Here is a 57,671-nt window from a genome sequence, read left to right as displayed (position 1 = left end):
TTACTCAGCCAGCGTTTGCCATTTGCTACAGGAGAGACCCTATTTGGCAATATTGCCTCCCACACCATCATAACCATTAGTACCACTAAAAAACTACCAATGCGCAGCCACGCTTCATTTTGCATATGAATTCCATACCTCTTATTAAGAGATTTACAAGTTGAGCCTAAAACAATTACTGACCGTATCTATTTGTTCATATATCATAAGTCCATAAAACACGGATATTACAATAAGATCGGAGTACTCTCTATGAAGACCTTGGTAAGCCTAATTAGCTTTCTCGCTATTTTACTCGTTGCACTACCTGGCCCCCTATACAAATTTGGAATTTTGGAGCTCGGCCCTGCGTTTACAGCTTTGCGTTATGGTGTTTTTACTGGTATTGGGGCAATCGTTTTGATTCTAGTTCAACTCATTTTTTTACGTAAAAACATCAGTTGGCCAAGTGTCGCAGTATCCGCTGTTTTAGCTATTGTTGCTGTGGGTTTACCTCTTAGCATTATGAGCAAAGCGAAATCTGTTCCGCCCATTCATGACATCTCAACTGATCTAGTTAATCCCCCTAAATTTTCGGCTATTGCAACCTTACGTGCAGATGCTCCCAATCCTGTAGAGTACGCTGGCGAAGAAACAGCTAAACAACAACGTGAAGCTTATCCGCAATTGAAGTCACAAGTATATACTCAATCTTCCGCGCAAGTTTTTGGCGCAACCGAAGCCGCTATGAATGATTTAGGTTGGGAACTCGTTAATGCAGATAAATCAGCAGGCATCATAGAAGCTACAGATACCACTACTTGGTTTGGCTTCAAAGATGATGTAATTGTTCGCATTGCCAGTGCACAAGCAGGCACAGTTTTAGATGTTCGCAGTAAATCCCGTGTTGGTAGAAGTGATCTCGGTAAGAATGCCGAACGAATTCAACAGCTTATCGAAAAAATCAATAGCCACTTATAAACATATTAAGCCTCAATATTTTAGTTAATTAAAATATTGAGGCATTTTCTGGTTACTCAAACATTAGCTAAATCGAGATAAAAATACGCTATTATTTAAATGCGATATACTTCTATGGCTATAACATTTGAATATTAACTTTTAGATAACTTATTTTCGGATCTAATTAAATAGACATGAGACGCTTTTTAAAATCAATACAATCAAGACTGGTGTTACTCATTTTATTGGTAGCCTTACCTGGTATATTCACCCTTGTTTATATGTCGATTGAAGAGCGCCAGCATGCCATCCATGCGGCTCAGCACGAAGCTATAAAAACCGTAGAGGTTACTACTACTTTTCAAGCTTTATTAATCAGAAGAACTGAGAATTTTTTAAAACATTTGTCTACGTTTAGTGCAGTGCTAGAGCCTGATTCTTCAGCATGTAGCGACTTTTTAGCTGATATTATAAAAATAAAAGATATCTACTTTAATATTGGCGTACCAAAAGTTAACGGTGAATTGATTTGCAACGCCAAGCCCCTGAATAAAAGTATCAATGTTTCAGACCGTCCTTATATTCAAAAAGCCATTGCTAGCCGGGAATTTTCAATTGGTGAATACCAAATAGATAGAGCAGCAAATGTAACCAGCATTAACTTTGCCTATCCTGTCATACACCCTCAAAGTAATGAGATTATCGCCGTCGCCGTGGCCGTATTGTCTCTAGATTGGTGGAGTAAACAACTTTCAGATTCTCGTTTACCGCAGAATTCAGTGGCGTACATTACCGATCATGAGCAAAAGGTCATTGCCGCTTTTCCCTATCAACCAGAAATACTTGGTTCGCACATCTCAACTATTCAACCCAGTCTAGAACAATACGAGTCTGTTTACGGCATCGACGACCAAGACAGGTTTTATGTGACAAGGCCCCTGCGAAAAGACAGTGAACTGATTAATATTACAGTCGGCATTCCTTTCTCAGAAGAGCTAAACGCTATAAATTCACGTTTGCTAAATACAGCTATTGTTCTTTTCCTCATCCTTGTTTTAATGCTTGTCATTGCTAGTTGGGGTATCCAAAAAACTTTAGTAAACCCACTCAAAAACCTTTTGCAATCAACCAAAGATTTAGAGTTGGGAAGAGATATCGACGATATTCCTAAACAAGGCACTTCTGAACTAATTGAATTACAACATCGTTTTATGCTGATGGCCAAAACACGTTTGAATGCGGAAAAGCAACTTCAACAAAGTCAAGCGTCCCTTTTAAAAAGTGAAAGTGAATTTTCTGAACATATTAAAAATACCCCTTTAGGCTGTATATCTTGGGATAGAAACCTATTTTGCACGAAATGGAACAAATCCGCTGAAAAGATTTTTGGTTACAGCGCCGAAGAAGCCGTTGGTAAACACGCAACGGATCTTATTTTGGTGCCCGAGTTACGAGAAGAACTGCAAAATGTTTATCAGTTAATTTTAGAGCAAAAAGGCGGTGCTAAAAATACCAATGAGAATCTAACAAAAAACCGTGAACTGATTATTTGTGAATGGTACAACACACCAATTTTGAATCAAAACGGTGATGTCACTGGTGTCACCACGCTGGTTCAAGATGTCACAAAAAACAAACAGAACGAGGCACAGCTTACCTTAGCAGCCAGTGTTTTTTCCCATGCCCGCGAAGGCATTATTATCACCGATACTAAAGGCCATATTATTGATGTCAATCAGACCTTTGTAAATATAACCGGTTATACACGAGAAGAAGTTTTAGGGAGAAACCCAAGCTTCCTTAAATCTCACAGGCAATCCCGAGATTTTTATCAAAAACTATGGAAATCCATCGGGGATAATGGATTTTGGTGCGGGGAAATCTGGAATAAACGTAAAAATAATGAAATTTATGCCCAACTGCTAACCATTAGTGCAGTAAATGATGAAAAGGGTAATGTGAAAAACTATGTGGCCATTTTTACAGATATTTCAGAATTTAAAGAGCAACAACATAAACTCGAACACATGGCCCATTTCGATGTTTTAACCAATCTGCCTAACCGAACTTTGTTAGCGGACCGATTAGGACAAGCCATATCTCAAAGTAAACGCAATGAAAGAATGTTAGCTGTCGTATTCTTAGACTTAGATGGTTTTAAAGAAGTGAACGATAGTTACGGCCATAGTTTAGGTGATGAACTGCTAGTTATTATCGCATCTCGATTAAAAGAAACCATGCGTGAGTGTGATACATTATCGCGCTTCGGTGGAGATGAGTTCGTGGCCGTATTGGCAGACCTTGAGCAATTACAAGACTTTCAACCCATTATAAATCGTATGCTAAAAGCTGCTTCTACGCCAGTAATCATAGATAATATTAACCTAAAGGTATCCGCCAGCATAGGTGTGACATTGTATCCAGCAGATCAAACCGATGCTGACCAGCTTATTCGACATGCCGACCAAGCAATGTATTTAGCTAAACAGAAAGGCAAAAATTGTTATCACCTTTTTGATATCAAGTCTGAAGATGCCATTAAGGCGCGCCATGAAACTTTACTGAATATTAAAGCGGCTTTAGAAAACCGTGAATTTGTCCTTTTTTACCAGCCAAAAGTTAACATAAGAACAGGTGCAATTATCGGGGCGGAAGCATTAATTCGCTGGCAGCATCCTCAGCGTGGCTTGTTATCTCCTATCGAGTTTTTACCCTACATTGAGAATCACCAACTTAGTATAGATGTGGGAGAATGGGTAATTGAAGAAGCGTTACGACAATTGGCAAAATGGCAAAGAAATGATCTGGTGCTTCCCATTAGCGTGAATATTGGAGCCCTACAAATTCAACAAAATAACTTTCCAGCGCAGTTACAAAAGTTACTGACAGCTTACCCTGAAGTTGACCCACAATTTTTAGAACTTGAAGTATTGGAAACCAGCGCGCTAGGTGATTTATTGGATGCGTCTGAAATAATGAAAAGCTGTATTAAATTAGGGGTAAATTTTGCTATTGATGACTTTGGAACAGGATACTCTTCACTCACCTATTTAAGAAGATTACCCGCTAGCTTAATTAAAATAGACCAAATATTTGTACGCGACATGTTAGTCGATCCAGAAGATCGAGCTATCGTAGAGGGTATAGTTGCCCTTGCCAAATCTTTTAATCGTGACGTCATTGCCGAAGGCGTTGAGACAATCGCCCATGGTGTGTCTTTGCTCCAACTAGGCTGTGACTTAGTTCAAGGTTACGGAATAGCAAGACCAATGCCCGCTGCGGACATACTCCCTTGGACAACTAACTGGAAAAATGATGAAGTATGGCGCTTATGGTCGTCCGATAAACAAAACTAAAGTGGCATTAACTAGATGATGAGGTATTCTTTCTAGCCAAAAATATGCTGTGCTGGGTACCGCTTCGTTTTTGCGAACTTACCACGCGAGTATCTACTTCGAACCCTGCATCTTTTAGACGCACACTAAATAAATAATCAGGCCCAGCGGACCACACGGCTAACATGCCCTTGGGGTGCAAAACCTGATAAATAGCTGCAATACCTTGCGTTGAGTACAACCAATTATTGTTCCCCTGGGTCAGCCCCTCTGGACCATTGTCAACATCCAGTAGAATAGCGTCATATGTGGGTTTATTTGTCTCCAAAAGTAATTTTACGTCACCAATAACAACCTGTGCACGAGGATCGTTAAGTGGCCGCTTTGCGCACTCCCCTAAAGCTCCTTGATTCCACTTAACGACTTCTGGGATTAATTCAGCAACGCTCACTTGAGCACTCTGATTAACCACTTTCAATACCTCAGCCAGGGTATACCCCATCCCTAAACCACCAACCAAAACATGGGCTTTATCGGTGTTTTTTAAATAGGCGCATCCTAACTTAGCCAATTCTTTTTCTGAATTAAAAACACGACTATTCATTAATTCGCCGCGCTTTCCAGTCAAGCGGATGGAAAACGCCTTTTCTCGTTGAAAAAGTGTCATTTCACCGCCACCGGGAATAGCAGCAGAGTCCAATTGAATCCATGGGAGCATAGTTAGCCTAAAGAAAATAAAAAATAATCGCATAGGCTAACACAATTTTTCATCTCAATAAGTACATAAATAAGTTTACAAAGAATCACATTGCGCTCAATTGTTTATAAATTGGTAAAGTAATTAACTTAAAATTGGTTACAATATTGGTTTAGTTAATTCAGAATTTTAAAGAGATCAGAATGAGTAAACTGCGATTTAAAAAAATAGCGCAAGCCAGTATCATCGTACCTTTATCACTTTCCGTTGTTGTCGCTTGTTCCAATACTGACATGAGCCATATGTCTAAGGATAAACTTTCCCCCAAAAGCCCTATTCCTGCCACTAAATTTGACCTATCAAACTGGAAAATTACCGTTCCTGTAGACATGGACAATAATGGCAAAATTGATGAAATTGATGTGGCAGAAATGCAAACCTATGTTCACCCTGACTTTTTCTACTTAGATGAAAATGGCGGTATGGTTTTCGCAACGCCCAATAAAGCAATTACCACAGCATCATCAAGCAATACACGCAGTGAACTCCGTCAGGCTTTTCGAGGAACGAATAAAAAAATAAAAACCAAAGCACCAGGTAATAACTTTGCTTTAGCTGCGCATGCCAATGCCTCTCAATTTGCCTCAATAGGCAGCAAAATAGATGCAACACTGAAAGTAGATCATGTCGCGATAAGGGCAAAAAATCCTAACACCCCTGCGGCCTATTCAGTGGTAGTAGGACAAATCCATGCCGTAAAAGATGATAAAGTCATCGCCCAAAATCAAGGGTTTGGTTATGGTAACGAGCCCATAAAAATTTATTTTAAAAAATGGCCTAATCATCAAATGGGTTCTGTTTTTTGGAATTACGAGCGCAACCTAGCTAAAACGGATCCAAATCGTACAGATATTGCCTACCCAGTATGGGGAAATACCTGGAAAAACCCAAATGAACCTGGAGATACAGGTATCGCGTTAGGAGAAGAGTTCAGCTATCGCATTAATGTGCACCAAAATACCATGTATTTGACCTTTAGCGCTAAAGGCAAAGACGATGTTAAATACGCGATAAACCTAGCTAACAATATTGACGCATATGGTAAGGTTGACGAGAAAGATAACCCACAAGGTTATGCTGGCGACTCCCATTACTTTAAGGCTGGAGCTTACAATCAGTGCAGTACAAAAGACCAGGCTGGCACTCTTTGGTATGCAGGATGTTTAGGTACTGGGGATTGGCAAACAGACAAGATGAATGGTGACTATACCCAAGTAACTTTTAGTAAGTTGACATTGAGTTCACCGCAGGCCCAGTAGATAGCTCAAGCTTTATCTCTACTCGGCACAAAATGCAAAGCAGATAGCAAACGCATGCTCTTACAAGTGGGAGCATGCGACAAAACTAGCGAGAATAAAGTTAATTAAGAAAGTCTTCTAAAAACCACGCTGACAATTCATGTCGACCTTGTAAGTTGCTTTTTGAATAAAGACTAGAGGCTTGTTGTCTAACAGTGGCCTCTTTTGTTTCCCTGACAGAGGCAATTTCTTTTAAGCTTAGACCTTTTAATATTAGTATTGCAACTTGCTGCTCACCAACAGTCAGCCCCCATTCTTTAAACTGCGCCTGAATCACTTGAGCATAATGTTTACGTTCGGTTTCAATTTCGCCGCTGAGGGTTTTAATTTGCATATCTGCTTGTTTTAGTTTTGTCGCTAAGCGATTTAACGACCTAGAGCGTAACCTTAAATCATGAATAAGAAGTAAGGCTGCAATGGCCGAAACAAGAACGATAATGGTCTCCCCTAATACATGCCAAATGGGTACATTTAGTTGTATGTCTACAAACACATCCATCGCATTGAGAACCATAATGGTAATTAGCACTAAAATGATAATTCGATCTTTCATTTACTTTCCAATTCTTTAAATTTAATACCAATATTGGTTATCTCGAACATATGTTCGATGCCAAGTCCTACATGTGTTTATTGTCCGATTACGCATAAAAATCAATAATATATGCACTGACCTAACCAGTGAGCACTGCAAAACAATGTTTTACCTTCAACCTATTCGAAAACTACTTTTCCTATTATTTTTTATATGGCCTACGTATAATTTTGCCGCCCAGTTAACCCTTAATGATGCATTAAACGCTGCATTAGAAATCCATAAAAAGGAAAACCAAAGCCTGTTAAAGGGTAATGTTGAACAACCTTCAGATTCTTGGTTTGCTAGTCCTCCTACCGTCGGTCTTCTATATTTACACAATCAGCAGAGCCTGGGTTCCAAAGAAACGGAAATCAGTCTCAACTTAGCAATTAAGTCGCGTTTACAAACGGAAATTGATCGGCAACTGCAAAGTACCATCCCTTTGATTAAGCAGCATGCTTTGCAACAACAAGCATTATTTCTATCTGGACTGATACGGTTTACGATTTGGGAATATAAACTCCAATATGTATACCGTAAACAAGCAGAGCAAAAACTAAACGTTTTAAATAAATTATTGAAGCATTATGAGCAGATGGAACAAGCCGGCAACACTCCTTCTTATTTAACGTTGCTGGTAAAGCAAGAACGCATTCAGGTTGAACTTGCCTTGTTAGATCACCAAAATCAAACACAAACCTTGTTAGCTCAATACACTGATCTTACTGGCTTAAATGCTCTGCCCGATAACACCGAAGAACTCCCCTTTGATGTGAGTGTTGAGATATCTAGCGAGCACCCCGACATACAGGCTTTAGACGCGGTTTGGCAATTAAATATAGCCCAATTTAATGCAGCTTCCAACCACTCTAGGCCTTGGAACCTTGCCATTTTTGCAAAACAAAATGAAACAGCAGGGATCACCGACAATCAAATAGGATTGGGTGTGGAAATGCCGTTGTCGATTGGAAACAACTATACTCCGGCTCAGCACAGTGAATTTGTCGCAGCTCATTCGCTTTATGTGATGCAACGTAATCAGACTCAGCAACAAATTCAACAATCCATCTCAAATGCGGCCGGCCAGCTCAAAATTAGCAAAGCACGGCAAAAACTGCTTAATCAATCATTACAGATAACTCAGAAACTACAACCAACCTTAGAAACATTGCTGACTTCAAATACTACGGATCAAGAATGGATCTTGAGAAGGACGCTAGAGATTGTCGAAATTCAAGGGCAATACGCCATAAATCAAATTAATTTGGCCAAAAACATAGCCATTCTTAATCAAGCTGCAGGAAAATCTTTATGAAAGGTTTCGTAAATTCCATCTTTATTGCCACCAGTTTACTGGTTATCACTTCCACTTCGGCACAACAGTTTAGTCTTGATGTAAAAGATCTTAACGATTTAGCATTACTTACAAAACAGGTAGAGCAAGTAAATGAGTATGCAGGTCTTCCTACCTTGGGTGAAGTCTCAGAATTGCCAGGTCAAGGCTATACAATTCATTCACCGTTTACTGCCCAGCAAGTTCGTTTTCTGCAACCTGTTGGCACTAAACTCAATATTGGAGGGAGTTTCGTTGAATTAAGTGGGCCTGAAGTGCACCACTATTTTAATCAATATCAGGTTAAAAAATCGTTGTTTGAACTGACCGAACTACAATATAAAAAAAATAAATCATTGTTTAAGCAGTCTTCTATCTCACAACAAGCTTGGCTTGACATCAATAACGCCTACTTCGCTGCTAAGCTAGAATATGATGAAATGCAGCATTTTTTTGAACTGGTAGCTGATTTTAATGACGAGACTGAAACCCTAACGTTAAAAACCCCAATTAACGGTGTTGTGCATTACACTCGCTTTGAATCGCTAACAGAAGGCAATGTGATTGCAAGAGTCATTCCCACACAAAGTATCAGGTTAAATTTTAATATTAGTAATAATGAAGCACAAAATCTTGCTTACTTATCCGCAACAAACTCTCAGTGTAAATTAAATATATATGCCATCGAGCTCGTTGCCACGGGACTGGCTAGTAAAGTATGGAGCGCCCCCTTGACCTCCGACTGTCCTTATAACTTAGGACAGAACTTATCAGTCACCCCATTTTTTAAGCAACAGGCATATCTAGTCCCCAAACAATCGGTTTTCTCGATGAATGGATCGCAGTTTGTATTTGTTAAATCAGGTGAGCAATTAAACGCAATTAACGTCACACTAATTAGCAGTACTGAGCATAGTTATGCGATCACCAGTCAACAATCTCTCATCAATAGCAATGTACTTATCAGTTCTGTAAGCGCTGCTCAAGGCATACTTCTCGGGTTAGGGAGTGAATGAATGTTATCTAATTTGATTCGATTATCCCTCAGCCAGCGGATTTTTATTCTATTAATGGCGATCGGAGTAATGCTAATCGGCATTGTCTCTTGGATGAATATTCCCATTGACGCTTTCCCTGATATTTCACCCACTCAGGTAAAAGTAATATTGAAAGCACCAGGAATGACAGCTGAAGAAATAGAAGCGCAAGTGACACTTCCCCTTGAAACAGAATTATTAGGGATACCAAATCAACAAATATTACGCTCAACCACCAAGTACGCCATTACAGACATTACCCTTGATTTTGTCGAAGGCACGGACATTTACTGGGCTAGACAACAAGTTGCAGAACGCTTAAACAATATTTGGTCTTCCCTTCCCTCTGGTCTTGAGGGTGGTATTGCACCAATGAGCACTCCTTTGAGTGAAATGTTTATGTTTTCACTGGAAAATCCCCAGCTAAGTTTACTTGAGCGAAGGCAAATACTGGAATGGGAAATTCGCCCCCTACTGAGAACCATTGATGGTGTCGCCGATGTGAATATATTAGGTGGCTATGCGAAAACTTACCAGATCACTCCAGATCCCGTTAAGCTAGCTTCATTAGGCCTAACCTTAAATCAACTAGCACAGCACATTCAGGCAAACAATTTGAATGGCAATATTGGCCGCTTGGATATAGGTAACGATGCGCTAATTATTCGTGGTGAAGGCCGTATCGATACGTTAGACCAACTTCGAAACATGTTAATTAGTAATCATCTTCAACAGTCGATAAGACTCTCTAATGTGGCGGATGTTAGCGTTGGTCATTTAACCCGTTATGGCGCTGTTACCCGCAATGGACAAGAAACCACTGAAGCCATAGTTATATCTTTGAAAAACGCCAACACTGCCAAAGTAATAGAAGGTGTCAGTGAAAAGTTAAAATTAATTGAAAAGACCCTACCAGCAGGTTCACAAATAAACGTTTTTTATAATCGTAAAAATTTGATCGATACAGCGATAGGTACCATTCAAGAGGCATTGTTGATTGCCGTTATATTGGTGATCATTGTTTTAACTTTGTTTTTGGGAAATATTCGAGCAGCATTAGTTGTATCAATGATCTTACCTCTTGCAGCGTTGAGCACTTTTTGGTTAATGAATAGCGTTAATATGTCTGCCAATTTAATGAGCCTAGGTGGTTTGGTGATCGCCATTGGCATGCTTGTGGATGCTTCCGTGGTAATCGTCGAAAATGTGGTTAATCAATTAAGTAATAAAAACCACTTACCTAAATTACATCTGGTATTCCGAGCCTGTAAAGATGTTGCTGTACCTGTGGTTTCCGGCACAATAATAGTCATAATAGTGTTTTCTCCATTGCTGACACTAACAGGTTTAGAAGGTAAATTATTTAAACCCGTAGCGATAACAATTGTATTTGCAATGTTTTGTGCACTGCTGTTATCTCTAACTGTTATTCCAGCGTTAGCATCAATATTAATCAAACAGCATGATTCCGGTGAACCTAGTTTTGTCACCGCATTAAAAGCCAAATATCGAAGCACATTATCTACAACGTTGAATCGCCCTGCGCCACTGATCATCGGCATTTTATTAGCATTAATCGTAAGCGCAGTGCAGTTTGTCTATCTGGGTAAAACCTTTATGCCGGTGTTAGACGAAGGCGATATAATTGTACAGCTTGAAAAAACACCAAATATAACCCTAAATGCTTCCACTGCGCTGGATATACAAATTCAAAATGCATTGCTTGAACAGGTGCCTGAAATAAGTCAAATCGTTGCGAGAGTCGGCGCTGATGAAATTGGTTTGGATCCAATGAGCTTGAACGAAACAGATATATTTATGGAATTAATCCCACAGGCACAATGGCGATTCAGTTCTAAATCAGAGTTAGTCGATTCCATTCGAAATGTACTAAAACAGTTTCCTGGAATTAATTTTGGATTTACTCAGCCTATTCAGATGCGGGTTTCAGAAATGCTTACAGGCAGCACTGGAGATGTAAGCATTAAAGTATTTGGAGAAGATTTAACCGAGTTGGCACATTTGGCCTCTCGCATTGCCCAGCTCACAAAGTCCACTTCAGGCAGTGTTGATGTAAACACCGCGGTCACTGAAGGAGGCGAGTTTTTAAATATCCGTCTCAAACCGGAAATTGCCCAACGTTATGACATGAGCATTACTGAACTATCCAACTATTTACGCTCACAATTCGAAACCTTTGCAATTTCAGAAATAATTCAAGGAAAACGTAAAACTCCAATTGTATTCGCTGCATCTGCTAGCTCAGCGCTGCGTCCAGGCACATTGCATGAGATTAAAAATAATCTAATTTTGTTGCCAGATGCCAGCTTAGTGCCGTTGCAGGACATCGCTGAAATAAGCTTTAAACAAGGGCCAATTTTAGTTGAGCGAGAAAACAGTAATCGCTATTCCGTGGTAACGACCAATGTGTCTGGCCGCGACATAGTGGGTTTTGTGGAAGAATTAAAAAAGACCCTGACGAATACACTGGAACTGCCTTCAGGCTATGTGCTTAGTTTTGGTGGCGAATTCGAAAACCAACAGCGAGCTACCAATAACCTGATGATGGTTGTGCCGATTTCGCTACTACTTATTCTAATCATCTTATTTACTACCTTTGGCTCATTAGCAAAATCATCACTTATCTTAGTGAATATTCCTTTTGCCGTGATGGGGGGAATTTTCGCTTTATTTATCAGTGGCCAATATTTGTCGGTACCTGCATCAGTGGGTTTTATCGCGTTATTGGGAATTGCAGTGTTAAATGGTGTTGTGATGGTAAGCTATTTTGAACAAACTAAAATGGAGTTTAATGACACACTCACCCGCGTAATTGATGGGGCGACTCGACGCTTAAGACCAGTTTTAATGACCGCAATGACAGCCATGTTTGGACTTGCTCCTTTAGTATTTGCATCAGGTCCAGGAGCAGAGATTCAAAAACCGCTGGCCATTGTTGTTATTGGTGGGTTGTTTACCTCTACACTTACCACTTTATATTTATTGCCGGTTTTATATAAATGGATGGAGACTAAAAATGGATAAAAATAATCGTTATCAGCTGCTTATCCTCTTAGCACCGCAAGAGTTAAAAGACAACCTAGTCGATACGTTAATTAGCCATGAAGCATTGTCGGGTTTTAGTTTAAGCAAAATACAAGGTTATAGTCGTGCACACCACCAATACAATATTCAAGAACAAGTTGAAGGCTATAGAGACTTATTTCGATTTGAACTTTTACATGAGCAACTCCACTACCAAGAGCTGTTAACAAAAATCAAGCAAACTTGCCCCAACAATAATATACGCTATTGGTGTGTGCCTGTAATTGAGAAAGGGGTATTGTAATATTTAGTAGATTAACACTGGCACTTATTAATACAAACATTGCAGTAGACTAATGGTTTTATTGCTTACTTGAAAATTTTAGTAATTGGGTGGCAGTTAGTGGTCGGCTAAAATAAAACCCTTGTACTAAGTCACAACCTAAACGTTTCAATATCGCAAATTGCTGCTCCGTTTCAACGCCTTCGGCAACAACGGTTAACCCAAGACTATTTGCCATTGCAATGGTCGCTTTAACTAAATCACAATCTGGTTTGTTGGTTGTGATCCCATGAATAAAACTACGATCAATTTTAAGCACATCAAAGGGATATTGACGCAAGTAACTTAGCGACGAATAACCCGTTCCGAAATCATCTTGGGACAAGGTTATCCCTAAGGCGCTGATTTGTGCTAAGGATTCATGAATGTAGGCTTGTCCATTCATCAACACCCCTTCGGTAATTTCAAGTTCTAAAAATTCTGCATTGACGCTTATGGTTTGCAGGCTTTTTTGCAAATTCGTAACCAAACTCTGATCTCTGAATTGACGAGGAGACAAATTAATTGCCATTGTGTAAGCCTGCTTATCACATTGCTGCCAGTGTTTCAGAAACCCTAAAGCCTGGTTAAACACATACTCGCCCAAGGTAATAATTAAACCTGTATGTTCAGCAATGGGTATAAATTCATTTGGGCTAACATTACCCAGTGTTGCATTGTTCCATCTCAATAACGCCTCCGCCCCAACAATTGAATTCGTATTAACTTCGAATTTAGGTTGATAGTAGACTTCAAACTCACCACGTTCGAGCGCGGCATGCATTTGCTCTTCAACTTCAAAACGACGTTGCATCGACTTATTCATCTCAACAGTAAAAAATGAGAAAGTATTTCGCCCTAACGATTTGGCTTGGTACATGGCAGTATCGGCATTTCGCAATAAATCAGAGGCACTATTGCCATTCTCAGGATAAATAGCGATGCCAATACTTAAGGTAAGCATTAATTCTCTACCGGCCAATTTAAACGGGGTTCGAAACACTTTTAGTAAATTTTCTGCAATGGTTAATACATCGTTATGATTGCTAAACCCCTTCAACAAAACGATAAACTCATCCCCGCCTAAACGTCCTACTGTGTCTTCCTTGCGCACAACCTGGGTTAACCGGTGGGCAGCTTTAACCAGCAACTTGTCACCTATTTCATGGCCCAATGAATCGTTCACTTTTTTAAAATCATCTAAGTCAAGGAAAATGACGACGGCTTTTTGATTGGTTCTTTTCGCTTCGATTAATATTTGCGAAAGCCGATCTAATGCTAAAAAGCGATTAGGTAGTAAGGTTAGACTGTCATAGTAAGCTTGATGACGAATCAATTCAGCAGATTTATACTGTTCAGTAATATCGCGAATAACAACTATAATCTGCTTATATTCGGTTAAGTAGGCAACTCTCGCTTCAAAATATGAAATTCCTTGAGGCATAGTGAGGTCGTATTCAAAGCTACTCATTTCCTTTTGTTTTATTACTTTATTAATATGCGTCTGAAATTTTTTGGAAATTTCATCAGGTAAAATTTCCGACATGTTCTTGCCAATAAATTGCTGAGGAGAAACGTATAAGTCTTCTTTTTTACTGGTATGATAATCAATAATCCTCCCATCTTTTTCCATCAAAAAGAATAGATCAGGAATGGCTTCAAAAATGGTTTCGAGCATATGCTGTTTAAACAAAGCCTGAGCTTCAGCTTCTCTAATATCCGATAAATCAATATCAATACAGTACATTTGTTGGTTACCATATTGATTTGTGAACATGACATGGCTTGAAAATACCGATACATCAGCACCGCTTTTATTTCGTAAGGTTATTTCCGCTGCAGGGATCTCGATACCATTTTTAAGCCAATTTTGGTGAGCGTCAATGACCCCTTGTCGCATATAAGTTGGGATTATGAGATCTTCTAGTTTTTTCCCCGAGGCTTCAGCTTTGGTATAACCATAAAGTACTTCACTGCCTTCATTCCAGTAGATAACTCTACGTTGATCATCATACCCTTGGACCGAAATGACTCTAACAGCATCAAATAATTGGTGGAGAGGATCGTTGAGCTCATATTGATGAGACAAAACTTTGCTTATTTTATCTGAACTCATTGTGTCAACTACTCCAAATTACACTGCTTACATTAATAGTAGAAGTAAATAAAAAATTAACACTATCAATGTAAAAAGCAATTAATCAAAGGTTGCTGGAATATATTGAACGAAAATCAGCAATTCTAAAGGTTACAATAATAGCCGATTCGTAAGGTTCTAAATTGAGACTTAAACGGACCGAAATATCAAAGGGAAAATATAAATTGTAATTTCGTGAATAACGAGGAACATCAAACACTTCCTCTATCTGACTTACTTTCAAACGCCTCGAAACATTGGATTTAGAGGGGTTAACTGTTAACCAATATAAGACAGTGTCATCACAGTGACATAAAACCTTATTTTATTTGTAACACAATTATCACAATTCCAACCTAAGCTTTTTCATCGCAGAAATTGGATTTGCGTGGTATCTGGAATTCCATATTCTAGAGTCTTTTCAACATATTCTGCACCTTTAACTGTTAGCCACAGTCTTTTGACAATACACCATATTAATCGTAGGAAATAAGAATGAAACTCAACTGGAAAGTTACCGCCAGCGCCCTTGCGCTCGCAGTCTCTACAGGTATGCATGCTAATGTATTACCTGAACATCAGTCTGATAGTGCGTGGTTTACCGATGCACAATCTAAAATGCAAGAAAAGTTTGCTGTTGATAATCAATTCAAAGCGAAAAATGTCATATTGTTTGTAGGCGATGGTATGGGGGTTTCTACATTAACTGCCTCGCGTATTTTGAAAGGCCAGCTGCAAGGCGACTCAGGTGAAGAAGCCTACCTAAGCTTCGAATCGTACCCTTATACTGCATTAGTAAAAACCTACAATGTTGACGCACAAACCCCAGATTCAGCAGGTACGATGACAGCCATGATATCCGGTTTAAAAACCGATGTTGGCGTGATTGGTGTAGATGAAGATATTGAACGTGGCGACTGCAGCACAGTGGCAGGTAACGAAGTGGTTACCGCGTTAGAATTAGCTGAGGTGAAAGGCTTATCAACAGGGATTATTTCTACTGCTCGCATCACCCACGCAACGCCAGCAGCGACTTATGCAAAATCTGCCGATAGGAATTGGGAAGATATTTCGGATATGCCTGAAGCTGCAATTACTGCAGGTTGTGTTGACATTGCCGACCAATTAGTGAACTTTGAAGCGACTTTAGAACAACGCTACTCCGGTATAGATGTGGATGGTATTGAAGTCATAATGGGTGGTGGCCGCCGTCACTTTTTACCCAACGACGCCAGTTACAATAGTGCAGATGCTGTCAGCAGCATTGAAGGTGACCGCACAGATTCAAGAGATCTCACCGCTGAATGGCAAGCGAAATACGAAGATGGCAGCTACGTTATGGATCAAGCTGGTTTTGATGCCATAGATACGGAAGCCACGTCCAAAATATTTGGATTATTCAATGAGTCTCATATGCAATATGAAGCCGATCGCGAAAATGATGTAGCAGGCGAACCTTCTTTAAGCGAAATGACCTCGAAAGCCATATCGGTGCTTGATAACAATGAAAAAGGCTTCTTTTTAATGGTGGAATCAGGTCGTATTGATCATGGCCACCATGCAGGAAGCGCATACAATGCGTTAACTGATGTATTGGAGCTGGAAAAAGCCGTTCAATATGCATATGAAAATACCGATCCCTCTGAGACCCTCATTTTAGTCACGGCTGATCACGGTCATGTATTTACTATTGCAGGTTATCCTAAACGTGGAAATCCGATTCTAGGCAAAGTAGTAAATGTGGGCGAAGAAGAAGCAGCTACTGCTGCTGATGGCATGCCATACACCACTTTGGGCTATACAAACGGTTTAGGTTACCAAAACCTAGCTGATGAAACGGACGCAGATGCAGCTTACGGTTTTGATATTGCAGCCGGCCGCCATGACTTAACAGATGTTGACACTACCGCTTCCGGTTATCACCAAGAAGCGCTTATCCCACTTGGCTCTGAGACCCATTCAGGGGAAGACGTAGCGCTACACGCTATTGGCCCTGGTAGCCAACTTGTGCAAGGCGTAATTGAACAAAACGTGATATTCCACCTGATTAATCAGGCTTTGAATCTGGTAGAAGAATAAGCGGAGTGATGAAAATGAACCTTTTTAAATTAAGTATGATCTCAATAGCTATTGCTGGACTAAGTGCTTGTACCTTAGACGGTGATGATGGTGCAAATGGAACAGACGGTTCTAATGGCAGCAATGGACTGAATAGCTTAACTTTACAAACCCAGTTATCTAGTGGCAATGAAAATTGTCCAGTAGGTGGTGTGCAAATTGATTCTGGCATAGATGCAAACGGAGATGGAGCCTTATCAACAGACGAAATAACCGCTACAAACTTTGTATGTTCACCTGGCTCAAATGCCCTGTCATCAACTGAACTGCTAACCAGTCTTAATAATGACTGGTTTGTCACTGGCGCTGTAGAAGTTGAAGAGAACAAGACAGTTTGGCAACAAGCAACGAGCTCTGACTCAGCACAAACAATTGAACAACTTCGTGGTAAAGCTAAAAACGTAATCTTGTTCGTTGGTGATGGTATGGGCATTTCAACGGTTACGGCCAGTCGCATATTAGCCGGCCAATTAAATGGCAATGACGGTGAAGAAAACCAATTGAGTTTTGAACGTTTTCCGTTTTCTGGATTATCTAAAACTTACAATGTGGATGCACAAACCCCCGACTCAGCTGGTACCATGACAGCTATGATGAGTGGTGTGAAAACGGATGTTGGTGTCATTGGTGTTGATGAGGCTATTGAACGAGGTGATTGCAGTACCGTTTCCGGAAATGAACTTGTAACCGCCCTTGAACTTGCTGAAATTTCAGGTAAGTCAACTGGCATCATTTCAACCGCGCGTATTACTCACGCCACGCCAGCAGCAACCTATGCTAAATCCGCTGATAGAAACTGGGAAGATATTTCAGATATGTCGACTGAAGCGGCTGAAGCGGGTTGTATCGATATTGCAGATCAACTGGTCAATTTCGAAACCAACCTAGAAGATCGTTATGAAGGTCTTGATATCGATGGTATCGAAGTCGTTATGGGTGGCGGACGTCGTCATTTTTTACCTAATGATGCCAGTTTCAACAGCCCTGATGCAGTAAGTGGCGTCGAAGGAGATCGCACTGACGGTCGTGATTTAACCGCTGAATGGAAGGCAAATTATCCTGCAGGTACTTACGTCTATGATCAATCAGGTTTCGATGTTATTGATACTGAAAACACGCCACAACTATTTGGTCTTTTTAATGAATCACATATGCAGTATGAAGCTGACCGTGGCAATGATATTGCTGGCGAACCGTCTATTGTTGAAATGACAGAGACAGCCATCAAAGTACTTGATAATAACGACAATGGTTTCTTCTTAATGGTTGAATCGGGCCGTATTGATCACGGTCATCATGCTGGAAGTGCTTACAACGCGTTAACTGACACTATTGCATTTGCTGAAGCCGTTGCTAAAGCAGATGAGTTAACCAGTGACGAAGATACCCTGATAATTGTAACGGCTGATCACGGTCATGTTTTCACTATTGCTGGATATCCTAAACGCGGCAATCCAATTTTGGGTAAAGTAGTCAATGTTGGCGCTGACGAACCAGCCACCGCTGCGGACGGCATGCCATACACCACTTTGGGTTACACTAACGGGCTTGGTTTCCAAAACTTGGGCGACGAGACTGATGCAGATGCAGCTTATGGCTTTGCTAATGCCGCTGGTCGCCATGACCTGACAGATGTTGACACTACCGCCTCTGGTTACCATCAAGAAGCGCTAATCCCCCTTGGTTCAGAAACCCATTCTGGAGAAGATGTAGGTATACATGCAAAAGGTCCTGGTGCTTGGTTAGTGAATGGCACAAATGAACAAAGCGTGATATTCCATGTTATGGATTACGCTGCAGACTTGGTTGAAACTGCCAATGAAGTAGTTCAATAATCAATTACTTAACATCATCGAGGTAGCCTTCAGGCTACCTCTTTGTTTTTTGGAGTCACAATGCAACGTTTCGTTATACTATGTATATTCTGCGGTTTTAGCTTTTCTTCAATTGCCCAAAACTGCGCCTCGAAAGCCGATGATTTAATTGCTAAATACACTATAGTCACCTCAGTAAAACATGCCCAAGAGCAAACTAAAAAACTCGAATTGTGGCGACGTGTAAACGCTGTTATTCATGTTTATCCACAAACTGAAATAACTGAGGGATGGGAAAAATCACATAAAAACACCATCAAACCCACTCGCTACTTTGATGATTACCAAAGAGCAATAGAATATCAACCTGGTGAGCGTGTGCATGGAAAGCAAGATAAAGATTGGTCTTTTCGCTATCAATTGATTAGCGATAAAATGCTCAAAGTAATGGAACACAAAAGCACTTCGGGTACCGGTTGTAATACTGTGGATGTATTCGAATATACCAACCCACAGCAAAAACTAATACTACATTGGCAACCAGAATTGCAGCTAATTCAATCGTTTAAAATTATCACCAGAGGTCAAGAAATTAACTGGCAGCTGGATTCAGTCACCTTTGATAAGCAAGTTATTGCTCAGCGTTTTAAAACACTAATGCGTTATCAAACCACTGATTTTGCCGATATCGGTGACGACCATTCAGATCCGTTTTTAACCAAAATGGTGACGCAAGGTTTCATCGAACCAGGTGCCAGTGGCTTTTTTGACGATAAGGGACATGCGTTAGGAAAGCACACACACTAATTTTGGTTTCTATCATAGTAATTCATTTTACTATGATAGAAACTCTAGCCATTATTGGTTATTTACTCACTGGCTAGTAGACTACCCAGTACGTAAACCAAAGGCGCATTCCAGTTAATCGCCACTTCGTTACTCGCATAGCTGCACCAGTCATCAAGATAGCTCGCAGCCGCAAAGTTACTCTCATAATCGCATTTATCTTGTTGCCCAGGTTGTGGCCCCCCAGCCAACATACCGGGCACAGGTTCATCTATTTTATCGCCAGCAGAGATGCGGTGATGTGGATTTTTCGGGCTTTTTTCACCAAAGCCAGTTAAAAAGGAATAACCTGTGGGATTGCGGCCGAATACAAAATTAAGGTTTCCTTGGGCAACCTGTCGATACTTTTCATCGCCTGTAATGCGAAACGCGTTCAGCAACATAATACTTTTATTTAAGACAACCGCATTACTTCCCCACACGAAATCGTCCGAGTTCATCGTCACACCGTACCCTGTGTTTTCATATATTTTTATAGCAGCATCGGCGTAGTCTATCAGTTCTGATTGAAGTGTATGAAAATCCTTAGACGCTAAAAATGGCTTCCCTTCTCTGGCCAGGCTAAAGTAACCCAGCGCTGCAACGTTGCTCCAGTCAGGCTCTTTAAGCTGTTTATTGTATTGTTGAAATGCCCGCCAATATTTCTGTTCTTTGGTGGCTAAAAACAATTCAGCTCCAGCCCAAGCAAACTCATCTGCAAAATCATCATCCCCATACTCACCACTGCTCACATCTGCAGGTTGCTGATAGACATAATCTGGGTGGGCACTCGCCCAGTCCCATGCTTTTTGAGCACTTGTTAACCACTGTTCCAGTTGTTGGGGATTATCCGCAAACAAAGGGCGTAAAATGCGGCTCGCCGCGGCAAGGGTGGCTGCGTAATCCAATGCAGCAGATGTCGAGAAACCAATGACATAACGATCTGCAGTGTCCTCGGCCGGCATATCTTTACCTGGCCACTGCAAGGTAGTGAGTTTATGATAAACCGCACCTTCCTCATTTTGCATGGTATGCAACCACTCAAGATTCCACATAAGTTCATCAACAATGTCGGGAAGCTGATTATTGCTCTCAGGAATTGTCAGTGAAAGATTGTCATAATAGTCTGGATAATCAGCATAGGCAGCTAATAATGTATAGGTAGCAATACTGGCATTTACCGTATATTTACCGTAATCACCTGCGTCATACCACCCCTTAGGTGAACTGATTGTGCTAAATGCCGGTTGACTAGTACTGGCTGCGGAGGGATGCACAATCACGTTTAGATCTGAGTGCCCTTCTTGACGTTGAAATTTGCCCGCATAAGGCGCAGTTAATGCCATCCCCGCGCGATTAAAGTAGAAATATTTTAAGGCCGCATTATGTGCTTGTTGGTTAATTTGCTCATCAATTTTTATTTGCCGAGAAAGCTCAGAACCTGCTCCCATAATGGTTAAATTATAAATACCGGGCTCAGAAAAGCTCGAAAAGTTGGCAAATTGAAATTTCTCAGGTCCTCGGGCAGACCAGCTTTTCGGCTCACTCAATGGGCCTTCAAATACAAAATCTCCTTGCAAATTTCGCAACCGGAAAGAGGTTTCTTGGGTACGTGACACAATAGCCCCTTTTTCACCATTTATGAAATATCCCAGTTGATTAACCTGAATGGTTTGCTCTGATTTTTTTATCCCTTGTGCCTTGAGGACGGGAGAAGTTTTATCTGCTGTTTTACAGCCGACTAGAGCCGAGGTTACTGCGCAGCATATTAAACCAGACAGCAATGTTTTTTGATGAAATTTAAGCATTTAGTTCCCTCAATTAATGGGCGATAAAATGGATTCATGACAAGCAGCACGGGTCTAAGCAAGCACCTCACCAATGAATCAACCGCAATTAAGCCTAAACGCATATCTGAAGCATTTTGGCTCCCTAAAACACAGTGTGAAAGAATGGATTAATAAGGAAATTTATACCAGTCAGTTTTCATTGCTTTTTCTTCTTTTGTAATTTCGAAAAAACATAATGAATCGGCTGAACGACTAAATCCATATAAAAAATTGATACGCCAAGGGAGCAAGAAATGATGAAAAAATCGCGGTTATGATCAGTGCGACCGAACTGAAAGCGGTATCTTTAGAGGAATGCTTCACACTGACAGAAGTACCAATAGCATGAGAAAGACTGCCTAAAATGATCCCACGATGCGCCGCATCTTTCACCCCTAATAATCGAAATATAGGATAAAACAAGGTTGCGCCTGTTAATCCAGCAATTAACACTAAGATCACCACTATAGCGGTTTGCCCATCTAAACTTGCACTAATTTCCACGGCAATAGGCGTGGTGACAGATTTTACAATAATGGATGCTAAAAGTGGTGCTGGCGTATCATACAACCAGGCAACAAACCCCGTTAAAAAAATTGAGATAAAACAGCTACTAAAACACGATAGCAAAATGAACTTTAGGTTAGAGCGAATTTGTGGCAATTGCTCATACAATGGATAAGCTAACGCCACTACCGCAGCTTGCATGAAATAGTTTATCCAACTGGTTTGTGCATAATAAGTTTCATAGGGTATATCGAATCCGTAGAGCACCAACATAACCATTGTCATGCCTAGCAACAATGAATTCAGAAACGGCACTTTCAGATGTTTTAAAACAAACAAGGCAACAACATAAGCAATGATTGTTAAGCCAATCCACATTATTCCTTCTCCCCAGAGTTAAGCATTCTAAACAAATAGCTGAGCAGTATAGCGACCAAAATATTTGCACCTAGGGTGCAAGCTAAAAACAGCCCCATTTGTTGATAGAGAACATCAAAATAATTCATTAGTCCTACAGAAATAGGAATGAAGAACAACAGCATATGTTTTAGCATTAATTTGGCTCCCCCTTGCAAAAATTGAACGGGGACAATGCCGACTGATAAACAGAAAAATAAGAGCAACATACCGATGATACTGCCGGGGAATGATATTCCTGATAAGGCTTGAATTGAAATGCCTGTCCACAAAAATAAGAAGATAATAGCGATGGAAAAGAAAAGCTTAAAGATCGTACTTAACACACTGATTTAATGCCCATTAATAATAGATACATTGATAATACCAGAATGTCATCACAAGTCTGCGCACCAGGTTAAATTAAACAGGAAATTAATAGTCCGTAAGTACTATTTCAATTAAACAGGTTACTTAAGGAGGTTGTTTATCAATGGGGCAAAAAACTAACGCAATTTACTATTTAACTTTTTGACTAATTTAAATATTTAACTATCAATATATTCAAATAGCCCACCATTTTCCCACATTAAGCATTTGAATAAATGAACTATAATGGTACATTTTGGTTTATTCATGAATTTTCTTCATAAGATTAGTCAACTATGTTGGATCGTAGTCATCTCAGTATCATTAAAGCCGTTGCCGAAACAGGAACGGTTACCCAAGCGGCTTCACAACTTTGTTTAACCCAATCCGCCCTCAGTCATGCAATAAAAAAAATAGAACTCCATTATGAGGTGCCAGTATGGCAAAAAGATGGGCGTAAATTGCGCCTAACCCAAGCAGGTAACCAACTACTTGGGCTAGCTAACCGCTTGTTACCGCAATTTGAGTATGCGGAACAGCAGTTAGACCAAATTGCCCAAGGCAAAAAAGGCATTCTACGAATTGGCATGGAATGTCACCCCTGTTATCAATGGCTACTAAAAGTAGTGAATCCCTTTCTCACAGCTTGTGAAGGCGTAGATGTAGATGTTCGCCAAAAATTTCAGTTTGGCGGCTTAAGCGCCTTACTTGGGTATGACATAGACTTACTTATCACCCCTGATCCGTTGATCCATCAAAACGTGATTTACACCCCAGTTTTTGATTATGAACACGTTTTGGTTGTATCTGGGAAATCTTTGCTAGCCACTAAAAAACAAATTGTGCCACAAGATTTAACAGAGCAAACTCTGATAACTTACCCCGTAGAACCTACCAGGTTAGACATTTTCAGCCATTTTTTAACCCCAGCGGGCGCCAGTGTAAAACAACACAAATTCATTGAAAATACGGAAATTATGCTGCAAATGGTAGCCGCAAATCGCGGTATTGCTGCACTACCACGTTGGTTAGTAGAAGAGTATCAACAACACATGGATATCAAACCAATATCGTTAATTAGTGCGATGGCGAAAAACGGAATTCGAAAATCGATACACCTAGGAATTCGCGCCAATGAAGCACCACCAGATTATTTAACTACGTTTATGAATTTATCTAAACAAGTGAAAGTGGTATAAAGTTGCACCAGTGAAGCCTTAGACTGTGACGCAATATCAAACCAAAATTAGCCTATTTCAACTGATTTACCGATCCAAAATTTTTTATTTAAGTTAAATGCGAGAAATCCTGTTTTGCAATATTGGTTGGATGCAACAGCAAATATCTAAAACCCACGCTTTTTCCTCCCCAATTCCACCCCTCGTTCTTTACATAGCTCTTTAAATAGTTATTTGCATACGCAATTGAATTGAATACTTTAGTCATAATGCAACCAAAACTAATTATTTGGCGTAAAAGTAAACAAATCAGTTGACGAAAAATCGTTTGTAAAAGAAACTGTTGTTAATGGATTGTTATTTATTGGTTATTTAATAATTAACGATCGTTCAAAAAGCCATCAAAGGAGTCATATCTTGGTACTAAATCACTTATGGGGTTTTTATACTCATCCAAAAGAAGAATGGCATGCAATTGACGAAAGGCATGAAAGTTATTTCTATAGCTTGAGTCATATAGGCATCATTTCACTTATTCCTGCTCTTTTAAGTTATTACTCTTCCTATCATTTGGGTTGGAGTATTGGCGTTGGGGAAGTTATTAAGTTAGATCAGATGTCGGCGGCATCACTAGGCATAGGTATGTATTTTGGCCTAATTGCGGGCGTCATTGCTTTGGCAATTATCATTTATGAACTGGCCAAAGTATTTGACTCTAACCCAAGCTATACACAGTCTTTAGAACTAGCTGCTTATACGGCAACACCCTTATTTATGTGCGGGTTTGCCGCGTTTTATCCCGCGCTTTGGTTTGTTATGGTGGTAGCCTTTATTGGTATCTCCTATTCTATTTACCTGTTGTACTCAGGGGTTCCGATCATGCTACACATACCTGAGGACAAAGGTTTTATTTATTCGAGCGCTGTAGTGACAGGTGGTCTGATTCTGCTTGTGGTACTTATGGTGGGTTCGGTGCTGATGTGGAGTGTCATTGGTGATCCGGTGTTTACCCACTAACGTTTTCAAATAGCATAAAAAAAACCGCGTCACTTTGCAGCGACGCGGTTTTTTGTTATCTATTGTTTCTTAAAGCGCGTCAGAATTCTCTGCAAGATATTTAGCTACACCTTCTGGAGATGCATCCATACCTTTTTTACCTTCTTGCCAGCCAGCTGGACACACTTCACCATGCTCTTCATGGAAGTTCAAGGCGTCAACCATGCGTAGCATTTCATCAACGTTACGACCTAGTGGTAAGTCGTTAACGACTTGGTGACGTACGTTACCTTCTGCATCAATTAAGAAAGAGCCACGGAAAGCCACGCCTGCATCAGGATGTTCTACATCATATGCTTGGCAGATTTCATGTTTAGTATCAGCTACCAAAGTATACTTCACTGGACCGATGCCACCTTCGTTTACTGGGGTATTACGCCATGCGTTATGGCTAAATTGTGAATCAATTGATACACCAATAACTTCAACGCCGCGCTTAGTGAACTCTTCATAACGTTTATCAAACGCTATCAACTCTGAAGGACATACAAAAGTGAAATCTAAAGGATAGAAAAAGATAACTGCTTTTTTACCTTTAATGTTTTCGCTAAGGGTAAAACTATCAACAATCTCTCCGCTGCCAAGAACTGCTGCTGCAGTGAAATCTGGGGCTGGACGACCAACTAGTACACTCATTTTTTTCTCCATTTATTAGTGAAAGCATTTTAAACGCAAATGCATGATAGGTAATATTTTCATTACTGATAAGCAGAATATAAGACTAGTTTATTAAAACCCAAGGAAAACAATTAAGTTTTTTCAATTTATTTGAAAATTAATTTAGATTTGAACACTGGATCCCGCTGTCGCTCGTAATAAACCCGTTTAAAGTATAACAAATAGCCAATTTAATACTTGTATTCGATACAAATAACAACTATTATCATTTGCATAACGATTGAGGTGTATTTGAATGTACGTTTGTTTGTGCCACGGCATTACTGATAAAGCTATTGAAAAAGTTGTCCGCGAAGACGGTATTGGTAGTACCCGTGAATTACGCGCTAAGTTGGGTGTTGGTAGTCAATGTGGGCGCTGTATCCAAATGGCTCAAGATATTATCGATACCACAATTGTTGACGAGAGTTTATTCAAAGAAGTGAGTTAAATCGAACTTTATTCACCAAAAAAGGAGCATTGAGCTCCTTTTTTCGTTTCTAAGGTTAGGAAAAGTCTAGCCTTCTTTACCTTCTTCAGCATTTTTTTCTGCCGTTTCTTTAATCAAAGGCTGTAATTCACCTTGCTGAAACATTTCCATAATGATGTCACAACCACCAACCAATTCACCGTCAACCCACAGTTGCGGGAATGTTGGCCAATCTGCATATTTAGGTAATTCGGCACGAATATCAGGGTTTTGCAAAATATCGACATACGCAAATTGCTCACCGCAAGACATTAGCGCTTGTGAAGCTTGAGAAGAAAAACCGCAACTTGGCAGCTTCGGAGACCCTTTCATATATAATAAAATTGGGTTTTCATTAATTTGTTGTTTGATTTTCTCTACAGTGTCCATTTTACCACTCTCTAAATATAAGTTAGTTTCAATATGGGTGTTAGTTTACCTCTTTCAAGCTCTCCTTTCCAAAAGGTTTGCTAAATTACATAGATTTGTCACAATCACTGGCAGTAGTTGAATAAATGCAAATTCAGAAATAATCTAACGACTACGTAAAAAGTATTTGTAATTCGGGTTGATAATAAGCATCTTATCCCCAGATCATCATTTATAAATCATATAATTATATTAGAATGTAAAGCTGATATTGATGCTTTACATTCTTGAAATTCACGCTAGCATTTAGCTGAAAGTAATTTAATAAACGCTAAGCTCACATTAATGGAGAATTTACATGGCTTTTGAACTACCCCCGTTACCCTATGAAAGAAACGCTCTAGAACCGCATATTTCTTCTGAAACTCTTGATTACCACTATGGTAAACATCACGCTACTTATGTAACTAAGTTAAATGGTTTAGTTGAAGGTACTGCAATGGCTGATATGTCATTGGAAGATGTGGTTAAGCAATCAGACGGCGGTGTATTTAACAATGCTGCGCAAATCTGGAACCACACCTTTTATTGGAACAGCCTAAGTCCAAATGGCGGCGGCGAACCAACTGGTGCTTTAGCTGATGCAATTACTGCGAAATGGGGTTCTTTTGATGACTTCAAAGCGGCTTTCAATGATAAAGCAGTCAATAACTTCGGTTCTAGCTGGACATGGTTGGTAAAAACAGCTGATGGCAGCCTAGATATCGTCAATACCAGTAACGCAGGTACGCCAATCACAGAAGAAGGTCTAACACCTCTTATTACTGTAGATTTATGGGAACACGCTTACTACATTGATTACCGTAACGTGCGTCCTAACTACTTAGGTGGTTTTTGGGCACTTGTTAACTGGGATTTCGCGGCATCTAACTTCGCTTAATTCTGCGTTAAAACGTTAAAACAAAAAACCAGTCGAATGACTGGTTTTTTTATGGGTGTTGCTAAATTGTCTGCGGAGCTTGTAGCATGGTCTTTAGGCCATGGATAGCAACACAACCTCTCGGGGCTGAAGCACCCGACTACAACAGTGTCTGTAGCATGGTCTTTAGGCCATGGGATGGCAACACAACCTCTCGGGGCTAAAGCACCCAACTACAACAATGTCTGTAGCATGGTCTTTAGGCCATGGGATAGCAACACAACCCCTCGGGGCTGAAGCCACCGACTACAACTGTGCCTGTAGCATGGTCTTTAGGCCATGGGATGGCAACACAACCCCTCTGGGCTAAAGCACCCAACTACAACTGTGCCTGTAGCATGGTCTTTAGGCCATGGGATGGCAACACAACCTCTCAGGGCTGAAGCCACCGACTGCAACAATGCCTGTAGCATGGTCTTTAGGCCATGCAGACAACACAACCTCTCGGGGCTGAAGCCACCGACTGCAACAATGCCTGTAGCATGGTCTTTAGGCCATGCAGACAACACAACCTCTCGGGGCTAAAGCCACCGACTACAACGGTGCCTGTAGCATGGTCTTTAGGCCATGGGATGGCAACACAACCTCCCGGGGCTGAAGCCACCGACTACAACAGTGCCTGTAGCATGGTCTTTAGGCCATGGGATGGCAACATAACCTCTCGGGGCTGAAGCACCCGACTACAATGTAGCGGCCAATCGGGTACCTTGATTGATGGCACGTTTTGCGTCTAGTTCTGCTGCTACATCCGCTCCCCCTATCAAATGATAGGGTTTGTTTAAACCATCGGCTAATTCACGCAACGGATCTTGCCCGGCGCAAATAATCACGTTATCCACATCTAAAACTTGTACTTCATCGTTTACCTTAATGTGTAAACCTTGGTCATCAATTTTTAAATATTCGACACCGGCTACCATATGCACACCTTTGGCTAACAATCCTACTCGATGGGCCCACCCTGTAGTTTTTCCTAAATTAGCCCCTACTTTCGTGGTTTTACGTTGTAGCAAATAGATTTCTCTTCCAGAAGCGCTAGGTTGAGGCTTCACGCCTTCAACACCCGCTCGCGCGCTGAAAGTCATGTCTATCCCCCACTCTTTCATAAAGGCTGGAATATTTTGACTGGTAGATTCACCTTTATGGGCTAAGTACTCAGATACATCAAAACCGATTCCACCAGCACCAATAACCGCTACTGAATTACCAACCGGCTTTTTATCGCGTATCACATCTAAGTAACTTAATACTTTTGGATGCCCAACGCCGGGTATTTGCGGGGTTCTCGGTTTAATTCCAGTCGCAATCAATACTTCATCAAAATCACCGCTGTTCAAGCGTTCAGCATCTACTCGAGTATTTAATTTCACCTCTACATGATGTAATTCTAATTGTTTTGAGAAGTAGCGAAGGGTTTCATAAAACTCTTCTTTGCCTGGAATTTGCTTCGCTATATTGAATTGTCCGCCAATTTCACTGGCACTATCAAATAAGGTCACTTTATGACCCCGTTGAGCAAGGGAAACTGCTGCTGCTAATCCAGCTGGCCCTGCGCCAACTACAGCCATATTTTTAATCACATCGGCTGCGACTATATTCAGCTCAGTTTCATGACAAGCTCTTGGGTTTACTAAACAACTGGTATCTTTGCCTTCAAAAACATGATCTAAACAGGCTTGGTTACAACCGATGCAAGTATTGATTTCATCAGCTCGATTCTCCATTGCTTTAACAACAAAATCAGCATCAGCGAGAAAGGGCCTAGCCATAGAAACCATATCGGCATCACCACGGGCTAAAACTTCTTCGGCAACCTCAGGCGTATTAATGCGATTAGAGGTGATCACTGGAATGTTTAACGCTTTTCGAAATTTAGCCGTCACCCACGTAAAGGCAGCGCGAGGAACTTTGGTGGCGATGGTGGGAATACGCGCTTCATGCCAGCCAATCCCAGTATTAATAATAGTTGCACCGGCTTTTTCAATCTCTAAACCCAATTCAACAACTTCATCGTAAGTTGAACCACCTTCCACTAAGTCGAGCATGGATAGTCGATAAATAATAATGAATTCATCACCAACGGCTTCTCTTACGCGGCGGACAACTTCAATAGGTAGGCGAATCCGATTACGGTACTCTCCCCCCCATTTATCATCGCGATGATTAGTGCGGCTGGCTATAAATTGATTTAAAAAATAACCTTCTGAGCCCATGATTTCAACACCATCGTAGCCAGCTTTTTGGGCTTGTTTCGAGGTGAATACAAAATCGTCGATTTGTTGTTGAATCCCTTCTTCATCTAACGCTTTGGGCTTAAAAGGATTAATTGGCGCTTGAACCGCTGAAGGTGCAACTAGCTTGGGATTATAAGCATAACGTCCTGTATGCAAAATTTGCATGCATATTTTGCCACCTTCAGCGTGCACTGCATCAGTAATAAATTTATGTTCATCTATACGTTTATCACTATTGAGCAAATTAGTTTTCGCATGAGTAGCCCCTACTTCATTTGGTCCAAACCCACCGGTAACAATAAGGCCAACGCCACCTTTAGCGCGCTCTTTGAAAAATGCGGCCATACGAATATGACCATTTTCAGCCTCTTCAAGACCTGTATGCATCGACCCCATGATCACGCGATTGCGAATCGAAGTGAAGCCTAAATCAAGAGGTCGAAACAAATTTGGAAAGGGTGTACTAAGGTTTACATCTGCAGTCATTCTATTGGTCCTGTTTTACAATTATTTGTGGCTCATCATCGAGCTTTTATCTAATAACTCAGCGTATTGCGGCAGGCGTTTTTCGGTTTGTGATGCCATAGCTTCTTGAATATCAGGCATTTGGAACATGCCAGACTGCCATGTCGCCATATAATTAAGGCTATCTTGCACATTATGATCACGCGTATAGTTAATCATCTCTTTACATCCTGCTACTGCCATTGGGGAATTGGCCGCAATCTTTTTAGCAAGCTTCATCACTGTCGAAAGCATGGTCTCATGATCTTCAAACACAGCATTCACAAAGCCCTGAGCCAACGCTTCTTGCGCACTCCAATTCCTACCTGTAAACGCCAGCTCCCTTACTAAGCCCTGGGGAATAAGATGAGGCAACCTTTGCAAGGTACCCACATCGGCAGTCATACCGATTTCTGTTTCTTTGATGGTAAAAAACGTATCTTGGGTGCAATATCGACAATCAGCCGCGCAAATCATGTCTACCGCGCCGCCAATAACTCCACCATGGGTAGCAACTAACACCGGCATTCTGACTTGTTCAAGGGCATTAAAGGAGTCTTGTAATTCCAAAACTGAACGTCTTAGTCTTTCCGCTCTGCGCGCGGGTTCGCCTTTAAAGTCTTTTGCCATTTGCGAAAATACTGACAAATCCATACCCGCACTAAAATGTTTTCCTAGGGCTGAAATAACGATCACTCTCGCTGCCGACTCATGATCAATTTTTCGAACAGTGTCAGGCAATTCCTGCCAAAACGCTGGGATCATGCTGTTAAGTTGTTCGGGGCGAGACAACTGAATATGGGCAATATGATTTTCTATTGTTACCGTTAATGTGGTTAATTGTGAAAAATCTAAATTTTTATCTACGTTTTCCAAGGTGGTCTTCTCCAAGCTAGTACACCGACAATAAGTAAAGCACGCCTACAAAGTTGAGGCTGTTTAGTTAGCTTATGCGTACCTATAAATCGGATGAATTCCATGCCGGAACGCTTAAACTTACCTTATCTAGACAACGTCAAGATAAGGTAAGATGTTGACGCTGTCAAGATCTATGATAAAGTGCCCGAATGACCGATAAAAAGCCCCTCAAAGCCCGATACCACCACGGTGATTTGCGCACTAGTCTTATACAAACGGCGTCCTCTATGCTCAAAGACCATGGTGTGGAGAACCTGTCATTGCGCAAGCTCGCCGATCAGGTGGGTGTTTCGCGCACAGCGCCTTATCATCATTTTAAAGACAAAAATGAGCTTTTATGTGCCATAGCTGAGCAAGGGTTTAGCCATTGGAAATTGCAGATGGAGGAGTTATTCGAGAATCCAGATTTAAATGAAGAGCAGAAATTAAGAGCTTTTATCCATGGATATATCACTTACGCTGCGCAGAACCCAGAAATGTATGATCTTATGTTTGGTCGAACAATATGGAAACAAAATAGCGCCACAGACTCACTGAAAGATATCGCCTACCCGACATTCCAATTTCAAGTTAAAATGACCCGAGATTGGCAACATAAAGGCTTATTACCCGCCAGGTTAGATACACTAAGGCTATCTCAAGTTACTTGGGGGACCATTCATGGAATTGCACGATTGCTAATCGATGGTATTTATGCAGATGCTGGTCATATCGATGAAATGTGTGAAACTGCCTTACGCATGTTTGTGATACATAATCAGCAGATAGGTTAGATAAAACTATAGGTTATATTGCTGTTTTATCATATCAGCCGCTTTTTCAGCGATCATGATAGTTGGAGCGTTAGTATTACCACCAATTAAACTCGGCATCACCGATGCATCAACCACTCTTAAGCCTGTAACCCCTTTCACTTTTAGTTCGCTATCGACCACCGTCATCGGATCCTCAGTATTTCCCATTTTACAGGTGCCAATAGGGTGATAAATGGTTTCTGCCCGTTTACGTAAATACGCTAGAATTTCTTCATCTGATTGAGCAGCGATTCCTGGCCCTATTTCCCGCGCGCCGTATTGATCAAACTCCCTAGCGGCTAATATTTCACGGGCTTTGCGTACACCATCGATCATCACAGCTATATCATCTTGATGAGTTAAATAGTTTGGATCAATAATAGCGGGTTCCAGGGGATCTGATGATGCTAATCTAATTTCACCTACGCTTTTAGGATATAAACAACACACATGGATACCGTACCCATAACCAAACGCAGTGCTGCGTCCATGATTTAATAAAATTGCGGGCAAAAAATGATATTGCAGATCAGGGCGGTCCGTAGCATATTTAGATTTAACAAATCCACCAGCCTCGGCAATGTTCGACGTCATTAATCCTTTACGTCCAAATAAATACTGGAATATGGATTTGACATACATTGGCAATGACGGGAGCGCCACAGCGTAACTTTCTCGGGCTTTACAGCGCTGTTGAACAATTGCATCCAAATGATCTTGTAAATTCTGCCCAACACCGGGTAAATCAACATTAACTTTTATGCCATGCTCTGCAAGATGAGCTTTAGGGCCAATTCCAGATAACATGAGCGCCTGTGGACTATTGATTGCCCCGCCGCACAGCAACACTTCCCGCTTAGCATTAAGATGTATCAAGCTGCCTTTAAAATGCAGTTTAACACCGCTGGCAACGTTATTTTCAATCACAATGTGCTCCACCTGTGCATGGGTAAGCACGGTTAAATTAGAGCGCTCTAATGCGGGCTTTAAATAGCCTTTTGCACTTGAGCATCGCTGTCCATTGACTTGGGTTACTTGATAAAACCCGAACCCTTCTCGTTCCTTACCATTGAAGTCTTGTAATATCGGCACGCCAACTTGTTCTGCACTTTTAACGAACGATTGGGATAATCTATTGGTATGCCGCAGGTCATTGACATGCAACAAACCCTCATCGCCATGGTTTTCACTGGCGCCATGTTGTTGACGTTCAGATTTAATAAAATAAGGTTTAACGGATTGCCAATCCCAGCCCTGAGCCCCTTGAGCTTGCCAATCATCATAGTCTTTCTGATCACCACGTATATAACACATAGCGTTAATAGAGCTAGAGCCACCTAAGGTTTTACCGCGAGGCCAATATAGTTCACGGTTATCTAAATTGACTTGTGCTGCCGTATTATAATTCCAACCGACATTTTTAATTCTGGATAACAACGACAAACCAAATGGAATATGGATTAAAGGATTTGAGTCTTTGCCACCGGCTTCAAGTAAACAAACCTGAACATTAGGATTTTCACTTAAACGAGATGCTAAAGTAGAACCAGCGGAACCTGCGCCAATAACAATAAAATCAAATTGGGTCTGTTTTAATTCATGCATGCCGGTTTCTGCTTTAAAGGTTGTAATTAGTTAAGGTTACGAATAAATAGTTATTTGAGTTCACAAGACAGGTCAACTGCTCTGATGTCATACCAGTTAGTTTATCAAAAAATAAAACGGGTTGTTACTTTAATGTACAGGTTGATCTAAATAAATAACGACAAACTTGACATTAAAAGCCCCTCACCTTCACACTTAACAATAGATTAAGGTAAATAAGTTAAAACTAAGTGGCAAACACTCTTCGAAAACGATTTTCATTAGCACTCCACGAATGGATGGCGAAATGGATGATCAAACTTGGCAAATTGCGCCATGTGGATTATACCATTGAAGAGTTAAATGCATTAGCACGGCCACATTTTCCCCAAACCTTTGACGTGGAGGTTCCAGTGGGAAATGGCAAATTGGCCATTCTCGAGGCCGAGATAGACATCCCCCATAATAGTGATGTTGTGAAAGTGCAGCTCTACTCAAGCCTCAATATAGATGCTGTTGGCAATCCACTTTACCGAGCTCATTTGTTGATTATTTTAGAGGTAACACCGAAATACAATGCCGTGAGCAAAACGGTGGAAATTGATTCTTTGAATTTAGCGACAATCAGATTGATTAATGACGAATATGCATTACTTAACGATTCTAAACAGTTACTTTCCTTAGTCTTTCCTAAAAGCGTGCAGAGCTTAATATCAGGTACTTTTAAGTCAGCACTGGGATTAATGACTGCTGGTAGTTCAGATGTTGCAGCAGATTATCTAAAGCTTTATTTATCGGGCAGCAAGCAACGAGTACTGGATTACCACAAACCGCAGATTTCAAGCCTGTTAGACAAAACCAAACACAATCCAGAATTCGTTTACAAACTAGACCCCGATGATTGGCAAGAAGCATTGTTCATGCAACATGGCCGCAGTGTTTGTGTAGAGCAACGCTGCATTCGGTTTAAGTTTTAAGCAGATTTTTTTGTGGCTTCTTCGGTTTCCAAATGATCATGCTCATCTTCTTGATCATAAACCTCATCATCGACAATCGATAGATCCGTTTGCCGCACGCGTTCACCTATATCATCAATATTCAGAGAAGGATCATCAATACACTTTTCAAGCATTTCAAAAGCTTCGGTGAAGTAAACCGACAACGTTTCCAGGGATTTTACGTTTTTATCACAGCAAACAATCCCAACATTAGCCGTTCCCGCATAGGTAATTAAAGTAATATTTACTCCCCCACCTGGCGTCATAGTTGAAATGGGATAGCAAGAAAGTAACTTACTGTCTTTTAAGTAACGTATATCTGTGGGGCCAGGCACATTAGAGATAAGAATATTGGCAATTGGACGGACAAAATCCGATAATCGTAACATTTCAAATATTAACGAATAAGACTGTATTAGCACAGTGTAATAACTGAATGCTAGAGGTCTGGAACGCTTTGCTGCGCGTTTTACAATGCGGTGATTTTCAATTATTTGACGCAAGCGTAAATAGGGGTCGTTCTTACCGTGGGCTAAACGTACGGGGACTATGGCTATTTTGTTCCCTGCTGCCTGATCGCCAGGTTTACGCAAATTAATTGGCATGTTGGTGTATAGGGCTTTTTTAAAGGTGTGACCTCTATCCATCAAAAATCGATGTACCCCAATGTCAAAGCAGCAAAGTAAAATCTCATTAGCAGATGCCCTGGCACGCTTACTTAATCCCCTTACCCGGGCAAAGTTCAAATCTACCGTTGAAACAACCCTGCCTTTTTTGACTTGGCCCGTTAATAAGGTTTTGGTTCCTGAGAAAGGTAACGGCATATAAGTAGAGTTGATTCGCGTTAACTTCATCAGTAAGCGCAGAACAATATAAAGTAAGTCGAACACCACCATAAATAACTCAAAGGCACCGCCAAAAATTAACGTTAAGATCCCTAACTTTCTGCGCTTACGAGTACGTCTTTTAGCTGCCCAAACCGGTATAAAAGTATCAGTATTTTTTTCGGGCAAATATCCTGCCTGGAACCAGCGAATTAATGTCGCCCCATCACCGTATAAATGATGCACTTTGGCATAAATGGCATACACATTACTGTGGTTATCAGTAATGAAGTGGTACTGCCAAAGGGGTTTGTCACGATCCAACCACTGTTCATGTAGTTTGGCGACAAATTTATGCAACGCTTCTTTATCATTTACATCGTCAACCACATGATATTGAACATGATAATCCATATCTAAGGTATCAATTTCATTAAGGCCAATGGGAAACCCCATAAAACTTTTAACTGTGCCATTGAAAGGGCTCACACCTTTGTCGAATTGTTTTACCTCGTTACACAAATCTTCAACATAGGTAGAGGAAGCATTTTCTGGCATTTCCAAAAGCTGCAAACTGGCAACGTGTTTTGGGTTATCTTCAGACTCAGTAATCCAAAATGTTTTGTCGAGAAATGATAGTTTCTTAGTCAATCTCAATATTCCTTAAACGTACGGATTTCTAGGAAACGCCTAACGCGCTTACCAAAGTTTGAGTTGCGATTGCTTCTTGCAAATGATGCAGCTCCCCGGGCGGTAGATCAATATATGGTAATACCGCAAATAGAATAGTCGCCAAGCCTTTATATAAGTAAGTTTCATCGCTTATATTTTGACCTTTTAAAGCATAATAGTTCGCTGATTGACTAAACACTAGACCAACCAGCTCAACAATCTGAATTCCTTGGTGAAAACTCGCCTTTAAACTGCCCTTTTTAATGAAAACATTGATTAATTTTTCAATACTTCTTTCTTGTGAAAGTATCAGCAACTTAAACTTTTTAGCCACCATGGGATAATTTTCAGCGAGATTAGCTTGATTATGGAAGAGGAATTGAAAGTGATGACCTTTTTCTAAAATGACGTACAGAAAATAAAAAAACTCTTCAATAGTCAAATCTTTGTTAGTTGCTGAATTAAATGCTGTATCTATTTGATTTTTATATAATTCAAACAGTTCTGATACTATCATCTCTTTGCCTTTAAAATGATAGTAAAGATTTCCTGGGCTAATATCTAATTCAACCGCAATATCAACGCTACTGACATTACTCTCCCCGTGTTGGTTAAATAAATCCAACGAAGTGACTAGTATTTTCTCTGCCGTTTTCATACTGAACAACCAAAGTTAGTCGAATAAATTTTCTTGCATGGCCAATTTAAATAACAAACGCACACCGGGAAGTAACATGGGTTTGTAAATTGGATAAAATATTTTCATCTATCATTCCATAAAATATTAGCAACATACAAGTGCTAGAAATAAAATAATAGGTTATTCATTTGAATCATGTTTAGGGTAAATTATGTTTACTTTTTGGCCATTAACATTATTATTTGTCTGTAACATCACAAATTGTATAAATGTATAACGCCAAAGGTCGCCCCCGATTAGTTAGTAAATAGATGAATCAATTTTAGCAACCAATAACCAGAGGCAATTCCCTTGATAAGAGTGCTATTTAATAAAAAAGGTGGCGTAGGAAAATCGAGTTTAACCGTTAACCTCGCAGCTATTTCAGCCCATAACGGCCTTAAAACCTTATTGGTCGATTTGGATACTCAATGTAATAGTACTGCCTACCTAGATGCCATAAAAAAGGATGATGATTGCACTATAGCCAACCTGTTTGAACAAACGATTACGTTTCACTTGCATCGCAAACCAGCAAACGCATTTTGTCAGCCCACCAAAGTGAAAAACTTGGATATCATTGCCGGTTCTGCACGATTAACTGAATTGGAAAGTGAGTTGGACAGTAGACACAAAATTTATAAGCTAAAAGAAGCGCTAGAAGCCCTTGAACAGGATTATGACCGTATTTATATCGATACTGCTCCTGCCCTAAACTTCTTTAGTTTATCGGCACTTATCGCTGCGTCACGCTGTTTAATTCCCATTGATTGTGATGATTTTGCCAGACAAGGCTTATACAGCTTGCAACAGAAAATTGCCGAAATTAAAGAAGATCATAATCCTGATTTAGAGATAGAAGGTATTATTGCCAATCAGTTTATGAGTAATGCGAATCTGCCAAAACAGATCATCAACGAGTTATTAGACGAAGATTATCCAGTACTACCGGAATATGTTGCGCAATCAGTGAAAATGCGTGAATCCCATCAAGCTAAAAAACCGTTAATTGAACTTGCGCCTAAACATAAATTGACCTTGTCATTGATCGGTATTTTTGACCTTATTGAAGGCCAGAATAATTAAACGATTATTCTATTATAAACAGCAAGTAAGAAGACAGAAGCGAGTGATTGACTGATGGAGGGTTAAATTAGATAAAGCTGCATAAAACCGGCTATCATCCCAAGAATAGCTCCAACCACAATCAACTTCCATTCATCGGCCTGGTAAGCAGGGCGTAATACCCCTTCAAACTCTTCAGGCGTAAGTAGTTGCATTCTTGCGCACAAATCATCCCCAACTTTTAAGGCATCATTGGCATATTCATGGGCATATTGCAGATACTTGTCAGAACTATCAAAAATCATTTTCACGGCAAGCTCTTTCATTCGGTAATACTTCTCAGAGCCAACACCTAATGCAAAGTAAGGCTGAGCTATTGCCACATAACGCTCGATAGCATCATTCACATGAAGCTCAATCAATTCCAAAAGTTGAGCCGATCCTGAGCCATGCAGCACTATATCAGTGATGTTTTTAGAGTTGATAAGCTTTTTCTCGATGATCTCAGAATACACTTCAGACACTTCTTTTTGGCGCTTTAAAAACATACCTTGAAAGGTCAACCCTAAGAATCGAATGGGCTTCTTTGGCTCGAATATTATTTTAATTGCGATCCAATTGGTGGCATAGCCTACGATTAAACCACCTAAGGGTAAAATCCACCAACTTTGAAACCAATACCAGAAAGCCATAGTAGGCAAACCGAATAGAAAGCCGAAATAAAGACCTGAACGCTCGATAAACGGAAACTCTTTTTCACCGGATCTTAAAAAAATCTCATTGATAAGCTCGGGGTCATTGACTAAGTGTTCCACCACTAATTCTTTGATATCCAGAATTTCATCTACATTGTGTTTGAAATCGTCGACCATTTTAGCAACGACGTTAGGAATATCAGCTTCAACACGTTTGTACACCAAATTTTTAGCTTGCACGGGCATAGACGCCCACATTTGAGGAGCAGACTCCTGCATGACCTGGTTGACAACTTTTCTTAACACTTGTTTGAGTCGACGTTGAATGGACGCGGTTAATTTATCTGCTTCTATTCTATCAGCGAGTTCTTGGACACTTAGCAGTTTGCCTAAGACCAGTTCGACTTCTATTTCGGCCATTTCCTTGCGCTTCATAGGAATAAGTCCTTGCCAGCCGAAAAAAGGACGAATACCAATAAACTCTATTGGATAAAACATCATTTTGACTGCTAGAAAGTTAGTTGCCCAACCTACTATCCCGCTGGTGATTGGGATCAGCAACAGCAGGTAATTTTCTAAAATCCATTGCATAAGTAGCGTGGATGCCTTTATTAAGTTAATCAGAAATGAAAAACAAACTCGTAAGATAGTTACTTAGCGAAGCTGGCTGTTCAATAAATCATCGCTTTTGAGTCTACGCTAAGCCCGATACTTAGGTCAGGCTAAACGCTGCCATTACAATGGTCAATCAAATTTATGCTGTTGATTATTAATATTATAATTATGCATTAAGGTTAACGGACTTCAACCCTATAATTTCCGTTAAATTGGGTAGCGTTTTCTAATTTAATGTTTTATTAATACAGCATACTAATGGCTAATATTTTTTTAGCTGATGAGATGTTAGTTTTTATAACGACAACAGTTTATTATAGTTTTAATTTCTAGCCCTTTTAGTCAAAAGGGCTAGGTTTAAAGGCTTTTAATTAAATAGTCTTAGTATCTAATCGTACTAAGTTAAATAGGTTGAACCATATGGCGTACCGGGATTCCCTTAGCGAATTGAATGCTGCAATCAAACATGCAGAAAGTTACCAAGAGTACAAGGAAGCCTGCCAAGAACATGATGAAATTTCTGGTGCAGAAGATTGGAAAGCAAAAGATGCCTGTAAAGAATACGATTACCGTCTTATTCGCAAACGTGTACAGCGCATTAAATTAGCCCGTTCGCGGGGCGATGCACTGGGTTTGATGTCGATTTTGCATGAAGGAATTCATGGAAACCTAGGTAATATTGCCAACTCAGCGATAAAAAATCACAGCAAAATTGGTACAAAATACCTCATCCAAGAATTTATCGACCAAGTCTGTGAGTCCTTAGATTTTATTTATCACGCAGATGAGTCTGAAATCGATTTTTACGAGAAACTATCGTTCTTTGATGAAACTGCCCATGCGTTTGGTCAAAGTTGTCTAATGCTAAGTGGCGGCGCGGGTTTAGGATTTTTCCACGGTGGCGTGGTCAAGTCTTTGAGCGAACATGATTTACTGCCAGACGTTGTCTCAGGGGCAAGTGCCGGCTCAATCATTGCGAGCCTCATTGCTACCCGCACCAATGAAGAACTAAAAGAAGCTTTAGAACCGCAAAATATTTACGAAAAATTTAGTAATTGGCGTATATGGCAAGGCTTTGGGCGCAACAGCCTAATGGATAGCTCAAACTTAGAAAATGCATTAATCGAATTATTCGATTTAATGACATTTGAAGAAGCCTACGAGAAAACGGGCCGTCACGTTACTGTAACGGTCTCACCGTCAGATTTACACCAATATTCTCGTTTACTGAATGCTAAAACTTCGCCCAATGCAATTATTACCCAAGCGGTCAGAGCTTCATGTGCCATCCCATTGGTATTTAGCCCGGTGCAACTCAAAGCTAAACAGGCAAATGGTGACATAGTGCCCTATATTCCCAATCGACGTTTCGCTGATGGCTCCTTGATGGCTGATATGCCTTTTAAGCAGTTAGCTCGCCTTTATGGTGTTAACCATAGTATTGTAAGTCAAACAAACCCTCTGGCTGTGCCGTTTTTATCCCGTGATAAAAAAGATACAAGAGGCATTGCGGCCCTTACCTGGCGACACATTGCAAACATCACTAAGATGAATAGCATATACGCATTTGACGTTTTAGAAGGCGTTACGTCTCACAAAGGTGCCAAGTTAGGCATTCATAAACTTCGCTCGGTCATCGATCAACAATATGTAGGCGATATTAATATTTTGCCTCAACGGGGTTTTGCCAGCTTGAAGCATATCTTAGCGAACCCGTCGTTACGCAGTATTGAAAAATTGATTTCTAGTGCAGAACAGGCAACCTGGCCGCAAATTGACCGTATTAAACGGGATACACAAATTAGTAAAACATTTAGCAAGTATCTTAAAAAGCTAAAGAGCAGAGAACAAAGAGTACTTACTCAGCACAACGGTCTCCGATTGGTGGATTCACCAAAATCAGCCTAAAAGTCTCTTTCATGGTGCGGTTCAGGTATGCGAACTTAGGTGACAAGCCTGTTACAGTGATATTGTGTAGTGTGACTTGGCATATACATTGACATCTATGGTCTGTCTGAATAGATCCCCTTACAACAGTCAAAACCAAAAAATCCTCAGACTCAACTGGGGATTTTTTAATTATATGGCACTTTAGGTGCGTCTTATTTGTAAGGATTGCCTGTTTTCTGCGTAAAAACGTATTTTAGTTCTGGCTAAAATAGAGACGCTTCCCGCCCCTAAAATCTACTCTTTATCATCAGTGCTTTTAGTGGTTGTGGTTTTTTTAGCGGCAGGTTTGCGCGTTCTTGTACCCGTAGTTGTTGCACCTGCGGTTTTGGCTGCAGTTGTTTTAGTCGTGCTAGTGGGTTTACTAGCAGCGGTCGACTTAGCAGTGGTTGTTTTTTTGGCCACTGTCTTGCGCGTACTCGCGGGCTTAGCTGCAGTTGTTGACGCTTTGGTGGCCGTCGATTTCGTTGCAGACTTTGCGGCAGCTTGTTCAGCAGCCTTTTGCTGTGCAAGCTTAGCGACTACGTCAATTAGGTTATCAACTTTGTTAGAGAGTATTTCTAGTTGAATTTCGCGACTTTGACTCTGCATGCCCAATTTACTTTTGAACATTGCAATTTTGCTTTTTAACATCGACTTCCCCTTAAATAGTGAGCTGTGTTCTAGTTTAGCTTTAATATCCGCTTCCACCGATTCACCGCGTACGATCAGGTCTTGTACTAAAGCATTGCCGTCTGTATACAATTTGTCCAGTGCATCAGTGGATTTGTTTAAGCTTTCTCCATATGCGCCAACACTTGCCAACCAAGACTTACGCCCGGTTTCTTCTACAGATTCTATCGCTTTCATAACTCCCCCGACTTTATATCTCACTAGAGACGTATAGAAGTTCAGGTACTGTAAACCTTAAGATGACTTAAGGCTCACAGCAATTCCTGAACTTATTGATATTACTTAGCTGCTAATTTTGCAACTGCATCAGTTAATGCATCAATTTTTGCAGAAAGTTCTTCCACTTTGTCTTCAGAACCTGAAGATGCATCTAAACCTAACTTTTTACGTACTTCAGAAACACGCTCTTCAACATTGGTCTTAGCTTTGATTTTCGCTTTGGCTTCAGTTTCTAATACTTCGCCCTTTTCTACTAGCTCTTCAAATACTTTACCTGCTTCAGTGGTCAATTTTTCGTATTGACCTTGAGCTTCGTCGAAACTCTTACCATAAGCACCTAAACCAGCTAACCAGATTTTACGTGCAAAATCTTCAGCGTCTGAAACTTTACTTTTGATTGCGTCTAAATTAGTCATGATTATTTCCTCGATTTGTTGACTGTAATCAAGGTTAACGATCAAAATTAGAAAGCGCATACTAATCTTACAAATTAATCCAAATTAATTCGAAACATTAGTGCAACCATTTGAAATTAAATGACTTTAAAATATTAATAATGGATCGTAGGGATAGGCGTTTTGAGGAGAGATTTCAACTTATAAACTAACATTCATATTATTAGCGTTATGTTCACAGAAGCACTGCGGTGTATTCACTATCTGCGAACAATGAATACACAGCAAAATATTTAATCAACCAAATCCTTAGGCATTTCGGCGCGAATTTCATGCCAAATTTTACCTGACTCTATTCCATATTCGCGTACAACAGACACAACTTTATCAAATTCTTCTGCATCAGCTAATTCCATTAATTTTTGATAATAGTTTCGAGATAATTCACGAGATTTAGGGCAAGAGAAATAGTATCCACCAATTCGAGAATACAAACCTCTAAAACCATTCATCATCAAAACATACACTTTGTTACCTGAAGCAAACGCCATGTCGTGGTTAATTTGATAATCGAATAAGGCAAACGCAGCCCCGTCTTCGGGAATATCTTGATATCCTTTGAGGATCTCCTTCACCCTTGAAGCATTATTTTTAATTGCACCACGAATAAATACTGCACTTAAATTTGTTCTCGCCGCTAACAGGTGATCAACTAATTCGGAAATCCCTTCTTGATCTAAACGTGCCAGTGTTTCAAGGATATTTAAACCCGACGTTTCCCAAAAATTATTCACTTTGGTAGGTTTACCATGCTGAATTGTTAGCCAACCATCTCGGGCAAGTCTTTGAAGTACTTCTCGCAGAGTTGTGCGAGTCACGCCTATGAGTTCTGACAACTCACGCTCCGCCGGTAAAATCGTCCCTGGCGGAAATCGCCCACTCCATATTGACTCAACAATATATTCTTCTGCAAATCCTGCTGGACTTTGTGCCTTGTAAATCATGCAACGGCTCTCTTATTATCATTTTAGTGTCATGTTGATAACTCATTGTACCAGATGAATTTTATATGGAACAACGAAAGTTTAACAGTATGTTAATTATTTAATAGACTTTATCTGTCGCAAAGCTGAGCAATATCTGTTCAAATAGTATCAATTCACTGATTAACAACAGATTTACCTTGCATTTATTGCGCTTACCTTTTAAAAATGAAGGGATAAATATTTGCGATTGCACTTCAGGTCGATGAGTAAAAGGACTCCTCTATGCAAGTTTCAATGACTCAAGCTATTTACAAAAACTTTTTAGGCCATGCTCCGGATTGGTACAAGCAGGTTATTGTAGGGTTTTTAATCTTAAACCCAATTTTATTTTATTTTGTTAGTCCCTATATTGCTGGTTGGGTGTTGGTTTTGGAATTTATCTTCACCTTGGCAATGGCCCTAAAATGCTACCCGCTGCAACCCGGCGGGTTATTGCTCATAGAAGCACTTTTCATAGGCATGACATCTCCAGGTCATATGTATCATGAAATAACTGTAAATATTAGTGTGGTTTTGCTGCTGGTATTTATGGTCGCAGGCATTTACTTCATGAAAGATCTACTGATGTATTTGTTTACTAAGCTATTAATAAAGATAGAAAACAAACGCGCACTATCCTTAGCCTTTATTATCGCTTCGGCATTTTTATCTGCATTTTTAGATGCATTGACGGTAATTGCAGTAATTATTGCTGTAGGTTTAGGCTTCTACAGTATTTATCATAAAGTGGCCTCAGGTAAAGATTTCCACATCGATCACGATCATTCCAGTGATGATGAAATAGCCCAACCAAGTCGTGATGATTTAGAGAACTTCCGAGCATTTCTTCGTAACCTGATGATGCACGCAGCTATAGGAACAGCGCTAGGTGGCGTTATGACCATGGTTGGTGAACCGCAAAACTTGATCATTGCAGACAAAGCATCATGGGGTTTTGGTGAATTTTTCGTTCGCATGGCGCCGATTACGATTCCTGTTTTCTTTTCAGGCTTGCTTACCGCCTATTTCGTCGAAAAAATGGGATGGTTCGGATACGGCGCGCAATTGCCGCCTGTCGTAAGAGGCATTTTGAGTGATTACAACACTCAGATGGATAAACAACGTACAAAATTAGATACCGCTAGACTCTTTACCCAAGCCATTATCGGTATTTGGTTAATCATCGGCTTAGCTTTACATTTAGCAGAAGTGGGTCTTATTGGTTTATCAGTAATTGTACTGGCCACCACCATGTGTGGCGTTATTGAAGAGCATTCTATTGGTAAAGCGTTTGAAGAAGCCTTACCTTTTACTGCCCTGCTATGTGTGTTTTTTGGTGTTGTGGCGGTGATCATTGACCAAGGCCTATTTACACCCGTAATTAACTACGTGCTAACGTTTGAAGGTAAAACTCAACTGGTGATGTTCTACCTCGCCAACGGAGTGTTATCTATGGTCAGCGACAATGTCTTTGTAGGCTCGGTCTACATTACCGAAGTCACCACAGCGCTGCAAAATGGACAAATCACCCGAGATCAGTTTGATTTGTTAGCCGTCGCTATTAACACAGGAACGAATTTACCCAGTGTAGCCACCCCGAATGGACAAGCGGCATTTTTATTCTTGTTAACGTCCGCTATCGCGCCTTTACTGCGCTTATCATATGGTACTATGGTTTATATGGCATTCCCCTTTACAATTGTCTTAACCCTAGTAGGTTTGGCTACAACCTATTTTGGTTTACAGGAACTGACCGACGTTTTATATAATCTGCATTGGATAAACCATCATGTTCCAAGCGAAGCCGCGGGTGCCCCTAGCGCTCACTAAAATTTAGGATAAAATTCATCAAAATGAACATATTTGTATACTTGGGCAATTTAGCGTCAACGCGATGGGCTTGGTTGACGCTAACGTTGTCTGCATTGGCCTTGATTGTAACCGCGCTGTTTTTTCAATACGGATTAGATCTTAAGCCATGCATCATGTGCATTTATCAACGCACAGCCGTATTTGGTTTACTGTTCGCAGGTTTACTCCCTGCCCTCAAAAACAATATCATCACTCGATTTATCGGTTTTGTGACCTGGGGGATCTCGGCTATATGGGGCATGTTTATCGCCATGGAGCACGTAGATATCCAGAACGAAACTAACCCGTTTTTTGTTTCCTGTGAAATTGTCCCTAACTTCCCAGCATTCCTTCCCTTGCACAATTGGTTGCCCAACATGTTTGCTGCCACTGGTGATTGCGGCAGTATTGATTGGGAATTTATCAATATGAGTATGCCTGAATGGATGATTGTGGTGTTTGCAATTTACAGCGCCGTGTTTACCGTGGTTTTATTCAGTCGACTTTTTACCCGCCGCAGCTTTTAAGTCAAACCAACGGCTAAACACAGAAATCGATTAACCCGCAAGTTAATCGATTTCGTTCAACGGCCAAATCACGATGTGATCTTCAAAGTCGCGCTCATCCACGTCTTTGTCGAATACGGTTTTTCCCCGCACAGACATACCAGCCTTGTGCATTTCTGACTTTTTATTCTTATGCAGTAATGGATGCCAGCTAGGCAGCCCTTTGCCTTCGTTAAGTCTACGATAACTGCAACTAGGCGGCATGTAGGCAAGCTGATGAAGGTTATCCTGGGATAATGTGACACATTCTGGCACCAGTTCATCACGGTCTGCGTATTGGGTACAAGCACATGTTTTAGTATTTAAATAGCTGCACACAACATTGGTAAAATGTAACTCTTCAGTGTTAGGCAATTGCGCGGTTTGGGAAGGCGTGACTTGATTGGCAGAGTCTTCTTGAGGCGCGTTTACGGGGAGTTCATCAACTTGCCCAGCACTAACTTCTGAGAGAATGTCTTCTGTGGCGCTTTCTTCTTTGACACTGTCTTCTTTGTCACCTTCATCTATGATTTTGTGTAAGCAACATTTAGCGCAGCCGTCACAAACGGCCTCCCACTCTTGACGATTCATTTGTGCTAACGATTTCGTCTGCCAAAAGTTTGCTGCTAAGCTCATGTTGCCACCAGCACTTTGCTGTTTACACTAAAATGCTCATGTAAACTCAAACACAATTGATCACCAGGATGCAAGGGACCCACGCCTTTGGGTGTCCCTGTTAGCACTATATCACCGGGCAACAAAGTGAAAACCTCGCTAATTTGTGACAATAAAGAAGCAAGGTTCCAGATCATCAGAGACGTATTTCCGTGCTGTCTGAGTTGTTGATTAATGTGCAAACTAAAATCTAAACTTTGAAGATCAGCCAGTTCCCCAACCTCAACAAAACCCGACATCGGACAAGCCCCATCAAAGGCTTTAGCTCGCTCCCAAGGTAAACCTTTAGATTTAAGTTTACTCTGCAAATCTCGTAGGGTTAAATCCAGTGCCAGACCCACTCCATAGATAGCATTGAGGCAATCTGCCTGGGAAGCGTTTTTTAACGGAGACTGCATCAGAATGGCCACTTCCAATTCGTTATGACAATTTCCTAAGGTTTCGGGAGGTAACGAAATCGGATTATTTACATCACATAGGCTAGTCGAAGGTTTCATAAATAATAATGGGTTATCGGGTATTTCATTAGCCAATTCTTCAACATGGTCCACATAATTACGTCCCACGCATACAACTTTGCCAACGGGTAGCTGAATAGGCTGACCATTAATCGTTTTATGACTATATTCCATCTAAGACCCCTTTTTAATTCGATCGGCCAGATAACTAACTGCACTGCCAAAATAGGTTGAACGATTCCAGCGCATAAGCGTATGAAAGTTGGAATAAACCAAATAGATCCGACCATGCTCATCATCGGGCATAATTAACGAGGCTTGTAAGTCTACATTGGGCAAATCTGCACCATTGTAGCGTCTCACTCCTAGTGCCTGCCATGCACTTAATGATTTCATCTTAGATTTAGTTAAACCCGCTAAGCTCAAATCAAAATCGGCAGGAATACGAACTTGGCGTCCCCAGGTTATACTGTCATCCCATCCTTCTTTACTTAAGTAATTAGCAATGGATGCAAAGACATCTTTGGGGTTGCTCCAGATATCTTTTTTACCATCTTTATCATAGTCAACTGCGTAGGTAAGAAAAGAAGTTGGGATGAATTGGCTTTGGCCCATTGCTCCCGCCCAAGAACCGAGAAACTGTGACTTTTGAATATGACCTTGCTGTAAAATCGTCAAAGCCGCAAACAACTGCTTTTTAAAGAACGTTTCACGTCGTCCTTCATAGGCTAAGGTAGATAGCGCAGAAATAACCGAATAATTTCCCATTATCTTTCCAAAATTACTTTCGTTACCCCATAAGGCGACAATAAAGCGCGGTTGCACACCGTATTCTTCACCTATTTTTTCTAAAACCTGCTGATGTTGAGTATACAAATCAATGGCTTGTTTCACCTTCCAATCTGGTACCCGCGTGCGCAAATATTTATCTAGGGTGATTTTAGACTCTGGTTGATTTTTATCTGCTTTGATGGCGCGTTTGTAGAATGTTATGTCGGCAAACGTTTGTTCAACAAATTCAACCTCGAAACCTTCTGAAATCGCTTCCTGCTTAAGTTGCTCCACATAATCGCCGTAGCCTTGTTCTGATTTTTGAGCACAAAGGGGAAAACTTAACAGCAGAATTAAAAATAGAATGCAGTGCCGGTTCACTAATTTGATCATGTCGCCAATTTAACCTTTACTCTTTAATTGTGATTGTTTGTGTGCCTTTAATAAGTCTTCATTTGGTGGAGGTAGTTGTAAATAAAAACCTTTTGAATTCAATTCAGTGGTTAATTTATGAATATCCACCTGGGCCAATTTTTGACGTTTTTGCAGAGCGAGAATCATCACAAAACTAGGGGGGCCAAAGGTTTCCATAAGGGGTTTTGGCACATCATCAAAGTTATCTTTTTGTAAAACGTAGAGATAGGTTTGCTGCTTTTTATTACTTTTGTACACATACACAAGCATTATCGAATCTCCCCATATTTGGCCACTATTTTAAGGGCCTCATCACCTAGCAACTCCTCTCTCCAGCCTTGCATTAAATCAGGTTTTAATCCCATTTCCCGCAGTTCATCTTGTTGATGCCAATGATATTTTAACAATTGTTGGATTTGTTTTTTAGAGCCTATAACTTCAACGGGTATTTCAAGCTCATCTGCTTTTAATTGACATAAAGCTCGTATTTCAGCAGACGCTTTTTTGAATCCTTTGTGGGTGATTAACCTTTCAACAGGCGGCGGGTAGACCTCAACGGGCGCGAGTTTGGCTTCTTCCACCAAACTCAGTAAGGCTTCTGAATGGATCCGCGCTTCCTGTGGCGTCATACCATCAATGGCAAATATCGCACCTTTGTGACTAGGCAAGGTTCTTGCGACTTCAACGAGATTGGATTCACGCACGACAAAATTTAACGCCAAGTCACGAATTCGCGCCTGCTCGATGCGCCACTTGGCTAATATTTTAAGTAAATACAATGAAATTCCTGACAACTTCCAATTGTTTTTAATATTTAAATAAGCCAGCTCAGCCGGAAGGTTAATGGACTTTTTCAATGCCAGTTGACGCATTTCTTGATAAATCCATTCCGTTCTTCCTAACGCTGCAATTTGTTCACTTAATTGAGGATAAATTTGCAACAAGTAGAGAACGTCATTTGCAGCATATTGACACTGCTCTTTACTAAGGGGACGAGCTATCCAATCTGTCCGCGACTCACCTTTATCGAGTTTAATATCTAACATTAGCTCAATGAGATTAGCGTAACCTAATGTAGCTCCCATATTTAATAAACACGCTGCAAATTGGCTATCAAAAATAGGCGTCGGGATCACTTTCAGGCTATGCCAAAACGTCTCTAAGTCTTCAGAGCAGGAATGCAAGACTTTCACTACATCCGGGTTAGCAAAAAGATCCACCAGAGGTGATAAGTCATCAATTTCTAAGGGATCGATAAGAACCAGTGAAACACCATCAAAAACTTGAATCAAGCCTAACTTAGGGTACAAGGTTCTGGTTCGCACGAATTCGGTATCAACGGCAATGGCAGACGCGTTGCTGGCTTGATCACAAAAGGATTGTAATGCTTCGAAACTAGTTATAAGGGTATATTGCATATGAAAAGATGGACACCTAGAAAATAAAAAACCGACATGAGCCGGCTTTTTGATTTAAATGAAATAGTAAAAGATTTCGTTTAACTTAATCGCGCAGCTCTTTGCGCAGTATCTTACCAACATTTGTCTTTGGAAGCTCGTCTCTAAATTCAACAAATTTTGGTACTTTGTACCCGGTTAAATTTTTACGACAGTGATCGATCAAGATTTTTTCCGTCAATTCATCGGAGTTACGGACGACAAAGAGTTTTACTGCTTCCCCGGATGATTCACTAGGCACACCAACAGCAGCGACTTCAACGACTTGATCGTGCATTGCTGCGACTTCCTCAATTTCATTAGGAAATACGTTAAACCCTGACACTAGAATCATGTCTTTTTTTCTATCGACGATATAAAAATAGCCTTGTTCGTCAACCGTAGCGATATCACCGGTTAATAACCAACCATCTTGAATCACCTCGTCGGTTGCCTCGGGACGATTTAAGTAACCTTTCATCACTTGCGGCCCTTTAACGTACATTTCCCCGGGTTGGCCCATAGGGACTTCATTGCCATCATCGTCACACAATTTAATGTCTGTTGAGGAAACCGGCATCCCAATAGAACCTTTATAACTCTCCAGTTGCGGAGGATTCACGCTGACCACAGGACTACATTCGGTTAACCCATAGCCCTCCAACAAGACTTTGCCTGTTACTTTTTGCCACTTTTCAGCCACCGAGCGCTGCACCGCCATGCCGCCACCTAAAGCAAACTTCAAATCTGAAAAGTCAAGATCGTTAAATTCGGGGGTATTGAGTAAACCATTAAATAAGGTATTCACCCCAGTGATCACTGTCCACGGATGTTCCGACATTTCTTTTACAAAGCCGGTCATATCTCGAGGGTTTGTGATTAACAGGCTTGGACACCCAAACTTAACAAATGTCAGGCAATTCGCTTGCAAGGCAAATATATGATAAAGCGGTAGCGCAGTGACCACCAGTTCTTTTCCCGGTTGAATAACCGTCTGTAATACTGACGAAATTTGTTCTAGGTTCGCTACCATATTGCGATGAGTGAGCATCGCCCCTTTTGATACACCAGTCGTGCCGCCGGTATATTGTAAAAAAGCAATTTCATCATTGCTTATTTCAGGCCGGGTATAGGTTAAGGAAGCTCCTTTTTTAATAGCAGATAGGAAACTTTCAGTTTTCGCAATAGAGAACTTCGGCACCATTTTTTTAATGTATTTTACGGCAAAATTCATGAGCCAACGTTTAGGTGCCGGAAACATATCAGCAACCTGAGTTAGCAGAACCTTTTGCACATTGGTTTGCTCAATGACTTGCGCCAAAGTAGATGCAAAATTCTCAATTATGACAATAGCTTTGGTATTCGAATCGTTTAATTGGTGTTGCAGTTCTCGTGCAGTATAAAGTGGATTGACATTTACCACGGTTAATCCTGCACGCAAAATGCCAAATAGTGCCACGGGATATTGAATAACATTAGGCATCATAATGGCAACAGGATCACCTTTTTGTAACCCTTCACTTTGCAAATAAGCTGCAAATTGTGCAGATAAAGTGTCTAACTCGGCAAAGGTAATACTGTGACCCATATTGATAAACGCAGTATTATTCGCGTAAGTCGAAACCGATTGTTCGAATATATCAACTATTGAAGAATAACGCTCTGGGTCAATTTCTGCAGGAATATTGGGGTCGTAGTGCTCTAACCAAATTTTGTCCATTGTGCCTCCAGGGCTTATGCTTCTCAATACAGTTACATGATCTTAACGAATGAACATTAAAATTAATACAGGTAAGACCTGATTGTTTTCTAATTTTATTGTTTTAATGGCGTGTCCGCCAGAAAATTAAGCAATTTAGCTGCAATTTGTTGTGGGTAATCCATATGTAAGTGATGTCCCCCTTCACACGTCACATGAGAAAGGTTCGTCACCCAATCAAATCTTTCCTGCATTTTTTCACGCATAACTTCATATCCAGAGGTACCCATAATCGCTAACGTAGGAGCTTGAATATTTTGCATGAAATGTTTGGCTTGTTCATCTGTTAGTCGAATAGACGACAGAGTGCGAAGCCGTCTATCTGTGCGAAAACGGAGCTGTCCATTTTGTTCGAGCAAATTTCGATTCACTAAAAGTGTAGCAGCCTCTTCGCTCAAATCGCCAACTAATGCTCTAGCATTAACAACAGAATCATAACTTTTGGGGTGTTTCGCTTCCCTTGCCCGCAATTTCAAACGGCTTTCAATAGACTCACGCATTTGCACAGGACTAGTTTGCGCATCCTTAGACATGGGGCCAAATGATTCAATGGTAATGAAATGAGACACAAATTCAGGGAAGCTACTTGCATACAATGAGCCGACAATTCCGCCCATTGAATGTCCAAGTAAAATAAAGTTTTTATAGCCTTGACTCAATACGAGTTCATGTAAGTCATGCACAAAGTCAATTTGGTGATAATGGGCATCCGCACTGCGATGGCTAGAATGACCGTGCCCTGCAAAATCAATAGCGATCAAGTGATAATCATTCAAATAGTGAGATAAAGGGATAAAACTGGCCGCATTATCCAACCATCCGTGCAAAGCAATAATAAGGGGTTTATCGGTATGACCATTAGCAAGTCCAGCTAACTCAAGGTTAGGCAAAGAAAACCTGACATCATGCATTTTCATATCCTTTTAGGCATGTTGTGAAAAACAAAAAAGCGGCAAGTACATGCCGCTTTTTAACACTTTATTGCCACCACCGGAAATTATCCGCCGTGATACACCGCTATCGTGATTAGTTATAATTGCCTAAAAATCACTGTTTAAGGCTCTTTATCAATAGTTCTTACACTGTTATTTCGTGACTGTGACGAACGACTAGGTTGCTGCGTTCTGATTGGCGTTGAAGCACCACCAGAGGGGCTATCGTTACTACGACGGATAAACACACGCTGATGATAAGGGCGGTATGGCCATCCCCAGTAGTTTCCATATGGCCACATACTTATGGTTCTTACGTTGACTTGCTCTAATTCTTTCCAAAGATGATATCCGGTAGATTGAATTGTTGGGAAGACAAACTTGTGCTCGCCCACCATTCCCTCTTCTGAACCTGTAACTTTTCCGGTAAAGGTAATTGCACGACCTTTTTCAAACACCACGGGATCAATAAAGCCGTCGATATAAACCCGAAATCGCCCCATACTCTGGTTTGATACCGAAGGTCTGCCATAGGAGCGAAGCGGAAAGTCTACAACTTCAACCATAGTGGCATCTGGTAAGTTGGTTATTTCAGCAATCACGCCCCCCCAACGAACAATTTTCCCAATATTGTTTTCGGGATTGCTAGTAACTTGCTGATATTCAAGTAGCGTGGTTCCTTCATCTACCTGAATGCTATCAGGGATGACCGTACAGCCCGCCATCAGAACTACTGATATAAATATCGTGATTTTCGCTAACATGAGAATCCCCTTTACTACTTAAATTCAATTAACTAGATTTAATACAACCTGAGATGATTAGGCTCCGTATTTATCTTCTACTCGTCTTTTCGCTAAACAGACCATGAATCTATCACTTCATGTTATTAAATCAATTGGACTTGCTTCTAAACTCACTCTAAATAATAGTAACACCCCATACTCACAATAGGTTTGAATATTGGTTGAATCAACTTCATTTTGGGATATAAATGCCAAACCCACTATAAATTAGCTTAGCAAATAAGCGCAAAATATTACACTAAAACTGTATGCGACAGGATTCAAAAAAGCCGATACTAGACGAATGTATCAATCCCCATTAACGATTGAATTTCACTACGTTGGTTTTCCTTGGCGAGAGATTGGTAGGCGTCTATCGCTTGACGAGCAGTAAAATCTTGAGGTTGTGATGAGTTGCTTTTTTGTTGGCTAAAACGTTCAGCTTGAGCAAATGCTTCTGGTGTATTTTGACGCGTAACAACCTGCTGACGAGGCAACTCAGTGTCACGTCTTTGATTTTGTTGCTCTTGCGCTTCCGCTTGTTTTTGCGGTTCACGAGCAGTGGGCGTGATTGTTAGTTGATTTTGCGCAGCAACTAACGAAGATTTAATTTCCACTAAGCTAAACTCTAGCCTCCTTTTTACCTGTCAAACCATTTTAAACAGCAATAATCATGCACAAAACATGTGCCTGTGTAAAAAAGAACAAAATCTGAAAAAGGACGTTCGGCAATCAAGGGGTTATTCTCTGCCTGGTAGCTTTTTCCAGGTGACCTTATCACGTAAATATACCGGTTGAATGTTCTCAGCCTCACCAAAACTCCCTTGAGCAATAGTTTCGATTGCTAATGGCATCATAGCCGCACTAGCGGGATAAAGAATTGATGCCTGTCCTGTTTTTTCTACTATTGTTTGAAAGGCAGGGTAAGCCGCCCAACCGGTTCCGCATAGTACGTCCGGTTCCTCGGTTAATAGCGCCAGCACAGCATCAGCTGAAAGCACTTGCTCTTCGCCAACCAAACGGGCTAAATTATTCTCATTGCGATATAACGCAAAATACACTTCATCCATTCGAGCATCTATGGCAACCGCAATTAACTTGGCCTGCGTCTCATCAATGGCTTGCTGTGCCATGGCCGCCAGGGTAGAAATACCAATAACCGGTTTTTCAGTGCCGAGTGCCAAGCCTTGAATAATACCGGTTGAAATACGGACCCCCGTGAAGCTGCCTGGACCGCGTCCAAACACCAAATAATCCATTTCTGCTAATGTTTGATTGTTCCGCTGTAATAACTGTTCCACCATAGGCAGTAATTTTTGGCTATGCTGCTGGGGACAAACTTCAAATATGGAATCCGTTTTTTGTTCAATAAGAATCGCCGCAGAGCAGGCTTCAGTGGCTGTATCTATCGCAAGTATCTTCATCAATTCACAGGCCTTCAGAGGAGTTTAATTCAGTTAAAAAATCGACCGCCACCGATAAATCACGGGTACGCTTCATTGGCGGTAAACTAGCTAAAAACGTTTTTGCATAATCTTTGGTGATCAGACGATTATCGCAGATCACCAACACCCCTTTGTCTTTTTCATCACGAATGAGTCGCCCTGCCCCCTGTTTTAGGGAAATAACCGCTTGGGGGATTTGTATTTGCGCAAATGGATTTGCGCCTGATTTTCGACAATCTTCAATTCGCGCCTGCAAAAGTGGATCATCCGGTGCCGCAAACGGGAGTTTATCTATCATTACACAGGTCAAATCGTCACCGCGCACATCTACTCCTTCCCAAAATGCACCTGTACCTAATAGAACCGCTTGTTTGTTGCTGACATATTCGTCTAGTAAGGCTCGTTTGGTCGTGGTGCCTTGCACTAAAATTGGGTTATCAATATGTTCCTCTAAACTTTCAGCGATAATTTTCAGCATTGCATGGGACGTGAATAGCAGGAAACAACGCCCTTTACTCGCTTTAATTAAGGTTATAGCGACTTCCAGTAAATTTTGTCGCATCTCCCAACTACTAGGTTCGGGTAAATACCGAGGCACGCACAGTACCGCTTGTTGTTGATAATCAAAGGGACTATCTAAAGCTAGGGTTTTAGCATTATCCAAGCCCATTAGACGTTGAAAGTGGGCAAAACCACCATCAACCATCAAAGTGGCAGAAGTGAAAACCCAACTGCGTTTAGGCTCTTCAATAAAACTGGCAAAACGTTTAGCAATGCTTAATGGCGTTAAATGCAAAACAATGTGCTTGGGTGTTGTTTCATACCATAAGCTCACCCCTTTTTGATTGACATCGTTTAACACTGCCAATTTTGCTTTGGCATGAGTTACCCTTTCAAATAGGGTATCCAGTTCTTTCTCTCGCCCCAAATGAATTTTAATCACTTCATAAAGCACCGTTAACGACTCGTCCAACTTACTAATTTGCGCTTCAACCTCTGGACGTTTTAACATCTGTCGCCAATTACCACGTTCTGGAGTGACGGGAAATAAAATCCGTAAATCCGCGGCAATCAAACGACATTTTTCAGCAACCTTAACCAGTTGTTCTGCGTCTTTGAGTTGAGTCCGTTTTATAATTTCAATATCTCGTGCTAAATCATGTATTTGTCGACTGGAAAGCGCTTCTCCAAAATACTCACTGGCAATATCGGGAATTTGGTGGGCTTCATCGAATACCACCACATCCGCTTCGGGAATTAATTCCCCAAAACCTGTATCTTTTAATGCCATATCAGCGAAGAACAAATGATGATTGACCACGACAATATCCGCATCCATCGCTTTATTGCGAGCTTTCACTAAATAGCAATCTTCGTAGTCAGGACAATCTCGGCCAAGACAATTATCAACTGTAGAGGTGACTAAGGGCAGAACTCTGGCATTTTCAGCCAATGATTTAAGCTCTCCCATGTCGCCAGTGTTAGTGGTGGAGGCCCATTGTCTGACTTGGGTTAACTCATCTAAGGTTGTGCGCTCTAGCAAAGTGCTATTACCACTGTGTTGTCCTAATCGGTGCAAACAAAGGTAATTAGACCGCCCCTTGAGTAACGCCGCTTGGCGATTACTTTTTAAGGCTTTTTTAAGTAGCGGCAAATCTCGGTGAAATAGCTGCTCTTGAAGATTTTTTGTGCCCGTTGAAATAATCGCTTTTTTATTACTGATCATCGCAGGGGCTAAATAAGCAAAGGTTTTCCCTGTGCCGGTACCCGCCTCAACAATGAGTGGAACTTGATCATCAATACATTGCTCAATGGCGTTAGACATAGCAATTTGTGAAGCGCGGGGACTGAACCCTTCAATAGCAGTAGACAATACTCCATCTTCGGCAAACAACACTGACGTTTTATTCATATTCTGCTTGCCTGCCTATTACTGTCACAAATTAGTATCACTATTGTTATCCATTTAACCAAAATTGCTTTCTCGCTCCGCAACGGGAGAAATTGGCGGTGAGTATGCCAAAAAAATTAAAAAAATGTTAGCGGAAGATAACCTTTGAGTGCAGTTGTGTTGGATATAATGCTTAAAAAATTGCCCCAAAAAAGACAAGTCGCACCAAAGGTGTATTAAAAAACAGACTAATTTATCCAATATAACCCGACCAAACAGCACCAAGAATAATAAAACCATTAATAATCAAATAGATGAAACTTTGGCATAGATTAAGCAATACTTAAAATATTATTTAATTCATCATAAAACAGTAAGATTTATTTGCTATTTTTCTGTTTTCACTGATGGAAACGACAGGTTAACAATCAGTTGTTTCAAGTGGCACATAGAAAGGAGTTCGATTATGTTATTCTGGTTAATATTAGCGACTGTTGTCACCTTGATGGCAATTTTCAAGCCTGCCGATTTATCTAGTAGGTTAATGTCGGCTATAATTTCTACGATATGCTACGTTGGTATCTTTTTATTTGTGACATTGACCTTCGCTCGATCACTTAAAAAAGAAACAGCACTTTAAAATGGACTAAAGGAAACACAATGAAAACAATCAATCAGAAAATTGTATTATCACTATTTATCGCTAGCTTAGGCCTTGCTGGGTGTTCAGAAGCCCAAAAAGAATCAACCAGTGAAACCAAAGCTGAAATGACTGAAGAAATGGAAGAGATGAAGGAAGAAACTTCAGATTATCTTGACGACGCCAAGGATGAAGCGGCAGACATGATGGACGACGCAAGCGAAAAAGCGTCAGAAATGAAAGATGCAGCACAAGATAAAGCCTCAGAAATGATGGAAGATGCTGGGGATGAAGTAGAAGAAATGAAAGAAGCTAGCGCTGACAAGATAAAAGAAGCCTGCATCAAAATGAAAGAGAAAACGGGTGGAGACGTTTCTGATTGTAATTAATCATAAACGGGTGTCTTTTAAATGAGACACTATGTGTAACACCAAAAAAGAGCGAATTTTCGCTCTTTTTTCTTTTCATGGACACCCACCTTTTTGTCATGGACACCCAGAGTTCTTTTCATGGACAGCCAGCATTTTTTTATGGACAGGCACCTTTTAAAATACAGCATTTTTTTATGGACAGGCACCTTTTAAAATACTAACCAGCTCGGTTAATTATTTGTAAAAATAGTTAACGAAGTGTTTTTACGCCCTTATTTTAGATAAATGCATGCAGCGATTCGGTATCTGCGGTGGGTAAGTGCTTTTGAGATGTATTTAGCGCGAGGCTAGGCCTGCTTCTTGTGCAAAAAAATGCCTGAAATGAAAAGTGATTCAGAAGAGCGTTAACCCAATGAACTCATTTGCCGACGTTTTCGTTTGTAGTGCTTTAAAGTGTCTGTTTGTCCGGCTGCCACACTAAAATGTGTTTCAAAGGTTAAAAACATATC

The 57,671-nt window shown here is 40.6% G+C and carries 50 protein-coding genes (1 of these 50 running past the window's edge); 21 read left to right on the top strand and 29 right to left on the bottom strand.

The features are described 5' to 3' along the window. Positions 1–125 carry the 5' end (the start) of a sterol desaturase family protein gene (locus Q4574_RS15595; protein WP_303475158.1) on the bottom strand. The gene continues 685 nt to the left of window position 1, outside the view, so the window shows 125 of its 810 coding nt (coding positions 1–125); the start codon lies at positions 123–125; the stop codon falls past the left edge of the window. A 127-nt stretch (positions 126–252) separates the two neighbouring features. Here Q4574_RS15595 and Q4574_RS15590 point away from each other — a divergent pair, with 127 nt between their 5' ends. Together Q4574_RS15590 and Q4574_RS15585 are read left to right on the top strand one after the other, a co-directional pair. After that, positions 253–960 carry a DUF1499 domain-containing protein gene (locus Q4574_RS15590; RefSeq protein ID WP_303475157.1) on the top strand — a complete coding sequence of 236 codons (708 nt, stop codon included), beginning with the start codon at positions 253–255 and terminating at the stop codon, positions 958–960. Between the two features lie 176 nt (positions 961–1,136). After that, complete coding sequence (locus Q4574_RS15585; RefSeq protein WP_303475155.1) at positions 1,137–4,298, top strand: EAL domain-containing protein; 3,162 nt, start codon at positions 1,137–1,139, stop codon at positions 4,296–4,298. Between the two features lie 7 nt (positions 4,299–4,305). Here the strand turns inward: Q4574_RS15585 and Q4574_RS15580 are convergent, their stop codons facing one another. After that, positions 4,306–4,995, bottom strand: a complete 690-nt coding sequence (locus tag Q4574_RS15580; protein WP_303475154.1) for an MnmC family methyltransferase — start codon at positions 4,993–4,995, stop codon at positions 4,306–4,308. Between the two features lie 182 nt (positions 4,996–5,177). Between Q4574_RS15580 and Q4574_RS15575 the strand changes: the two genes are divergently transcribed. Next, positions 5,178–6,293 (top strand): polysaccharide lyase family 7 protein, encoded by a 1,116-nt coding sequence (locus Q4574_RS15575; RefSeq protein WP_303475152.1) that lies wholly within the window; start codon positions 5,178–5,180, stop codon positions 6,291–6,293. 100 nt (positions 6,294–6,393) lie between these two features. Here the strand turns inward: Q4574_RS15575 and Q4574_RS15570 are convergent, their stop codons facing one another. Further along, a complete protein-coding gene (locus Q4574_RS15570) occupies positions 6,394–6,885 on the bottom strand; it encodes a LuxR C-terminal-related transcriptional regulator (protein WP_303475150.1) in 492 nt (163 codons plus the stop codon). 145 nt (positions 6,886–7,030) lie between these two features. On the opposite strand from Q4574_RS15570, the gene Q4574_RS15565 reads away from it, so the two are divergent. From Q4574_RS15565 to Q4574_RS15550, 4 genes are read left to right on the top strand one after another with little or no spacing between them, the layout of a single operon-like run. Next, positions 7,031–8,224, top strand: a complete 1,194-nt coding sequence (locus tag Q4574_RS15565) for a hypothetical protein (protein ID WP_303475148.1) — start codon at positions 7,031–7,033, stop codon at positions 8,222–8,224. Continuing rightward, a complete protein-coding gene (locus Q4574_RS15560; protein ID WP_303475146.1) occupies positions 8,221–9,258 on the top strand; it encodes a hypothetical protein in 1,038 nt (345 codons plus the stop codon). Before Q4574_RS15565 ends, Q4574_RS15560 begins: the two co-directional genes overlap by 4 nt. Further along, a complete protein-coding gene (locus tag Q4574_RS15555) occupies positions 9,259–12,324 on the top strand; it encodes an efflux RND transporter permease subunit (RefSeq protein WP_303475145.1) in 3,066 nt (1,021 codons plus the stop codon). After that, the gene (locus tag Q4574_RS15550) at positions 12,317–12,628 is read left to right on the top strand and encodes a DUF3240 family protein (RefSeq protein WP_303475143.1); all 312 of its coding nucleotides are present in this window, start codon (positions 12,317–12,319) and stop codon (positions 12,626–12,628) included. Before Q4574_RS15555 ends, Q4574_RS15550 begins: the two co-directional genes overlap by 8 nt. 58 nt (positions 12,629–12,686) lie before the next feature. Here Q4574_RS15550 and Q4574_RS15545 read toward each other — a convergent pair whose 3' ends face one another. Beyond that, positions 12,687–14,762, bottom strand: a complete 2,076-nt coding sequence (locus Q4574_RS15545) for a bifunctional diguanylate cyclase/phosphodiesterase (protein ID WP_303475141.1) — start codon at positions 14,760–14,762, stop codon at positions 12,687–12,689. 516 nt (positions 14,763–15,278) lie between these two features. Here Q4574_RS15545 and Q4574_RS15540 point away from each other — a divergent pair. The 3 genes from Q4574_RS15540 to Q4574_RS15530 are packed head-to-tail and all read left to right on the top strand — an operon-like array spanning position 15,279 to position 19,522. After that, complete coding sequence (locus tag Q4574_RS15540) at positions 15,279–16,862, top strand: alkaline phosphatase (protein ID WP_303475139.1); 1,584 nt, start codon at positions 15,279–15,281, stop codon at positions 16,860–16,862. Positions 16,863–16,876: 14 nt separating this feature from the next. Further along, a complete protein-coding gene (locus Q4574_RS15535; RefSeq protein ID WP_303475138.1) occupies positions 16,877–18,736 on the top strand; it encodes an alkaline phosphatase in 1,860 nt (619 codons plus the stop codon). A gap of 60 nt (positions 18,737–18,796) precedes the next feature. Continuing rightward, positions 18,797–19,522, top strand: coding sequence for a hypothetical protein (locus Q4574_RS15530; protein WP_303475137.1), 726 nt, complete (start codon positions 18,797–18,799; stop codon positions 19,520–19,522). Positions 19,523–19,584: 62 nt separating this feature from the next. On the opposite strand, the gene Q4574_RS15525 is transcribed toward Q4574_RS15530, so the two are convergent. The 3 genes from Q4574_RS15525 to Q4574_RS15515 form a co-directional block, all read right to left on the bottom strand. Then, on the bottom strand, positions 19,585–21,348 hold the full coding sequence (locus Q4574_RS15525) for a glycoside hydrolase family 9 protein (protein ID WP_303475136.1): 1,764 nt from the start codon (positions 21,346–21,348) through the stop codon (positions 19,585–19,587). 234 nt (positions 21,349–21,582) lie between these two features. Next, entirely contained in the window at positions 21,583–22,254 is a 672-nt protein-coding gene (locus Q4574_RS15520; protein ID WP_303475135.1) for an LrgB family protein, read from the bottom strand. Then, positions 22,254–22,619, bottom strand: a complete 366-nt coding sequence (locus tag Q4574_RS15515) for a CidA/LrgA family protein (protein ID WP_303475134.1) — start codon at positions 22,617–22,619, stop codon at positions 22,254–22,256. Before Q4574_RS15515 ends, Q4574_RS15520 begins: the two co-directional genes overlap by 1 nt. 318 nt (positions 22,620–22,937) lie before the next feature. Here Q4574_RS15515 and Q4574_RS15510 point away from each other — a divergent pair, with 318 nt between their 5' ends. Both Q4574_RS15510 and Q4574_RS15505 read left to right on the top strand, forming a co-directional pair. Continuing rightward, entirely contained in the window at positions 22,938–23,840 is a 903-nt protein-coding gene (locus Q4574_RS15510; protein ID WP_303475133.1) for a LysR family transcriptional regulator, read from the top strand. 396 nt (positions 23,841–24,236) lie between these two features. Continuing rightward, on the top strand, positions 24,237–24,836 hold the full coding sequence (locus tag Q4574_RS15505; RefSeq protein ID WP_303475131.1) for a Yip1 family protein: 600 nt from the start codon (positions 24,237–24,239) through the stop codon (positions 24,834–24,836). A 69-nt stretch (positions 24,837–24,905) separates the two neighbouring features. On the opposite strand, the gene Q4574_RS15500 is transcribed toward Q4574_RS15505, so the two are convergent. Then, positions 24,906–25,511, bottom strand: coding sequence for a peroxiredoxin (locus Q4574_RS15500; protein WP_216050339.1), 606 nt, complete (start codon positions 25,509–25,511; stop codon positions 24,906–24,908). A gap of 277 nt (positions 25,512–25,788) precedes the next feature. Here Q4574_RS15500 and Q4574_RS15495 point away from each other — a divergent pair, with 277 nt between their 5' ends. Then, positions 25,789–25,983: a (2Fe-2S)-binding protein gene (locus Q4574_RS15495; RefSeq protein WP_303475127.1), complete on the top strand. Its 195-nt coding sequence runs from the start codon at positions 25,789–25,791 to the stop codon at positions 25,981–25,983. A gap of 66 nt (positions 25,984–26,049) precedes the next feature. On the opposite strand, the gene Q4574_RS15490 is transcribed toward Q4574_RS15495, so the two are convergent. After that, positions 26,050–26,391 carry a Grx4 family monothiol glutaredoxin gene (locus Q4574_RS15490; RefSeq protein ID WP_303475126.1) on the bottom strand — a complete coding sequence of 114 codons (342 nt, stop codon included), beginning with the start codon at positions 26,389–26,391 and terminating at the stop codon, positions 26,050–26,052. Between the two features lie 337 nt (positions 26,392–26,728). Here Q4574_RS15490 and Q4574_RS15485 point away from each other — a divergent pair, with 337 nt between their 5' ends. Next, complete coding sequence (locus Q4574_RS15485; RefSeq protein ID WP_303475124.1) at positions 26,729–27,310, top strand: superoxide dismutase; 582 nt, start codon at positions 26,729–26,731, stop codon at positions 27,308–27,310. 719 nt (positions 27,311–28,029) lie between these two features. Here the strand turns inward: Q4574_RS15485 and Q4574_RS15480 are convergent. Then, complete coding sequence (locus tag Q4574_RS15480; RefSeq protein ID WP_303475123.1) at positions 28,030–30,069, bottom strand: NADPH-dependent 2,4-dienoyl-CoA reductase; 2,040 nt, start codon at positions 30,067–30,069, stop codon at positions 28,030–28,032. A 21-nt stretch (positions 30,070–30,090) separates the two neighbouring features. Beyond that, positions 30,091–30,963 (bottom strand): crotonase/enoyl-CoA hydratase family protein, encoded by an 873-nt coding sequence (locus Q4574_RS15475; RefSeq protein WP_303475296.1) that lies wholly within the window; start codon positions 30,961–30,963, stop codon positions 30,091–30,093. A gap of 191 nt (positions 30,964–31,154) precedes the next feature. On the opposite strand from Q4574_RS15475, the gene Q4574_RS15470 reads away from it, so the two are divergent. Next, a complete protein-coding gene (locus tag Q4574_RS15470) occupies positions 31,155–31,778 on the top strand; it encodes a TetR/AcrR family transcriptional regulator (protein WP_303475122.1) in 624 nt (207 codons plus the stop codon). A gap of 6 nt (positions 31,779–31,784) precedes the next feature. Here Q4574_RS15470 and Q4574_RS15465 read toward each other — a convergent pair whose 3' ends face one another. After that, positions 31,785–33,404 carry a GMC family oxidoreductase gene (locus tag Q4574_RS15465; RefSeq protein WP_303475120.1) on the bottom strand — a complete coding sequence of 540 codons (1,620 nt, stop codon included), beginning with the start codon at positions 33,402–33,404 and terminating at the stop codon, positions 31,785–31,787. A 230-nt stretch (positions 33,405–33,634) separates the two neighbouring features. On the opposite strand from Q4574_RS15465, the gene Q4574_RS15460 reads away from it, so the two are divergent. Then, positions 33,635–34,360: a DUF1439 domain-containing protein gene (locus Q4574_RS15460; RefSeq protein WP_303475119.1), complete on the top strand. Its 726-nt coding sequence runs from the start codon at positions 33,635–33,637 to the stop codon at positions 34,358–34,360. Here Q4574_RS15460 and Q4574_RS15455 read toward each other — a convergent pair. After that, the gene (locus Q4574_RS15455; protein WP_303475117.1) at positions 34,357–35,856 is read right to left on the bottom strand and encodes a wax ester/triacylglycerol synthase domain-containing protein; all 1,500 of its coding nucleotides are present in this window, start codon (positions 35,854–35,856) and stop codon (positions 34,357–34,359) included. The two genes, Q4574_RS15460 and Q4574_RS15455, sit on opposite strands and share 4 nt — an antisense overlap. Before the next feature lie 28 nt (positions 35,857–35,884). Continuing rightward, positions 35,885–36,535, bottom strand: coding sequence for a TetR/AcrR family transcriptional regulator (locus Q4574_RS15450; RefSeq protein WP_303475114.1), 651 nt, complete (start codon positions 36,533–36,535; stop codon positions 35,885–35,887). A gap of 333 nt (positions 36,536–36,868) precedes the next feature. Between Q4574_RS15450 and Q4574_RS15445 the strand changes: the two genes are divergently transcribed. Next, positions 36,869–37,642, top strand: a complete 774-nt coding sequence (locus Q4574_RS15445) for a ParA family protein (RefSeq protein WP_303475112.1) — start codon at positions 36,869–36,871, stop codon at positions 37,640–37,642. A 62-nt stretch (positions 37,643–37,704) separates the two neighbouring features. Here Q4574_RS15445 and Q4574_RS15440 read toward each other — a convergent pair whose 3' ends face one another. Beyond that, complete coding sequence (locus Q4574_RS15440) at positions 37,705–38,907, bottom strand: DUF445 domain-containing protein (RefSeq protein WP_303475109.1); 1,203 nt, start codon at positions 38,905–38,907, stop codon at positions 37,705–37,707. 444 nt (positions 38,908–39,351) lie between these two features. On the opposite strand from Q4574_RS15440, the gene Q4574_RS15435 reads away from it, so the two are divergent. Next, positions 39,352–40,839, top strand: coding sequence for a DUF3336 domain-containing protein (locus Q4574_RS15435; RefSeq protein ID WP_303475108.1), 1,488 nt, complete (start codon positions 39,352–39,354; stop codon positions 40,837–40,839). Between the two features lie 276 nt (positions 40,840–41,115). Here Q4574_RS15435 and Q4574_RS15430 read toward each other — a convergent pair whose 3' ends face one another. From Q4574_RS15430 to fadR, 3 genes are all read right to left on the bottom strand, one after another. After that, on the bottom strand, positions 41,116–41,727 hold the full coding sequence (locus Q4574_RS15430) for a hypothetical protein (protein WP_303475107.1): 612 nt from the start codon (positions 41,725–41,727) through the stop codon (positions 41,116–41,118). Positions 41,728–41,828: 101 nt separating this feature from the next. Then, entirely contained in the window at positions 41,829–42,185 is a 357-nt protein-coding gene (locus Q4574_RS15425) for a phasin family protein (RefSeq protein ID WP_303475106.1), read from the bottom strand. 272 nt (positions 42,186–42,457) lie between these two features. After that, positions 42,458–43,168 (bottom strand): fatty acid metabolism transcriptional regulator FadR, encoded by a 711-nt coding sequence (fadR, locus tag Q4574_RS15420; RefSeq protein WP_303475105.1) that lies wholly within the window; start codon positions 43,166–43,168, stop codon positions 42,458–42,460. A 264-nt stretch (positions 43,169–43,432) separates the two neighbouring features. Here fadR and nhaB point away from each other — a divergent pair, with 264 nt between their 5' ends. Continuing rightward, the gene (gene nhaB / locus Q4574_RS15415; RefSeq protein WP_303475104.1) at positions 43,433–45,019 is read left to right on the top strand and encodes a sodium/proton antiporter NhaB; all 1,587 of its coding nucleotides are present in this window, start codon (positions 43,433–43,435) and stop codon (positions 45,017–45,019) included. 23 nt (positions 45,020–45,042) lie between these two features. After that, positions 45,043–45,567, top strand: a complete 525-nt coding sequence (dsbB, locus tag Q4574_RS15410; protein WP_303475103.1) for a disulfide bond formation protein DsbB — start codon at positions 45,043–45,045, stop codon at positions 45,565–45,567. 42 nt (positions 45,568–45,609) lie between these two features. Here the strand turns inward: dsbB and Q4574_RS15405 are convergent, their stop codons facing one another. The 11 genes from Q4574_RS15405 to Q4574_RS15355 form a co-directional block, all read right to left on the bottom strand. Beyond that, positions 45,610–46,221 carry a YcgN family cysteine cluster protein gene (locus Q4574_RS15405; protein WP_303475102.1) on the bottom strand — a complete coding sequence of 204 codons (612 nt, stop codon included), beginning with the start codon at positions 46,219–46,221 and terminating at the stop codon, positions 45,610–45,612. Further along, the gene (locus Q4574_RS15400) at positions 46,218–46,892 is read right to left on the bottom strand and encodes a fumarylacetoacetate hydrolase family protein (RefSeq protein ID WP_303475100.1); all 675 of its coding nucleotides are present in this window, start codon (positions 46,890–46,892) and stop codon (positions 46,218–46,220) included. The genes Q4574_RS15405 and Q4574_RS15400 overlap by 4 nt, the downstream gene beginning before the upstream one ends. Then, positions 46,893–47,882, bottom strand: coding sequence for a lytic transglycosylase domain-containing protein (locus tag Q4574_RS15395; protein WP_303475099.1), 990 nt, complete (start codon positions 47,880–47,882; stop codon positions 46,893–46,895). A 9-nt stretch (positions 47,883–47,891) separates the two neighbouring features. Further along, positions 47,892–48,173, bottom strand: a complete 282-nt coding sequence (locus tag Q4574_RS15390; RefSeq protein WP_303475097.1) for a YcgL domain-containing protein — start codon at positions 48,171–48,173, stop codon at positions 47,892–47,894. Further along, complete coding sequence (rnd, locus tag Q4574_RS15385; RefSeq protein WP_303475095.1) at positions 48,173–49,321, bottom strand: ribonuclease D; 1,149 nt, start codon at positions 49,319–49,321, stop codon at positions 48,173–48,175. Before rnd ends, Q4574_RS15390 begins: the two co-directional genes overlap by 1 nt. A gap of 85 nt (positions 49,322–49,406) precedes the next feature. Beyond that, entirely contained in the window at positions 49,407–51,059 is a 1,653-nt protein-coding gene (fadD, locus tag Q4574_RS15380; RefSeq protein ID WP_303475093.1) for a long-chain-fatty-acid--CoA ligase FadD, read from the bottom strand. Positions 51,060–51,154: 95 nt separating this feature from the next. Beyond that, positions 51,155–52,009, bottom strand: a complete 855-nt coding sequence (locus Q4574_RS15375) for an alpha/beta fold hydrolase (protein WP_303475091.1) — start codon at positions 52,007–52,009, stop codon at positions 51,155–51,157. A gap of 143 nt (positions 52,010–52,152) precedes the next feature. Beyond that, positions 52,153–52,794, bottom strand: a complete 642-nt coding sequence (locus tag Q4574_RS15370; RefSeq protein WP_303475089.1) for a Slp family lipoprotein — start codon at positions 52,792–52,794, stop codon at positions 52,153–52,155. Positions 52,795–53,111: 317 nt separating this feature from the next. Further along, a complete protein-coding gene (locus Q4574_RS15365; protein ID WP_303475088.1) occupies positions 53,112–53,432 on the bottom strand; it encodes a hypothetical protein in 321 nt (106 codons plus the stop codon). 123 nt (positions 53,433–53,555) lie between these two features. Beyond that, positions 53,556–54,239 carry a tRNA (adenosine(37)-N6)-threonylcarbamoyltransferase complex dimerization subunit type 1 TsaB gene (gene tsaB / locus Q4574_RS15360; protein WP_303475294.1) on the bottom strand — a complete coding sequence of 228 codons (684 nt, stop codon included), beginning with the start codon at positions 54,237–54,239 and terminating at the stop codon, positions 53,556–53,558. Between the two features lie 4 nt (positions 54,240–54,243). After that, positions 54,244–56,172: an ATP-dependent DNA helicase gene (locus Q4574_RS15355; protein ID WP_303475087.1), complete on the bottom strand. Its 1,929-nt coding sequence runs from the start codon at positions 56,170–56,172 to the stop codon at positions 54,244–54,246. 639 nt (positions 56,173–56,811) lie between these two features. Between Q4574_RS15355 and Q4574_RS15350 the strand changes: the two genes are divergently transcribed. Then, a complete protein-coding gene (locus Q4574_RS15350; RefSeq protein ID WP_303475085.1) occupies positions 56,812–57,180 on the top strand; it encodes a hypothetical protein in 369 nt (122 codons plus the stop codon). The last annotated feature ends 491 nt before the right edge of the window (positions 57,181–57,671 follow it).

This window comes from Aliiglaciecola sp. 3_MG-2023 (assembly GCF_030548205.1).
GTDB lineage: Bacteria > Pseudomonadota > Gammaproteobacteria > Enterobacterales > Alteromonadaceae > Aliiglaciecola.
Note: the sequence above shows the minus strand (reverse complement) of the source record. Positions and strands in the feature narration are given on the sequence as shown.

Coding starts and splice junctions, on each gene's coding strand:
- Q4574_RS15590 (WP_303475157.1), top strand. CDS start 253: ATGAAGACCTTGGTAAGCCTAATTAGCTTTCTCGCTATTTTACTCGTT.
- Q4574_RS15585 (WP_303475155.1), top strand. CDS start 1,137: ATGAGACGCTTTTTAAAATCAATACAATCAAGACTGGTGTTACTCATT.
- Q4574_RS15580 (WP_303475154.1), bottom strand. CDS start 4,995: ATGCTCCCATGGATTCAATTGGACTCTGCTGCTATTCCCGGTGGCGGT.
- Q4574_RS15575 (WP_303475152.1), top strand. CDS start 5,178: ATGAGTAAACTGCGATTTAAAAAAATAGCGCAAGCCAGTATCATCGTA.
- Q4574_RS15570 (WP_303475150.1), bottom strand. CDS start 6,885: ATGAAAGATCGAATTATCATTTTAGTGCTAATTACCATTATGGTTCTC.
- Q4574_RS15565 (WP_303475148.1), top strand. CDS start 7,031: ATGTTTTACCTTCAACCTATTCGAAAACTACTTTTCCTATTATTTTTT.
- Q4574_RS15560 (WP_303475146.1), top strand. CDS start 8,221: ATGAAAGGTTTCGTAAATTCCATCTTTATTGCCACCAGTTTACTGGTT.
- Q4574_RS15555 (WP_303475145.1), top strand. CDS start 9,259: ATGTTATCTAATTTGATTCGATTATCCCTCAGCCAGCGGATTTTTATT.
- Q4574_RS15550 (WP_303475143.1), top strand. CDS start 12,317: ATGGATAAAAATAATCGTTATCAGCTGCTTATCCTCTTAGCACCGCAA.
- Q4574_RS15545 (WP_303475141.1), bottom strand. CDS start 14,762: ATGAGTTCAGATAAAATAAGCAAAGTTTTGTCTCATCAATATGAGCTC.
- Q4574_RS15540 (WP_303475139.1), top strand. CDS start 15,279: ATGAAACTCAACTGGAAAGTTACCGCCAGCGCCCTTGCGCTCGCAGTC.
- Q4574_RS15535 (WP_303475138.1), top strand. CDS start 16,877: ATGAACCTTTTTAAATTAAGTATGATCTCAATAGCTATTGCTGGACTA.
- Q4574_RS15530 (WP_303475137.1), top strand. CDS start 18,797: ATGCAACGTTTCGTTATACTATGTATATTCTGCGGTTTTAGCTTTTCT.
- Q4574_RS15525 (WP_303475136.1), bottom strand. CDS start 21,348: ATGCTTAAATTTCATCAAAAAACATTGCTGTCTGGTTTAATATGCTGC.
- Q4574_RS15520 (WP_303475135.1), bottom strand. CDS start 22,254: ATGTGGATTGGCTTAACAATCATTGCTTATGTTGTTGCCTTGTTTGTT.
- Q4574_RS15510 (WP_303475133.1), top strand. CDS start 22,938: ATGTTGGATCGTAGTCATCTCAGTATCATTAAAGCCGTTGCCGAAACA.
- Q4574_RS15500 (WP_216050339.1), bottom strand. CDS start 25,511: ATGAGTGTACTAGTTGGTCGTCCAGCCCCAGATTTCACTGCAGCAGCA.
- Q4574_RS15495 (WP_303475127.1), top strand. CDS start 25,789: ATGTACGTTTGTTTGTGCCACGGCATTACTGATAAAGCTATTGAAAAA.
- Q4574_RS15490 (WP_303475126.1), bottom strand. CDS start 26,391: ATGGACACTGTAGAGAAAATCAAACAACAAATTAATGAAAACCCAATT.
- Q4574_RS15485 (WP_303475124.1), top strand. CDS start 26,729: ATGGCTTTTGAACTACCCCCGTTACCCTATGAAAGAAACGCTCTAGAA.
- Q4574_RS15480 (WP_303475123.1), bottom strand. CDS start 30,069: ATGACTGCAGATGTAAACCTTAGTACACCCTTTCCAAATTTGTTTCGA.
- Q4574_RS15470 (WP_303475122.1), top strand. CDS start 31,155: ATGACCGATAAAAAGCCCCTCAAAGCCCGATACCACCACGGTGATTTG.
- Q4574_RS15465 (WP_303475120.1), bottom strand. CDS start 33,404: ATGCATGAATTAAAACAGACCCAATTTGATTTTATTGTTATTGGCGCA.
- Q4574_RS15450 (WP_303475114.1), bottom strand. CDS start 36,535: ATGAAAACGGCAGAGAAAATACTAGTCACTTCGTTGGATTTATTTAAC.
- Q4574_RS15440 (WP_303475109.1), bottom strand. CDS start 38,907: ATGCAATGGATTTTAGAAAATTACCTGCTGTTGCTGATCCCAATCACC.
- Q4574_RS15435 (WP_303475108.1), top strand. CDS start 39,352: ATGGCGTACCGGGATTCCCTTAGCGAATTGAATGCTGCAATCAAACAT.
- Q4574_RS15430 (WP_303475107.1), bottom strand. CDS start 41,727: ATGAAAGCGATAGAATCTGTAGAAGAAACCGGGCGTAAGTCTTGGTTG.
- Q4574_RS15425 (WP_303475106.1), bottom strand. CDS start 42,185: ATGACTAATTTAGACGCAATCAAAAGTAAAGTTTCAGACGCTGAAGAT.
- fadR (WP_303475105.1), bottom strand. CDS start 43,168: ATGATTTACAAGGCACAAAGTCCAGCAGGATTTGCAGAAGAATATATT.
- nhaB (WP_303475104.1), top strand. CDS start 43,433: ATGCAAGTTTCAATGACTCAAGCTATTTACAAAAACTTTTTAGGCCAT.
- dsbB (WP_303475103.1), top strand. CDS start 45,043: ATGAACATATTTGTATACTTGGGCAATTTAGCGTCAACGCGATGGGCT.
- Q4574_RS15405 (WP_303475102.1), bottom strand. CDS start 46,221: ATGAGCTTAGCAGCAAACTTTTGGCAGACGAAATCGTTAGCACAAATG.
- Q4574_RS15400 (WP_303475100.1), bottom strand. CDS start 46,892: ATGGAATATAGTCATAAAACGATTAATGGTCAGCCTATTCAGCTACCC.
- Q4574_RS15395 (WP_303475099.1), bottom strand. CDS start 47,882: ATGATCAAATTAGTGAACCGGCACTGCATTCTATTTTTAATTCTGCTG.
- Q4574_RS15390 (WP_303475097.1), bottom strand. CDS start 48,173: ATGCTTGTGTATGTGTACAAAAGTAATAAAAAGCAGCAAACCTATCTC.
- rnd (WP_303475095.1), bottom strand. CDS start 49,321: ATGCAATATACCCTTATAACTAGTTTCGAAGCATTACAATCCTTTTGT.
- fadD (WP_303475093.1), bottom strand. CDS start 51,059: ATGGACAAAATTTGGTTAGAGCACTACGACCCCAATATTCCTGCAGAA.
- Q4574_RS15375 (WP_303475091.1), bottom strand. CDS start 52,009: ATGCATGATGTCAGGTTTTCTTTGCCTAACCTTGAGTTAGCTGGACTT.
- Q4574_RS15370 (WP_303475089.1), bottom strand. CDS start 52,794: ATGTTAGCGAAAATCACGATATTTATATCAGTAGTTCTGATGGCGGGC.
- tsaB (WP_303475294.1), bottom strand. CDS start 54,239: ATGAAGATACTTGCGATAGATACAGCCACTGAAGCCTGCTCTGCGGCG.
- Q4574_RS15355 (WP_303475087.1), bottom strand. CDS start 56,172: ATGAATAAAACGTCAGTGTTGTTTGCCGAAGATGGAGTATTGTCTACT.
- Q4574_RS15350 (WP_303475085.1), top strand. CDS start 56,812: ATGAAAACAATCAATCAGAAAATTGTATTATCACTATTTATCGCTAGC.